At 70.3% G+C, this 50,774-nt stretch carries 54 protein-coding genes and 1 pseudogene (1 of these 55 running past the window's edge); 42 read left to right on the forward strand and 13 right to left on the reverse strand.

Features of this window, described 5'->3' with window-relative positions; all coding sequences use genetic code 11:
• The 14 genes from rpsH to GA0111570_RS15445 all read left to right on the forward strand — a co-directional run.
• Positions 1-320: the 3' portion of a 30S ribosomal protein S8 gene (rpsH, locus tag GA0111570_RS15380; protein ID WP_092613362.1), read on the forward strand. 88 nt of this gene lie to the left of the window's left edge; 320 of the gene's 408 nt are visible here — the last part of the coding sequence; its start codon lies beyond the left edge, outside the window; it ends in the stop codon at positions 318-320.
• 27 nt (positions 321-347) lie between these two features.
• Positions 348-890, forward strand: coding sequence for a 50S ribosomal protein L6 (gene rplF, locus GA0111570_RS15385; RefSeq protein WP_092613364.1), 543 nt, complete (start codon positions 348-350; stop codon positions 888-890).
• Between the two features lie 2 nt (positions 891-892).
• Positions 893-1,276: a 50S ribosomal protein L18 gene (gene rplR, locus GA0111570_RS15390; RefSeq protein WP_092613366.1), complete on the forward strand. Its 384-nt coding sequence runs from the start codon at positions 893-895 to the stop codon at positions 1,274-1,276.
• Positions 1,277-1,294: 18 nt separating this feature from the next.
• The gene (gene rpsE, locus GA0111570_RS15395; protein WP_092613368.1) at positions 1,295-1,906 is read left to right on the forward strand and encodes a 30S ribosomal protein S5; all 612 of its coding nucleotides are present in this window, start codon (positions 1,295-1,297) and stop codon (positions 1,904-1,906) included.
• Positions 1,906-2,088 (forward strand): 50S ribosomal protein L30, encoded by a 183-nt coding sequence (gene rpmD / locus GA0111570_RS15400; RefSeq protein ID WP_092613370.1) that lies wholly within the window; start codon positions 1,906-1,908, stop codon positions 2,086-2,088. Before rpsE ends, rpmD begins: the two co-directional genes overlap by 1 nt.
• A gap of 1 nt (position 2,089) precedes the next feature.
• On the forward strand, positions 2,090-2,530 hold the full coding sequence (rplO, locus tag GA0111570_RS15405) for a 50S ribosomal protein L15 (protein WP_092613372.1): 441 nt from the start codon (positions 2,090-2,092) through the stop codon (positions 2,528-2,530).
• Between the two features lie 237 nt (positions 2,531-2,767).
• Entirely contained in the window at positions 2,768-4,072 is a 1,305-nt protein-coding gene (gene secY / locus GA0111570_RS15410) for a preprotein translocase subunit SecY (protein ID WP_092613374.1), read from the forward strand.
• Positions 4,069-4,641 carry an adenylate kinase gene (locus GA0111570_RS15415; protein WP_092613376.1) on the forward strand — a complete coding sequence of 191 codons (573 nt, stop codon included), beginning with the start codon at positions 4,069-4,071 and terminating at the stop codon, positions 4,639-4,641. Before secY ends, GA0111570_RS15415 begins: the two co-directional genes overlap by 4 nt.
• Complete coding sequence (gene map / locus GA0111570_RS15420) at positions 4,642-5,490, forward strand: type I methionyl aminopeptidase (protein WP_281245219.1); 849 nt, start codon at positions 4,642-4,644, stop codon at positions 5,488-5,490.
• Between the two features lie 135 nt (positions 5,491-5,625).
• Complete coding sequence (locus tag GA0111570_RS15425) at positions 5,626-6,402, forward strand: hypothetical protein (RefSeq protein WP_092613378.1); 777 nt, start codon at positions 5,626-5,628, stop codon at positions 6,400-6,402.
• A 133-nt stretch (positions 6,403-6,535) separates the two neighbouring features.
• Entirely contained in the window at positions 6,536-7,519 is a 984-nt protein-coding gene (locus GA0111570_RS15430; protein ID WP_092613380.1) for an ABC transporter substrate-binding protein, read from the forward strand.
• 112 nt (positions 7,520-7,631) lie between these two features.
• On the forward strand, positions 7,632-8,573 hold the full coding sequence (locus tag GA0111570_RS15435; protein WP_092613382.1) for an ABC transporter permease: 942 nt from the start codon (positions 7,632-7,634) through the stop codon (positions 8,571-8,573).
• Entirely contained in the window at positions 8,570-9,379 is an 810-nt protein-coding gene (locus GA0111570_RS15440) for an ABC transporter ATP-binding protein (protein ID WP_092613384.1), read from the forward strand. The genes GA0111570_RS15435 and GA0111570_RS15440 overlap by 4 nt, the downstream gene beginning before the upstream one ends.
• A 99-nt stretch (positions 9,380-9,478) precedes the next feature.
• Positions 9,479-12,871: a PPi-type phosphoenolpyruvate carboxykinase family protein gene (locus GA0111570_RS15445; protein WP_092613386.1), complete on the forward strand. Its 3,393-nt coding sequence runs from the start codon at positions 9,479-9,481 to the stop codon at positions 12,869-12,871.
• Positions 12,872-12,893: 22 nt separating this feature from the next.
• Here GA0111570_RS15445 and GA0111570_RS15450 read toward each other — a convergent pair whose 3' ends face one another.
• On the reverse strand, positions 12,894-13,643 hold the full coding sequence (locus GA0111570_RS15450) for a YaaA family protein (RefSeq protein WP_092613388.1): 750 nt from the start codon (positions 13,641-13,643) through the stop codon (positions 12,894-12,896).
• Between the two features lie 62 nt (positions 13,644-13,705).
• Between GA0111570_RS15450 and GA0111570_RS15455 the strand changes: the two genes are divergently transcribed.
• The 12 genes from GA0111570_RS15455 to GA0111570_RS15510 all read left to right on the forward strand — a co-directional run bounded on the left by GA0111570_RS15455 (position 13,706) and on the right by GA0111570_RS15510 (position 22,550).
• Complete coding sequence (locus GA0111570_RS15455) at positions 13,706-14,089, forward strand: DUF1707 SHOCT-like domain-containing protein (RefSeq protein ID WP_092613390.1); 384 nt, start codon at positions 13,706-13,708, stop codon at positions 14,087-14,089.
• Positions 14,090-14,238: 149 nt separating this feature from the next.
• The gene (locus tag GA0111570_RS15460) at positions 14,239-15,174 is read left to right on the forward strand and encodes a GTP-binding protein LepA (RefSeq protein ID WP_175557535.1); all 936 of its coding nucleotides are present in this window, start codon (positions 14,239-14,241) and stop codon (positions 15,172-15,174) included.
• Positions 15,175-15,317: 143 nt separating this feature from the next.
• Entirely contained in the window at positions 15,318-15,539 is a 222-nt protein-coding gene (infA, locus tag GA0111570_RS15465; protein ID WP_092613392.1) for a translation initiation factor IF-1, read from the forward strand.
• Positions 15,540-15,641: 102 nt separating this feature from the next.
• Complete coding sequence (gene rpmJ / locus GA0111570_RS15470; protein ID WP_020575560.1) at positions 15,642-15,755, forward strand: 50S ribosomal protein L36; 114 nt, start codon at positions 15,642-15,644, stop codon at positions 15,753-15,755.
• 323 nt (positions 15,756-16,078) lie between these two features.
• Positions 16,079-16,447: a 30S ribosomal protein S13 gene (rpsM, locus tag GA0111570_RS15475; RefSeq protein ID WP_092613394.1), complete on the forward strand. Its 369-nt coding sequence runs from the start codon at positions 16,079-16,081 to the stop codon at positions 16,445-16,447.
• Positions 16,448-16,502: 55 nt separating this feature from the next.
• The gene (gene rpsK, locus GA0111570_RS15480; RefSeq protein WP_092613396.1) at positions 16,503-16,904 is read left to right on the forward strand and encodes a 30S ribosomal protein S11; all 402 of its coding nucleotides are present in this window, start codon (positions 16,503-16,505) and stop codon (positions 16,902-16,904) included.
• A 32-nt stretch (positions 16,905-16,936) separates the two neighbouring features.
• Positions 16,937-17,542 (forward strand): 30S ribosomal protein S4, encoded by a 606-nt coding sequence (gene rpsD, locus GA0111570_RS15485; RefSeq protein ID WP_092613398.1) that lies wholly within the window; start codon positions 16,937-16,939, stop codon positions 17,540-17,542.
• Between the two features lie 164 nt (positions 17,543-17,706).
• Positions 17,707-18,729 carry a DNA-directed RNA polymerase subunit alpha gene (locus GA0111570_RS15490; RefSeq protein WP_092613400.1) on the forward strand — a complete coding sequence of 341 codons (1,023 nt, stop codon included), beginning with the start codon at positions 17,707-17,709 and terminating at the stop codon, positions 18,727-18,729.
• A 66-nt stretch (positions 18,730-18,795) separates the two neighbouring features.
• Entirely contained in the window at positions 18,796-19,416 is a 621-nt protein-coding gene (gene rplQ / locus GA0111570_RS15495; protein ID WP_092613402.1) for a 50S ribosomal protein L17, read from the forward strand.
• Between the two features lie 121 nt (positions 19,417-19,537).
• A complete protein-coding gene (locus GA0111570_RS15500; protein ID WP_342689717.1) occupies positions 19,538-20,743 on the forward strand; it encodes a glycosyltransferase in 1,206 nt (401 codons plus the stop codon).
• Between the two features lie 197 nt (positions 20,744-20,940).
• Positions 20,941-21,762 (forward strand): molybdate ABC transporter substrate-binding protein, encoded by an 822-nt coding sequence (gene modA / locus GA0111570_RS15505; protein ID WP_092613403.1) that lies wholly within the window; start codon positions 20,941-20,943, stop codon positions 21,760-21,762.
• Positions 21,759-22,550 carry an ABC transporter permease gene (locus GA0111570_RS15510; protein WP_092613404.1) on the forward strand — a complete coding sequence of 264 codons (792 nt, stop codon included), beginning with the start codon at positions 21,759-21,761 and terminating at the stop codon, positions 22,548-22,550. Before modA ends, GA0111570_RS15510 begins: the two co-directional genes overlap by 4 nt.
• An 81-nt stretch (positions 22,551-22,631) precedes the next feature.
• Here the strand turns inward: GA0111570_RS15510 and GA0111570_RS15515 are convergent, their stop codons facing one another.
• The 8 genes from GA0111570_RS15515 to GA0111570_RS15550 form a co-directional block, all read right to left on the reverse strand.
• The gene (locus tag GA0111570_RS15515) at positions 22,632-23,228 is read right to left on the reverse strand and encodes a superoxide dismutase (protein WP_092613406.1); all 597 of its coding nucleotides are present in this window, start codon (positions 23,226-23,228) and stop codon (positions 22,632-22,634) included.
• A gap of 114 nt (positions 23,229-23,342) precedes the next feature.
• Complete coding sequence (locus tag GA0111570_RS15520; RefSeq protein WP_092613408.1) at positions 23,343-23,618, reverse strand: YHS domain-containing protein; 276 nt, start codon at positions 23,616-23,618, stop codon at positions 23,343-23,345.
• Between the two features lie 266 nt (positions 23,619-23,884).
• Positions 23,885-24,094, reverse strand: a complete 210-nt coding sequence (locus GA0111570_RS15525) for a CsbD family protein (RefSeq protein ID WP_092613410.1) — start codon at positions 24,092-24,094, stop codon at positions 23,885-23,887.
• Between the two features lie 95 nt (positions 24,095-24,189).
• On the reverse strand, positions 24,190-24,798 hold the full coding sequence (locus GA0111570_RS15530; protein WP_092613412.1) for a class I SAM-dependent methyltransferase: 609 nt from the start codon (positions 24,796-24,798) through the stop codon (positions 24,190-24,192).
• A complete protein-coding gene (gene truA, locus GA0111570_RS15535; RefSeq protein ID WP_092613414.1) occupies positions 24,791-25,666 on the reverse strand; it encodes a tRNA pseudouridine(38-40) synthase TruA in 876 nt (291 codons plus the stop codon). The genes GA0111570_RS15530 and truA overlap by 8 nt, the downstream gene beginning before the upstream one ends.
• Before the next feature lie 97 nt (positions 25,667-25,763).
• Positions 25,764-26,501 carry a tRNA (guanosine(46)-N7)-methyltransferase TrmB gene (gene trmB / locus GA0111570_RS15540; protein WP_092613416.1) on the reverse strand — a complete coding sequence of 246 codons (738 nt, stop codon included), beginning with the start codon at positions 26,499-26,501 and terminating at the stop codon, positions 25,764-25,766.
• Complete coding sequence (locus GA0111570_RS15545; RefSeq protein WP_092613418.1) at positions 26,501-26,914, reverse strand: hypothetical protein; 414 nt, start codon at positions 26,912-26,914, stop codon at positions 26,501-26,503. The genes trmB and GA0111570_RS15545 overlap by 1 nt, the downstream gene beginning before the upstream one ends.
• A 77-nt stretch (positions 26,915-26,991) precedes the next feature.
• Complete coding sequence (locus GA0111570_RS15550) at positions 26,992-28,275, reverse strand: citrate synthase (protein ID WP_092613420.1); 1,284 nt, start codon at positions 28,273-28,275, stop codon at positions 26,992-26,994.
• 294 nt (positions 28,276-28,569) lie between these two features.
• Here GA0111570_RS15550 and rplM point away from each other — a divergent pair, with 294 nt between their 5' ends.
• The 3 genes from rplM to glmM are packed head-to-tail and all read left to right on the forward strand — an operon-like array spanning position 28,570 to position 30,953.
• Entirely contained in the window at positions 28,570-29,013 is a 444-nt protein-coding gene (rplM, locus tag GA0111570_RS15555; RefSeq protein WP_092613422.1) for a 50S ribosomal protein L13, read from the forward strand.
• 26 nt (positions 29,014-29,039) lie between these two features.
• Positions 29,040-29,567 (forward strand): 30S ribosomal protein S9, encoded by a 528-nt coding sequence (rpsI, locus tag GA0111570_RS15560; protein ID WP_092613424.1) that lies wholly within the window; start codon positions 29,040-29,042, stop codon positions 29,565-29,567.
• 27 nt (positions 29,568-29,594) lie between these two features.
• On the forward strand, positions 29,595-30,953 hold the full coding sequence (glmM, locus tag GA0111570_RS15565) for a phosphoglucosamine mutase (RefSeq protein WP_092613426.1): 1,359 nt from the start codon (positions 29,595-29,597) through the stop codon (positions 30,951-30,953).
• 15 nt (positions 30,954-30,968) lie between these two features.
• On the opposite strand, the gene coaA is transcribed toward glmM, so the two are convergent.
• Positions 30,969-31,949, reverse strand: a complete 981-nt coding sequence (gene coaA, locus GA0111570_RS15570; RefSeq protein WP_092613428.1) for a type I pantothenate kinase — start codon at positions 31,947-31,949, stop codon at positions 30,969-30,971.
• Between the two features lie 160 nt (positions 31,950-32,109).
• On the opposite strand from coaA, the gene glmS reads away from it, so the two are divergent.
• Genes glmS through alr form a run of 4 tightly spaced genes read left to right on the forward strand, consistent with a single transcriptional unit; the run spans position 32,110 to position 36,970 of the window.
• Positions 32,110-33,954, forward strand: coding sequence for a glutamine--fructose-6-phosphate transaminase (isomerizing) (gene glmS, locus GA0111570_RS15575; RefSeq protein WP_092613430.1), 1,845 nt, complete (start codon positions 32,110-32,112; stop codon positions 33,952-33,954).
• Between the two features lie 8 nt (positions 33,955-33,962).
• Complete coding sequence (locus GA0111570_RS15580) at positions 33,963-34,322, forward strand: holo-ACP synthase (protein WP_092613432.1); 360 nt, start codon at positions 33,963-33,965, stop codon at positions 34,320-34,322.
• A gap of 24 nt (positions 34,323-34,346) precedes the next feature.
• Positions 34,347-35,774: a bifunctional ADP-dependent NAD(P)H-hydrate dehydratase/NAD(P)H-hydrate epimerase gene (locus GA0111570_RS15585; RefSeq protein ID WP_092613434.1), complete on the forward strand. Its 1,428-nt coding sequence runs from the start codon at positions 34,347-34,349 to the stop codon at positions 35,772-35,774.
• Between the two features lie 35 nt (positions 35,775-35,809).
• Positions 35,810-36,970 (forward strand): alanine racemase, encoded by a 1,161-nt coding sequence (gene alr, locus GA0111570_RS15590; RefSeq protein WP_092613436.1) that lies wholly within the window; start codon positions 35,810-35,812, stop codon positions 36,968-36,970.
• A gap of 190 nt (positions 36,971-37,160) precedes the next feature.
• Here the strand turns inward: alr and GA0111570_RS15595 are convergent, their stop codons facing one another.
• Positions 37,161-38,291, reverse strand: a complete 1,131-nt coding sequence (locus GA0111570_RS15595; RefSeq protein ID WP_092613438.1) for a glycosyltransferase family 4 protein — start codon at positions 38,289-38,291, stop codon at positions 37,161-37,163.
• Positions 38,292-38,684: 393 nt separating this feature from the next.
• On the opposite strand from GA0111570_RS15595, the gene GA0111570_RS18165 reads away from it, so the two are divergent.
• From GA0111570_RS18165 to GA0111570_RS15635, 8 genes are all read left to right on the forward strand, one after another.
• Positions 38,685-41,066: a DEAD/DEAH box helicase gene (locus GA0111570_RS18165; protein WP_245703249.1), complete on the forward strand. Its 2,382-nt coding sequence runs from the start codon at positions 38,685-38,687 to the stop codon at positions 41,064-41,066.
• A 124-nt stretch (positions 41,067-41,190) separates the two neighbouring features.
• On the forward strand, positions 41,191-42,168 hold the full coding sequence (gene tsaE, locus GA0111570_RS15605) for a tRNA (adenosine(37)-N6)-threonylcarbamoyltransferase complex ATPase subunit type 1 TsaE (RefSeq protein WP_092613440.1): 978 nt from the start codon (positions 41,191-41,193) through the stop codon (positions 42,166-42,168).
• Positions 42,161-42,868, forward strand: a complete 708-nt coding sequence (tsaB, locus tag GA0111570_RS15610; protein ID WP_092613442.1) for a tRNA (adenosine(37)-N6)-threonylcarbamoyltransferase complex dimerization subunit type 1 TsaB — start codon at positions 42,161-42,163, stop codon at positions 42,866-42,868. The genes tsaE and tsaB overlap by 8 nt, the downstream gene beginning before the upstream one ends.
• The gene (locus GA0111570_RS15615) at positions 42,865-43,440 is read left to right on the forward strand and encodes a GNAT family N-acetyltransferase (RefSeq protein ID WP_245703251.1); all 576 of its coding nucleotides are present in this window, start codon (positions 42,865-42,867) and stop codon (positions 43,438-43,440) included. The genes tsaB and GA0111570_RS15615 overlap by 4 nt, the downstream gene beginning before the upstream one ends.
• A 7-nt stretch (positions 43,441-43,447) precedes the next feature.
• Positions 43,448-44,509 (forward strand): tRNA (adenosine(37)-N6)-threonylcarbamoyltransferase complex transferase subunit TsaD, encoded by a 1,062-nt coding sequence (gene tsaD, locus GA0111570_RS15620; RefSeq protein ID WP_092613444.1) that lies wholly within the window; start codon positions 43,448-43,450, stop codon positions 44,507-44,509.
• A gap of 293 nt (positions 44,510-44,802) precedes the next feature.
• A complete protein-coding gene (locus GA0111570_RS15625; RefSeq protein ID WP_092613446.1) occupies positions 44,803-46,758 on the forward strand; it encodes an ATP-binding protein in 1,956 nt (651 codons plus the stop codon).
• Between the two features lie 79 nt (positions 46,759-46,837).
• Positions 46,838-47,914: a lactate/malate family dehydrogenase gene (locus GA0111570_RS15630; RefSeq protein WP_092613448.1), complete on the forward strand. Its 1,077-nt coding sequence runs from the start codon at positions 46,838-46,840 to the stop codon at positions 47,912-47,914.
• Complete coding sequence (locus GA0111570_RS15635) at positions 47,911-48,390, forward strand: ACT domain-containing protein (RefSeq protein WP_092613450.1); 480 nt, start codon at positions 47,911-47,913, stop codon at positions 48,388-48,390. Before GA0111570_RS15630 ends, GA0111570_RS15635 begins: the two co-directional genes overlap by 4 nt.
• Before the next feature lie 24 nt (positions 48,391-48,414).
• Here GA0111570_RS15635 and GA0111570_RS15640 read toward each other — a convergent pair whose 3' ends face one another.
• The gene (locus GA0111570_RS15640; RefSeq protein ID WP_092613452.1) at positions 48,415-49,617 is read right to left on the reverse strand and encodes an SPFH domain-containing protein; all 1,203 of its coding nucleotides are present in this window, start codon (positions 49,615-49,617) and stop codon (positions 48,415-48,417) included.
• Between the two features lie 534 nt (positions 49,618-50,151).
• The gene (locus GA0111570_RS15645) at positions 50,152-50,343 is read right to left on the reverse strand and encodes a hypothetical protein (protein WP_139283284.1); all 192 of its coding nucleotides are present in this window, start codon (positions 50,341-50,343) and stop codon (positions 50,152-50,154) included.
• 225 nt (positions 50,344-50,568) lie between these two features.
• Here GA0111570_RS15645 and GA0111570_RS15650 point away from each other — a divergent pair.
• Positions 50,569-50,774, forward strand: a pseudogene (locus tag GA0111570_RS15650) (transposase family protein); the annotation flags it as partial.

Consider the following 50,774-nt stretch of genomic DNA (forward strand, 5'->3'; position numbering starts at 1 on the left):
CGAAGATCAAGGCGGGTATCGCCGAGATCCTCAAGCAGGAGGGCTACATCCAGGACTACCAGGTCACCGACCCCGCCGAGGGGGAGGTTGGCAAGACCCTGACCCTGACGCTGAAGTTCGGCGAGGACCGTGAGCGTGCGCTCGCCGGTATCCGCCGCATCTCCAAGCCGGGCCTGCGCGTCTACGCCAAGTCCACCAACCTGCCCAAGGTCCTCGGTGGCCTGGGTATCGCCATCATCTCCACCTCGCAGGGTCTGCTGACCGACCGCGAGGCCAAGGCCAAGAGCGTGGGTGGGGAAGTCCTCGCCTACGTGTGGTGACGGACGAGACCGAGAGAGGAGAAAACCATGTCCCGAATTGGAAGGCTCCCGATCACCGTCCCGTCCGGCGTTGAGGTCACCCTTGATGGCCGGCAGGTGAAGGTGAAGGGTCCGAAGGGCGAGCTGGAGCACCAGGTCGCCGCGCCCATCACGGTGCAGAGGAGCGAGAACGGCGAGCTGGTCGTCGAGCGCCCGGATGACGAGCGCCTGAACCGCTCGCTGCACGGCCTGACCCGCACGCTGGTGAACAACATGGTCACCGGTGTGACCCAGGGCTACGAGAAGAAGCTCGAGATCCAGGGCGTCGGCTACCGTGTCGTCGCCAAGGGCCCGACGCAGCTCGAGTTCGCCCTCGGCTTCTCCCACCCGGTGATCGTCGACGCACCCGCCGGCATCACGTTCAAGGTGGAGAACCCCACGCACTTCTCCGTGCAGGGGATCGACAAGCAGCTGGTCGGCGAGGTCGCCGCCAACATCCGCAAGATCCGCAAGCCCGAGCCCTACAAGGGCAAGGGTGTGCGGTACGAGGGCGAGCACGTCCGCCGCAAGGCCGGAAAGGCAGGTAAGTGACGATGGGTATCTCCCTGACGCACAACAAGCACACCGCGCCGAAGGCTGCGTCCAAGCTGCGCCGCCAGGTCCGCGGCCGCAAGAAGATCTTCGGCTCCGCCGAGCGCCCGCGCCTCGTCGTGTCCCGGTCCGCCAAGCACATGTTCGTGCAGGTGATCGACGACACCCAGGGTCGTACGCTCGCGTCGGCTTCGACGATGGAGGCCGATCTGCGCTCCTTCGAGGGCGACAAGTCTGCCAAGGCTCGCAAGGTCGGCGCGCTGGTCGCCGAGCGTGCGAAGTCCGCTGGTGTGGAGAAGGTCGTTCTCGACCGCGCCGGCTTCAAGTACCAGGGTCGTGTGGCTGCGCTCGCCGATGGCGCGCGTGAAGCCGGCCTGGACTTCTGACGAGAGGATAGAGAAGCGATGAGTGAGAACCAGGGCCGCACTGGCGGCCGTGGCGAGCGTCGCGGTCGTGACGATCGTCGGGGCAGCCGCAACACCGAGGACAAGAACCAGTTCATCGAGCGCGTGGTGACCATCAACCGCGTTGCCAAGGTCGTCAAGGGCGGCCGCCGCTTCAGCTTCACCGCGCTGGTCGTGGTGGGCGACGGTGACGGTACGGTCGGCGTCGGCTACGGCAAGGCCAAGGAGGTCCCCGCGGCGATCGCCAAGGGTGTCGAGGAGGCGAAGAAGAACTTCTTCCGCGTCCCCCGCATCCAGAAGACCATCCCGCACCCGGTCCAGGGCGAGAAGGCCGCCGGCGTGGTCATGCTGCGCCCGGCCGCTCCCGGTACCGGTGTGATCGCTGGTGGCGCCGTGCGCGCCGTCCTCGAGTGCGCGGGTGTCCAGGACGTCCTGGCGAAGTCGCTGGGTTCGTCGAACGCGATCAACGTGGTGCACGCCACCGAGGTCGCGCTGAAGATGCTGGAAGAGCCCGAGGACGTCGCCAAGCGTCGTGGGAAGTCCGTTGCGGACGTCACCCCGGCCGCGAAGCTGCGTTCCCGTGAAGAGGGCAAGCAGGAGGTGGCTTCCTGATGGCGAAGCTGCAGATCACCCAGATCAAGGGTGTCGTCGGCGAGAAGCCGCAGATGGGGCGCACGCTGCGTGGCCTCGGTCTGCGCAAGATCGGCCAGAGCGTCGAGCAGCCGGACAACCCGGCCATCCGTGGCATGGTCCGTACGGTCCGCCACCTGATCACCGTTGAGGAGGTTGACTGATATGGCGATCAAGCTGCATGATCTCCAGCCGGCTCCCGGCTCCAAGCGCGACCGCATCCGTGTCGGCCGTGGTGAGGGTTCCAAGGGCAAGACCTCGGGCCGTGGCACCAAGGGCACGGGCGCACGCAAGAACACCCCCGAGTTCTTCGAGGGTGGCCAGATGCCGATGCACATGCGTGTTCCGAAGCTTCGCGGCTTCAAGAACCCGTTCCGCGTCGAGTACCAGGTCGTGAACCTGGAGAAGCTCGTGGCCCTCTACCCCGAGGGTGGCGAGGTCACGGTCGAGGACCTGGTCTCCAAGGGCGCCGTCCGTGACGGCGAGCTGGTCAAGGTGCTGGGCGGCGGCGAGCTGCCCGTCAAGCTCCAGGTCAAGGCCAACAAGTTCTCGGCTTCGGCCAAGGAGAAGATCGAGGCCGCCGGCGGTTCCGCCGAGGTCCTCTGACCCACGGGTCATCACAGCTGGGCACCCGTCTGACGGGTGCACGGCACAGCAGGGGCGGTTCCTCCGGGAGCCGCCCCTGCTGTCGTACGTCGCCGCCCGGGTGTCCCCGGGGCTGATCGTCCGGGCGGGGGCTTCGGTGGAGTTGATACAGTCGAGCGGCATGCTCCAGTCGGAGCGTGGTCCAGCGTCCCCGGGCATGCCCGGTACGTGTTGTCGTCGTCACGAGAGAGGGGCACGGTGCTCCAAGCATTCGCGAATGCCTTCCGGACACCGGATCTTCGCAACAAGATCCTGTTCTCCCTGGGGATCATCGTCATCTTCCGGATCGGCTCCGCCATCCCCATCCCGAACGTGAACGTCCAGCAGGTCGACTACTGCCGCGCCATGGCCTCCGGCGGCCAGGCCGGCTTCGCGTCGATGCTCAACATGTTCTCCGGTGGTGCCCTGCTGAGGCTGGCGATCTTCGCCCTCGGCGTGATGCCGTACATCACCGCCTCGATCATCATCCAGCTGATGACGGTGGTGATCCCGCGGCTGGAGCGCCTCCGCAAGGAGGGCGGCCACGGCCAGGAGCAGATCACCCAGTACACCCGCTACCTGACGATCCTGCTGGCCATCATGCAGTCGACGGCGTACGTCACGCTGGCGGTCAACGACCAGCTGATCCCGGGGTGTACCGGGCTGGTCTACAGCAGCAACCTGTTCCCGGTGATCGTGATGATCCTGACCATGACCGCCGGCACGAGCCTGGTGATGTGGATGGGTGAGCTGATCACCGAGAAGGGCGTCGGCAACGGCATGTCCGTGCTGATCTTCACCTCGGTCGCCGCCCAGTTCCCGAACGGGCTGACCTCGGTCCGCCAGTCGCGCCCCGGCCAGGAGGGCTGGGTCGTGATGGGCCTGGTCGTCCTCGTCGGCCTCGCCGTGATGGCCGCGGTGGTGTTCATCGAGCAGGGCCAGCGCCGGGTCCGGGTCCAGTACGCCAAGAAGATGATCGGCGGGAAGCTGCGTGGCGGCACCTCCACGTACATCCCGATCAAGGTGAACCAGGCCGGTGTCATCCCGGTCATCTTCGCCTCGTCGATGCTGTACCTGCCGGTGATGTTCTCGACCTTCAACCCGAACAGCAAGGCCGCGCAGTGGCTCGGCCGCTACTTCGGGACGATGTCGCACCCGGTGTACGTCATCACGTACTTCCTGCTCATCATCCTGTTCGCCTACTTCTACGTCTCGATCACCTTCAACACCGAGGAGATCGCGGACAACATGAAGAAGTACGGCGGTTTCATCCCCGGTATCCGTGCGGGCCGGCCGACGGAGCGGTATCTTTCCTTCGTCCTGAGCCGGCTGACGGCTCCCGGATCGCTGTACCTGGCGCTGATCGCGCTGATCCCGTCGATCGCCTTCATACTGTTCCAGGCCAACCAGAACTTCCCGTTCGGTGGTACGTCGCTGCTCATCATCGTCGGCGTCGGCCTGGACACCATCAAGCAGATCGAGTCCAAGCTCCAGCAACACAACTACGAAGGGTTCCTCCGATGAGGCTACTGATCATGGGTCCGCCCGGTGCCGGCAAGGGCACGCAGGCCAAGGGCATCGCCGAGCGCTACGGGATTCCCGCCATCTCCACGGGCGACATCTTCCGTACGAACGTGAAGAACGAGACCCCGCTCGGTCTGAAGGTCAAGGAGATCATGAACGCGGGTGGGTACGTCGGTGACGACATCACCAACGGCCTGATCGCGAACCGGCTGGCCGAGGAGGACGCCCGCGGTGGCTTCCTGCTCGACGGCTACCCCCGTACGCCCGCCCAGGTGGAGGCGCTCGACGGCATGCTGGCCGAGCTCGGCGAGAAGCTTGACGCCGTCGTCTCGCTGACCGCCGACACCGACGAGGTCGTCACGCGACTGCTGAAGCGTGCCGAGATCGAGGGCCGGGCCGACGACAACGAGGAGACCATCCGGACCCGCCTCGACGTCTACGCCAAGGAGACCGCCCCGCTGCTGGCGACGTACGCCGACCGCGGCCTGCTGGTCGAGGTCGACGGCCTGGGTGACATCGACGAGGTGGGGCAGCGGATCGCCGACGCCCTCGAGGCGAAGAAGGCCTGAGTGTTCCGTTCCCGCGGGATAGAGATCAAGACCGACGACCAGCTCCGCCTGATGCGGAGGGCGGGGCTGGTCGTGGCCGAGTTCCTCGACGCCATCAGCGCCCAGGCGCGCCCCGGCGTGACCCTGCGCGAGCTGGACCAGGTCGGCCGCGACGTCCTCGCCCACCACGGTGCCGACTCGAACTTCCTGGAGTACGGGGCGGACTCCCGTGGCCTGGGTGGGTTCAAGGGTGTCGCCTGCCTGTCGGTGAACCAGGTCATCGTGCACGGCATGCCGACCGACGAACCCCTCGCCGACGGCGACATCCTGTCCATCGACGGGGGAGCGATCATCGACGGCTGGCACGGCGACGCGGCCCGGACCGTCCAGGTCGGCACGCCCAGCCCCGCCAACCAGGCGCTGGCCGAGGCCACCGAGGGCGCCATGTGGGCCGGCATCGCCGCCGCCCGGCTCAACGGCCGGATCGGTGACATCGGCGCGGCCGTGGAGGCGTACGCCACCTCGGCACCCGGCGGACCGTACGGGATCGTCCGCGAGTACGTGGGCCACGGCATCGGCACCGAGATGCACCAGGCTCCCGACGTGCCCAACTTCGGACGTGCCGGCAAGGGCCCGCGGATCACCCGCGGGATGGCGTTCTGCATCGAGCCGATGCTCACCCTGGGCGAGCCGGACAATGCCGTGCTCGACGACGACTGGACGGTCGTCACGCTCGACGGCCGACCGGCCGCGCACTGGGAGCACACGGTCACCTGCACCGCGCAGGGCGTCTGGGTGCTCACCGCACACGACGGCGGCGAGGAGATGCTGGGCCGCCTGGGCGTCCCGTTCGGCCCGCTGGCCGACTGAGCAGCCACTGAGGAGTCCCTCCCACCCGGCCCCGCGCGCGCCGACCTCCTGGTCTGGTCTCGTTCGGGGCCGGATGGCACACTTGCTCCACCGGGCCACCCCCACGGTCGGTCCGCTGATGCACTGGAGGCTGCCATGGCCGACGAGGAGTACCCCTTCATCCCCGTGACGCGGTCCGGGGACGAGCACCTTGGCCGACAGGACCGGCCGGAGCCGTCGCCGCTGGAGATCATGGAGCTGATCGAGACACTGCGCGCGGTGGTCGCCGGCCGTACCGCCGCCCCGTACGTCCTGGACGACACCGACCCGCTGGCCCGCGAGGCCTGCTGGCTGCTGGTCGCCGCGATCCTCGGCAAGCCCGTCCGCCACCCGGCGGAGGTCACCGCCCAGTGGTACGTCGCGCAGCGCGAGGCCGAGTGCGGTGCCTCGGTCCGGCTGCTCGGCAAGCGGCTGGAGCCGGCCATCGCGTGGCTCGCCCCCGACGACGAGGCCGGGCTGCCGATCAGGTCCCGGTTCGCCGCCTGGATGGTCCGCGCGGGCGGGCAGCGTACGCGGCTGGGTCCGCTGCGCGCCGCCGAGATCTACCGCGACCTCGTGCCGCGGATGTCCGGGCACGGGGTGAGTCGTTCCCGGCCCATGGAGATGTGGCGCGAGACGCTGGACGGGCTGTCCGGACTGCACGAGTGGTCGGGAGGCGTCGCCGGACCCCATGCCGACATCGCCCGCGGGTCCCTGCTGGCCTACGCCCGGCTGGGGGCCGAGATCGGCCGCCGGGCCGATGCCGTCGAGTGCCTGGACCGGCTGCGTCGCGACCTCCTCCTGCTGGCCGAGCATCGCGACCCCACCCAGGACGAGGTGCTGGCGCTGGTCGAGATCGACCTGGAGCTGGCCTTCCTCGACGGCCGCCCCTGACCGGCCCGTCCCGCGGGCACCGGGCCGGATCCTTGCCACGGAGTGTCCCGCGATACGGGACGATCCGGGGCGTCCCGTACGCTCTTGCCCAGACATCGGCGCGGCAGCGCCGTGAGGAAAGGACTGGAGCCCGATGAAGTCAGCTCGTCTCGGCATGGTCGGCGCGATCGCCGCCGTGTCCATGCTGCTCGCCGCCTGCGGCGGCACCGCCAACACCGACGCGAAGTCGGGGGACCGGACCTACAAGATCGGGATCACCCAGATCGTCTCCCACCCCTCGCTGGACGCCTCGCGCGACGGCTTCAAGAAGGCGCTCGCCGATGCCGGCCTCAAGGTCGAGTACGACGAGCAGAACGCCCAGGGCGACCAGGCCACCGCCACGTCGATCGCGAACAAGTTCGCCACCGACAAGAAGGACCTGGTGCTGGCCATCGCCACACCGACCGCCCAGGCCGCCGCCCAGGCGATCACCGACACCCCGATCCTCTTCACCGCCGTCACCGACCCGGTCTCCGCCCAGCTGGTGAAGTCGCTGCAGGCACCCGGCGCGAACGTCACCGGCACCACCGACATGAACCCGGTCGCCCAGCAGGTCGGCCTGGTCAAGCAGCTCGTCCCGGGGGCCAAGACCCTCGGCGTGATCTACAGCTCGGGCGAGGTGAACTCCGAGGTCCAGGTCAAGCTGGCCCGCGAGGCTGCCACCAAGGAGGGACTGACACTGAAGGAGGTGGCGGTCTCGAACTCCTCGGAGGTCCAGCAGGGCGCACAGTCGCTGTCCGGGGTCGACGCGATCTACGTTCCGACCGATAATGTCGTGGTGTCGGCACTGGAGTCGGTGCTGCAGGTGGCCGAGACCAACAAGATCCCGGTCATCGCCGGCGAGGGTGACTCGGTCAAGCGCGGGGCCGTCGCCACGTACGGCATCGACTACGGCAAGCTCGGCCAGCAGACCGGCCAGATGGCGGTCAAGATCCTCACCCAGAAGGCCGACCCGGCCACGATGCCGGTCGAGTCCCAGTCCGACGTCCAGCTGGTCGTCAACACCGCCGCCGCGCAGCGGATGGGCGTGACCATCCCCGCCGACCTGCTGGCGAAGGCCGGACAGAAGTACAACTGACGCCCGCCGGTGGCGGGCCGGTGACCCCAGGTCACCGGCCCCGCCACCGCCGTGCGCCACCGCACCGCCCCGCCGTGCGCACGGGGGTGGCACCACCGAAGAAGGAGCCCGCATGATCGTCGCACTGGACCTGGGGCTGGTCTTCGCCGTGATGGCGTTGGGGGTCTACATCTCGTTCCGGATCCTCGACTTCGCCGACCTGACGGTCGACGGATCGTTCACCACCGGAGCAGCCACCGCCGCCGCCCTGATCGTCTCCGGAGTCAGCCCCTGGCTGGCGACGGTCGCCTCGATCGGCGCCGGCCTGGTGGCCGGCTCGATCACCGGCCTGCTGCACGCCAAGGGCGGGATCAACCCGCTGCTGGCCGGCATCCTGACCCAGATCGCGCTCTACTCGATCAACCTGCGGATCATGGGACGTGCGAACGTGCCGCTGCTGCGGGCCCAGACCATCATGTCCCCGCTGCGCGACGCCCGGCTGCTCGGGACCCCGGTCTCGGTACTGGTCTTCCTCGGACTGGCCGTCATCGTGGCCGCCCTGCTGGTCTGGCTGCTGTCCACCGACATGGGCCTGGCGATGCAGGCGACCGGTGACAACGAGTCGATGATCCGCTCCCTCGGCGTCAACACCGACGCGATGAAGATCTTCGGCCTGGCCCTGTCCAACGGACTGGTGGCCCTCTGCGGGGCACTGATCGCCCAGTACCAGGGCTTCGCCGACATCGGCATGGGCATCGGCCTGATCGTGGCCGGCCTGGCCTCGGTCATCATCGGCCAGGCCATCTTCGGGCAGCGTACGGTCCTGATCGCCGCCTCCGCCGTGGTGGTCGGCTCAGTGGTCTACCGGGTGGTCATCCAGATCGCGCTGATGGTCGGCCTGAACCCCAACGACATGAAGCTGATCTCGGCGGTCCTGGTCGTGGTGGCCCTGCTGCTGCCGAAGTGGGACGTCGTCCGACGCTACCGCAACAGCCGCCAGGAGCGGCTGGACAAGCTCACCGAACCCTTCGACGAGCCGGAGCCGGTCGCCATCGGCAAGGAGGCACACCGATGAGCCATCCCAAGCTCGAGCTGACCAACATCACCAAGGTCTTCTACCCGCACACCGTCAACGAGCGGATCGCCCTGAAGTCGGTCTCACTGACCCTGCGCGAGGGCGACTTCGTCACCATCATCGGCTCCAACGGCGCCGGCAAGTCGACGCTGCTGAACGTGATCTCCGGCGCCCACCGCTCGGAGGCGGGGATCCTGCGCGTGGACGGTGCCGACGTCACCCGGCTGGCCGACCACCAGCGCGCCCGGTACATCAGCCGGGTCTTCCAGGACCCGATGGCCGGTACCTCCCCGCACATGACGATCGAGCAGAACCTCTCCATGGCGCTGTCCCGGGGCCGGCGCCGCGGCCTGCGCCGGGGCGTCTCGGCCGCCAAGAGGTCCCGCTTCCGCGAGGAGCTGGCGGCGCTGGAGCTGGGACTGGAGGACCGGCTCGGCGTACGGGTCGGGATGCTCTCCGGTGGCCAGCGCCAGGCCCTGTCGCTGCTGATGGCGACCTTCAGCGAGCCGGAGATCCTGCTGCTCGACGAGCACACCGCCGCCCTGGACCCGCAGCGCGCCGCGCTGGTGACCCGGCTGACCGGCGAGGCCGTCGCCCGGCACGGGCTCACCGCCCTGATGGTGACCCACAACATGGAGCAGGCGCTCCAGCTGGGCAACCGGCTGATCATGATGCACGAGGGCGAGATCATCTTCGAGATCGATGCCGGCGCGAAGGAGCGGGCCACCGTCCCGGACCTGCTGGCCGAGTTCGGGAAGGTGCGCGGCGCCACCGAGGCCCTCAGCGACCGTACGCTGCTGGGCTGAGCGCGGGCATGTCGCGCGCGGGATTCTAGCCATCCCGATGGTCCGACCAACCGGGGGGTGGTGTCCACCGGGACCGCGCCGGGTGCGCAGGATGGTTGCATGGCAACCTCCGACGTCCAGGCCGCGATCACCGTCCGACTCGCCCTCCTCGGTCTCCCGGTGGCCGAGGACAGTGCCGGCGGTGCCGAGGCCCGGCTGGTCGCCCCGCTGCTGGCCCGCCAGCGCGAGCTCGGCCGGCGCCTGGCCGACCGGCTCTGCCCGGTCGACGCCCGGATCCAGGCCTTCCTCGACGAGTACCTCGCCGACACGGCGGCCCGCCCGGCCCTGCCCCCGACGACGCTGGTCCTGGACCAGCCCGGGCTTGCCCGCGGACTCTCGCTGCCGATGGACGGTGATTCCTTCAGCTCGGCGTACGTGTCCAGCTACCGCCTGCTGAACGGGGTGCTGCACAACCCGACCAGCGACCGGCGCACCACCGCCGGCGTGTTCCACATCGCCGAGGGCGGCCTGCCGATCCCGGACGACAAGATCGCGGTCCCCAAGGACGTCTTCGGCCGCCTGCTGGAGCTGGCCCTGCAGCCGCCGCAGGAGGCGCTCGAGCTGCCCTGGTCGGCGCGCTGGGACGCCCCGGCACGTTCCTTCGCCTCCCTCCTGCTGCGTCCGGTAGTGGTGCCCGCCGTCCCGGGGGTCTCGGCGGAGCGGACGATGGAGGTCCGCTTCATCGTCCCCGGTGGCCTGGTCAGCAACCTGGACTTCGTCGAGGGGATCTTCGGCAACGCCGGCGACCCCCAGCTGCCCGAGAACGACGCAGCGCTGGACGCCGAGCACTGGACCGGCACCACCGGCTGCGTGATCCTCGCCCCGCACCTGGTCACCTTCACCAAGCGCGAACTGGGCCTGCCGCACCGGGACCAGGCGACCGAGCGCCAGCGCCGCGACGGGCAGTGCTGGCAGGACGAGGGCGAGCTGTACAACGGCGGGAAGGCCTTCAAGGTCTGCGCCCGGACCGCCGCCGGGGTCATCGTCACCGTGATCGCCGACAACTACTTCGGCTACTGCAAGAAGGAGGTCAAGACCCAGATCGGCTACTCCGCGAACCTGTTCGGCGGGGCGGAGGAGGAGCACTCCGGCGGGGCCCTGGTCTTCCCCAGCTACAACGAGGGCCAGGAGTTCTACGACAAGTACGGCGGTGACGACTGGACCCTGGCCGACGTGCTCGCCCAGGAGGGCTGCCGCTTCGTCCGCCAGTCCGAGGGACACGCCCTCGACCCGTCGGACCCGGGACTGGTGATGGTGCCGGGGAGGTCCGTCTTCAGCCTGCGCGAGCGCACCGTGGCCTGGGACGACGGCCACGGTGGCCGCTGCTCGATCCCGCTGCGCGCGGATCGTCGTTACCTCACCCCGGACGGCTACCGGATCCGGATGAGCCAGTCCGAGACCGACCGGACCCAGTGGACGCTGACCGGCACCGCGCCCCGCTCCACCTCCTGCCACAAGCCCAGCACCGTCTCCGGCGGCGGCAAGTCCGAGATCTCCAAGGCGATCACCGACGCCTTCGTCTACGGCAGCGCGTACGTCAAGGACTTCGACGCCGACATCGAGACGGTCACCGCGATCCTGGCCCGGGACTTCGCCAACCGGTTCGCCGACCCGGCCCGCAACGGCCTGGACCACCGGCCGGTGCTCAGCGACCGCCGCAGCATGGGCAGCGTGATCAAGCTGCTGACACCCTCGGCCGACTACACCTGGGAGTACAACGAGTGGCTGCGCTCGGTGCCCCAGCACATCAAGGAACTCGTCTTCGTGGTCAAGCGCTCCTACCGCCCCGAGTGGGGAGCGGACTGGCGCAGCCACTTCACCGTCGGCATCATGAACGGCCGCAGCGGCAACGCGCTGCGGCTGGACGGGGAGCGGGTGATCGTCAGCATGCTGCGCGTCGGCTTCGACGAGGAGGGCGCCTGGCGCCTGTTCAGCCTGCGGCCCGACTTCAGCCCGGCGACGAAGGTGCAGACCGAGGACGACATCACCGCCAGCACGGTGGTTCCGGCCCGGCTGCTCGGGCTGCCGGGGGAGCTGTCCCGCAAGGTCGTCGCCAACTGCGAGCGGCTGCTGTTCCAGCGACCCGACGATGCGATCCACCGCGGCTACGACAAGCAGGCCGAGCGGGACATCTCCGGTTCGGAGACCTTCCTGTCCAATTTCCAGCCACTGGACCACGACGACGCGCGGGCGATGCGGGACGACGCGATGGCGTTCAGCCAGTTCAGCGAGCCGATCCAGGACCTCGTCCGGCGGGCCGCGGACCTGCCCGAGGGCACCTCGCCGGCCTACTTCGTCTCCTCGGCCAACCCGCGACTGGTCGACGGCAAGCCCTCCAGGAACCCCCGCTACCTGCAGGTCCGCCCCGACCTGGCCGATCCGGAGGCGACGGCGCTGGCCGACCTGGCGATGCACCTGCACCGGCGGGTCCCGATGACCAGGCCCGCGCCGGTCTCGGTGGACGTGGTCGCCGCGGGCCGGCGGAACAACCCGCCCGAACCCGGCGTACCGCCGCTGTGTGCGTTCAACCCGCTGCACTACCTGGAGCTGCCCGAGCTGTTCATGGAGTTCATCAGCTCGATGACCGGCAAGTCGCCCTCGACCACCGGCGCCGGGTCGGAGGGAGCACTCACCAAGGGCCCGTTCAACGCGCTGCCGGCGGTCTACGACCTGAACGCGGCCCTGCTCTCGTACGTGCTGACCGGCTACGACGGCTGGGTCTCCTGCGCCGGGTACGTCGGTCCGCAGGTGCGGGTCGACCACGACATCAGCCTGCTGGTGCCGGAGGTCTTCTCCCGGATGAGCCCGGAGGAGCGGGACGCGTCCGCCCTCGTCGCCGGTGGCTACCTGGAGCGGGTGGAGGACATGGAGGTCGACGGGCGGACGGTGCTCGCGGGCAGGCTCGGCTACCGGATGACCCAGCGGTTCGCCACCGCCTACTTCGGTCGGATCTTCATGCACCCCGACGTGGTGTTCACCGAGGAGATGCTGCGACCCGAGCTGCAGGACCCGGCGGTCTTCGCCGAGAGCATCGACACGATCGTCACCACCCACCAGCGGGTGGCCCGGGCCTACTTCGAGGACGGCACGGCCGATGCGGCGTGCCCGCCGCTGCGGGCGCTGCTCGAGGTGATGGCGTTCGGGGCGACCGCCGACGGCCGGACCCTGGACGACCCGGGGGTGCGTGAGCTCTTCACCCGCGAGAACGTGCTGGCCAGCGACTGGTACGCCCGGCGCCTGGACGCCCAGCAGGCGGCCCGGGTCCGTCTGGTCCGCTCGGCGGTGGAAAGGCTGGACCGTTTCGCCGAGGGGACCGGGGCCGACGACGTCCGCGAGCGGCTGCACGTCGACGACCGGCTCGACCGGGCCCGCCGGGAGCTGGCGGAGGTGTCCACCCCCGAGTACCGTGCCGGGCTGGTCGGCCAGCTCGGCCTGCAGCCCGAGCTCGCCTGACGCGTCCGGCCCGGGCGACGGCTCAGGCCGGCGGGGTGGTGGCCAGCTGCCAGGGCTGCCCCTCACGGACGGGCGGGGTCAGCTCGACCTCGAAGGCCGACGACAGCTCCTCGGCCAGGGCGCGCGGCGTCCGGGCGCTCGAGCCGTGCTCGCACAGGTGGCGGGCCACCAGCCCGCGGGTGTGCTTGGCCCAGTGGCTCGCCCCGGGCACCACCACCTGGACCCAGCGCCTCGCCACCGCGCCGGTCGGGCGCCAGGCGGTGGCGTACGTCGAGGAACGGCAGTCGACCACCGGTCCGGTGCCGGCGGCCGCGGTGAGCGGGGCGTCCAGGTGCGGCCGCCACCACGGGCCGAGCCGGCCCACCCCGGGTAGGTCGACGTCCATCGCCAGCCGGTAGGCGCCGACCCGGTCCGTCATCCGCAGGGCACCGAAGGCCGCCGAGACCACCACCAGCCAGGCGTTCGCCCGCCGGCGCGCGGGGCCGGTGAGGGTCGGCAGGTCGAGCGCGTCGTACAATACGCCGGTGTAGAACTCGCCGACAGGGGTGGCGGGGGAACCGGCCAGCTCGGTGTTGCGCCGGAGGTCCTCGACCAAGGACGGCGGCACCCCGAGCAGGTCGGCGGCGTCGGGTCGGCCCGACACCTCGGCCAGGGCTGCCTGGACCGTACGCCGAGCACCGGCCAGCTCGGGGAAGGACAGCGTCGCCGGGTCGGTGGCCCGCCCCCGGGTGCGTGGGGACTTCGTCTCGGAGGGCGGCAGGAGGATCAGCACCGCCCCAGCATGCCAGCGCCGCGCACCCGCTCCGGCCGGCGCCCGCCGGTACGCTGGAGGCCATGAGCAACCTGCCCGTCCCGTACAGGTACCGATCCACGCCCGAGAAGCCGGTCACCGACCAGGAGCGCGAAGAACTCACCGCTCGGGTGAACGAGGCCTACACCGACGGCAAACTGGACGACGAGCAGTACCGGGCCCACCTCGACCGGGTGTTCGCCGCTAGGACCCTGGGCGACCTGGTGCCGGTGGTCCAGGTCGTGGGGGACGCCCCGAGCTACCGGGAACCCGCGATCGTTGCACAGGACGGCACGGCGGCCCCGGGGGAACTGGCCGAGATCAAGGCCCCTGGACGGGCCGGCATGGTGGTGCTCGGCGTCGTCGGCGCAGGGGTCGCCCTGCTCCTGCTCCTGGTCGTCGTGATGGTCGCACTGGCGCCCCTGTGAGCACGCTGAGAACCCTCCCTCCAAGTGTCCGTACGGTGGCCCTGCGGGCCGCTTGGCGGGTTCATGTCCCGGCGATGCGAGGGATGCGGGGTGACGAAGATCTCACCCGCCTTTTTCGGCGTGGCGGTGGCGGCCAATAAACTCGGGGTGTGCCGAAGAAGGAAGTAACCGCCCAGAAGATCCATGACCACGTGGAGCGCCTGGGTGAGTTGTATCCGCCGATCCCGCTCTCCTCCGTCGACTTCACCGTCCGCGACCCCGAGGTGCTGCGCTCTCGCTACGGCCACGTCCTCAACTACCTGGCCCGGGTCGAGCTCGAGGTCGACCGGAACGTGCTCGAGATCCTGGCGGTGATCCCCGGGGTGGGGGAGAACGACCGCTTCTTCTACCAGGACGTCTGGCAGCCCCAGGAGATCCAGCACGGCCTCATCCTGGACCAGTTGTGCCTGGAGGTCGGCCTGCCGCCCTCGACCCCCAGCCTGCACATCGGCCTGGCCCACTACCTCTTGGGTGCCCTGGCGCACTGGGCTCCGATCCAGGACGTGTCGCGGATGATGTTCTACCTCAGCGGCGCCTCGACCGAGCGCCAGGCCGTGCTTGCCTACAACAGCTTCACCGCTGGCCTGAAGGAGCTGGGCGAGGACGCGATCGCCGAGTCCGTGGTCCATCCGATCAAGCGCCAGGAGCCCGGACACTTCGCCTTCTACCGGATGTCGGCCGAACGGCTGGCCGCCCGGATGCGACCCTGGCAGATGTGGCTGGTCCAGCAACTGCGCGGCTACTCGTACAACCTGGTCGGCACCAACGGGGAGGAGCGCTACAAGCGCGACATAGGCGGCCTGCTGGTCACCTTCGGGCTGGACCGGGACATCGAGGCGTACGCCCGCGAGATCGGCCGGCTCGAGGCCCGTTTGGTCTGGGCCAATCGCAACGGGATGGAGTTCCCGCCCTACATCCTGGACCGGATGAACGAGTCCGTGGAGCTGTACCGCGAGAAGGGGCTCTACTCGGTGCCCGAGCGGTTCGACCTCGAGGGTCACGCCGTCCCCCGCCGGACGGCGGAGCCGCTCCGAACCGCCGCCTGAGGAGTGCGCCGCGGGCCGCAGGTATCCCGGCACGCGGGATTTGTTGATGCTTGCCGGGGCGGGTAGAGTACGTCCTTGGTCACCTGTGTCGGTGTGCCAACGTGCCCGCCGATCGGCGGGCCGGAATCGACGATGCGAGGATCATGGCGAAAAAGGAAGGCGTTCTCGAACTCGAGGGCACCGTGGTCGAGGCTCTCCCGAACGCGATGTTCCGGGTCGAGCTGTCCAACGGTCACAAGGTACTGGCCACCATCAGCGGCAAGATGCGGCAGCACTACATCCGTATCCTGCCGAGCGACCGGGTGGTTGTCGAGGTCTCGGCCTATGACCTCAACCGCGGTCGTATCGTCTACCGACACAAGTAACCCGGGTGGTGGGCCCCGTGCCCGCCGTCCAATCATCCACCACAGTCGGGCGGAGTCCGTGAAGTACGGGCTACGCCCTGCGCCGATTCAGAAAGACGATCGATGAAGGTTCAGCCGAGCGTCAAGAAGATCTGCGACAAGTGCAAGGTCATCCGCCGGCACGGTCGCGTGATGGTGATCTGCGAGAACCCGCGCCACAAGCAGCGCCAGGGCTGAGCACCCTGGCTGCACTCCCGGTCGAAGACCGGGGGGCTGCCCCGGGCGCCTCGCGTCACCACCCCTGCTGGACGACCCACGGGTCAACGAGTCGGGGTACTTCGCCGGACACAGTCCGGGACAACAACCGAATACCAACAACGTGAATGCAACCCCGGGACCAGCTGTCCCGGATCCACCCTCGGACGAAGGCCGAGGCCCTGCTCCAGAAGAACGTATCGGGCGGACAGGGACGCTTCACGCCAGACACCTTCGCGGGCCACGGAGCCATGCGGGTCGGGAGACCCGCTCCGTCGCCTGTCCAACGGGAAAGGAACCCCGCCATGGCACGCCTGATCGGTGTTGACCTGCCGCGCGAGAAGCGCCTTGAGGTCGCCCTCACCTACATCTACGGCATCGGCCACACCCGCGCCCTCGAGACCCTCGCCGCCACCGGCATCTCGGGTGACAAGCGCGTCCACGAGCTCACCGAGGACGACCTGGTCGCCCTCCGTGACCACATGGAGGCCAACTACCAGACCGAAGGTGACCTCCGCCGCGAGGTCGCCGCAGACATCCGCCGCAAGATCGAGATCGGCTCCTACCAGGGTCGTCGTCACCGCAGCGGTCTCCCGGTTCGCGGCCAGCGCACCCGCACCAACGCGCGTCAGCGCAAGGGCAAGCGCAAGGCCGTCGCCGGCAAGAAGAAGTGACACCACTTCTCCCGCTCACTGACTGACAGACTCTTCGAGGAGCAAGAACACTCTCATGGCAACTGCAGGCCGTAGCACCGGCAAGAAGGTGCGCCGCAAGGAAAAGAAGAATGTGGTCGCCGGCCAGGCCCACATCAAGTCCACGTTCAACAACACGATCATCTCGATCACCGATCCCACCGGGGCGGTGGTCGCCTGGGCGTCCGCCGGCACCGTCGGCTTCAAGGGTTCCCGCAAGTCCACCCCGTACGCCGCTCAGATGGCAGCCGAGGCTGCCGGTCGTCGTGCCATGGAGCACGGCCTGAAGCGCGTCGACGTGTTCGTCAAGGGTCCGGGTTCCGGTCGTGAGACCGCGATCCGTTCGCTGGGCGCGCTCGGTCTGGAGATCGGCCCGATCTCCGACGTGACGCCCGTGCCGCACAACGGCTGCCGCCCGCCCAAGCGCCGCCGCGTCTGATCCCGAACGAACTAGCAAAGGACTGAACCAGAATGGCCCGTTACACCGGCCCCATGACCAAGAAGTCCCGTCGTCTCGGGACTGACCTCGTCGGCAACGACAAGGCCTTCGAGCGCCGCCCCTACCCGCCGGGTGTCCACGGCCGCGGCCGTACCAAGGACTCCGAGTACTCGCTGCAGCTGCGCGAGAAGCAGAAGGCGCGTTTCGCCTACGGCGTGCTGGAGAAGCAGTTCTCCCTGTACTACGAGGAGGCCAACCGCCAGCCGGGTCGCACCGGTGACAACCTGCTGCGCATCCTCGAGTCCCGCCTGGACAACGTGGTGTACCGCGCCGGCTTCGCCTCGACCCGTCGTCAGGCCCGCCAGCTCGTCAACCACGGACACTTCCTGGTGAACGGCAAGAAGGTCAACATCCCCTCCTTCCGCGTGACCGACCACGACATCGTGCAGGTCAAGGAGAAGTCGCTCAACATCGATCCGTTCGTGATCGCCCGTGAGACCCACGGTGAGCGTACGGTTCCGGCGTGGCTCGAGGCCCGTCCGAACCAGATGAAGATCTTCGTGCACCAGCTGCCGGTCCGTGAGCAGATCACGGTCGACGTGCAGGAGCAGCTGATCGTCGAGCTCTACTCCAAGTGACCCACCAGGCAGGAGGGGCTGTCCGCAGCCCCTCCTGCCGGGTTCACCCCCCGGGGGATTTGCCGCACGGCGTCTCTCCCACACCCGGAGTCGTACGGCACCGGCCGTACCCCTGACAGGAAAATCGCGCCCTCAAATAGTGGTGGACGCGGAAAGGAACACACATGCTGATCGCCCAGCGCCCCAACCTGAGCGAAGAGGTCATCGACGAGTACCGTTCGCGGTTCGTCATCGAGCCCCTCGAGCCCGGCTTCGGCTACACCCTCGGCAACTCGCTGCGCCGTACGCTGCTCTCCTCGATCCCCGGTGCTGCCCTGACCAGCATCAAGGTCGACGGCAGCCTGCACGAGTTCTCCACCATCGCTGGTGTGGTCGAGGACATCACCGAGATCATCCTCAACCTCAAGGGCCTCGTGCTCACCTCGGAGGAGGACGAGCCGGTCGTCATGTACCTGCGCAAGGCAGGTGCCGGTGAGGTCACCGCGGCGGACATCCAGCCCCCGGCCGGAGTCGAGGTCCACAACCCGGACCTGCACATCGCCACGCTCAACCGTGACGGCGCGCTGGACATGGAGTTCGTGGTCGAGCGTGGCCGCGGCTACGTGTCGTCGGACCAGAACAAGGAGATCGAGCACGAGATCGGCCGCATCCCGGTCGACTCGATCTACTCCCCGGTCCTGAAGGTCAGCTACAAGGTGGAGGCGACCCGAGTCGAGCAGCGTACCGACTTCGACCGCCTCGTCGTGGACGTCGAGACCAAGCCGTCGATCACCCCGCGTGACGCGGTCGCTTCGGCCGGTCGTACCCTCGTCGAGCTCTTCGGCCTGTTCCGTGAGCTCAACGTCGAGGCCGAGGGCGTCGAGATCGGCCCGTCGCCGGTCGACGACCAGTACGCCACCGACCTGGCACTCCCGGTCGAGGACCTGAACCTGTCCGTGCGTTCCTACAACTGCCTGCGTCGCGAGGGCATCCACACCGTGGGTGAGCTCGTGTCGCGCTCCGAGCAGGACCTGCTCGACATCCGCAACTTCGGCTCGAAGTCCATCGACGAGGTCAAGCAGCAGCTGGCCACGATGGGCCTGGCACTGAAGGACAGCGCCCCCGGCTTCGATCCCTACACCTACACCGGTGCGGGAACCGACGACGAGGAAGACGACACCGACTTCGCGGAGACCGAGCAGTACTGAGCGGAAGCTCCGTACGAGCAGTCCCGGGTACCCGCCCACGTTTCAGACTGAACTGGAGAGACAACAATGCCTACCCCCACCAAGGGCCCCCGTCTGGGTGGCAGCGCGACGCACCAGCGCATCATCCTCGCCAACCTGGCCAGCCAGCTCTTCGAGCACGGCAGCATCGTGACCACCGAGGTCAAGGCCAAGCGCGTTCGCCCGCTGGCCGAGAAGATGATCACCAAGGCCAAGCGCGGTGACCTGCACGCCCGTCGTACGGTCATGAAGACCATCACCGACCCCAGCGTCGTGCACGTGCTGTTCACCGAGATCGCCCCCGTCATGGAGGGCCGCGACGGTGGCTACACCCGCATCACCAAGATCGGCAACCGCCAGGGCGACAACGCCCCGATGGCCAAGATCGAGATCATCACCGACAAGGTGACCCCGAAGGTGCGCGCCGAGAAGGCCACCACCACCGGGTCCTCCGAGGATCTCAAGGCTGCGGTCGCCGCTGCCGCCGAGCCTGCCGATGACGCCGAGGTCACCGAGGCCGACGCCGCCCAGGCCGACCTCGATGCCGCCGCCACGCCGCAGGAGACAGTCGAGGCTGAAGAGGCCGAGGCCGAGGACACCAAGGCCGAGGACACCAAGGCCGCGGACACCAAGGCCGCGGACACCAAGGCCGAGGCCGACAAGGCCTGACCAGCAGGACGTGTCGAAGGGCGTAGGAGGGAGACCTCCTGCGCCCTTCGTGCATGGGCGCCCCGGTAGCTTGTGGGTAGCGGGGGACCAAGGAGCAGCGCGGCTGCGGGAGGATCGATCTGTGAGCGAGTCGTACAAACACCTGAGGATCGCCCAGCTGGCGAATTTCGTCGGGCCCGAGTCGGGTGGCATGCGTACGGCCATCAACAACATCGGCGAGGGCTACCAGGCCGCCGGTGCCGAACGGATCCTGGTCGTGCCGGGCCGGCGCGACGGGTTCGAGGAGACCGAGCACGGCATGGTGGTGTACGTGCGGGCTCCGCGCCTGCCGGTGAAGAGCAACGGCTACCGGATGATCACCGCCCCCAGTCGGGCGCTCCGGGTGCTGGACCACTTCCGCCCCACCTCGGTGGAGATCTCCGACAAGTGGACCCTGGCCCCGATCGCCTCGTGGGCGTCCGCCCGCGGCATCGGCTCCATGCTGTTCAGCCACGAGCGCCTGGACACGATGGCCAGCCTGTGGCTGCGCGGGTCGGTCAACATCTCCGCCTGGGTGGAGCACCGCAACCGTACGCTCGGGCGGCGCTTCGACCGGGTCGTGGTCACCTCCGACTTCGCCGCCCAGGAGTTCGCCGAGGACGGCGTACAGGTCACCAAGGTGCCCCTGGGCGTCGACCTGGAGCTGTTCCACCCCTCCAAGGGCCACCCGGCCGACGACGGGCTGCTGAAGCTGGTGTACGTCGGCCGGATGTCGCGGGAGAAGTCCCCCCAGCTGGGTGTCGACGTGGCGCTGGAGCTGCACCGACGCGGAGTGCCGTTCCGGCTCGACATGTACGGGTCGGGCCCGGACCTGGAGGAGCTGAAGGAGCAGGCGGGTGATGCCCCGGTCGTCTTCCACGGCTACCAGAAGGACCGCGAGCTGATCGCCCGGCGCTACGCCGAGGCGGACGTCTCGTTCTCCGTCTGCCCGGTGGAGACGTTCGGGCTGGCCGCGCTGGAGGCCCTGGCCAGCGGGACGCCGATCCTGACCGCCGACACCGGCGGTGCGCACGAGCTGGTCGACGAGACCTGCGGGGCCAGCGCCCGGCCCGAGCCGGTCGCGATGACCGATGCCCTGCTCGCCCTGGTGGAGCGTCCGCGTGACCAGGTGCGGGCCGCCGCCCGGGCGCGGGCCGAGGCCTACCCCTGGTCCACCACCGTCAGCCGGATGCTGGCGCTGCACGAGCAACTGGCCCACGACGCGCCGTACGCCGCGATCAGGCGGGGGATCCTGCGTCGGCGCCGCCCCCAGGAGTGGATGGACGCCTGGCAGCGCGACCTGGAGTGAGGGACCGCCCACGGCCCGGCCCCGTTCCGTTCGGCACACCGGGGAGGGGTATACCTCCCTGGGTATCGGTCTAGGGTGCTGGTACCGGTTCACGCCGTCGTGTCGAGGTCCCCGCTGTCGGCCCACTTCGCACCACCCCACCGCCGGTCCGTAGCCGACGCGGCAGGTGCGTCGGCGGACCCGAGGAGATCTCCCAGATGAAGCGCATCGTTGCCCTCGTCGCCACCCTTCCCCTGGCCCTGGTCGCCGCGTGCGGCCCGGCACCGTCCAGCAGTTCCCTGCCGGGCGCGTCGGCCCCAGCGTCGACGACCGGCGTCGTCGGGGGCGAGGTGCAGGTGTACGCACCCGGCGCCCTCGCCGCCCACACCGACCTGATCGCCGCGGCCTACGCCGCCGCCAGGCCCGGGGCAACGGCGGCCTTCGAGGTCAGCCACACCCCGACCCAGTACGAACAGCTCAAGCAGGGCTCGACCACCGACGTGTGGATCGCCGCCAACCCCAAGCTGATGGCCCAGGCAGGGACCGATGACCTGGTCCTCGCGGACCCGAGCAGGCCCGTCGTGCGGACCAAGCTGGCGATCGTCACGGCTCCCGGCAACCCGGCCGGCATCTCGTCGCCCGCGGACCTGGCCAAGCCGGGAGTGAAGCTGCTGCTCGCCGAGGACCAGTTGCCCATCGGCATGGCGGTGAGCACCTTCCTCCAGAAGATGGACGCCGGGCAGCCGGGCTACTCCGACCGGGTGAAGGCCAACGTCTCCTCCCGTGAGCTGGGGGTCAAGCCGATCGTCGCCAAGGTCGGCCTGGGCGAGGCCGACGCGGGAATCGTCTTCGTCACCGACGTGGACGAGAAGGTCGGCGTGGTGCCTATCCCCGACGACGTGAACGCCATGCTGTCGCTCGAGGTGGCTCCCGTGACGAAGGCCGACCACCCCGAGGCCGCCCGGCAGTTCGTCGACTACCTGGCCTCGCCACAGGGCATCCAGGTGCTCCTCGACGCTGGCTACCTCCCCTCGGAGTGAGGCGCAGCCGGAGTCAGCGCTGGCTCTTCGCGGTTCCCGCGGCACTGTCGGTCCTCGGGCTGTCGGTGCCGCTGGCGGCGCTGGTCGGGCGGGCGCTCACCCAGGGCACGGGCCACCTCGTCGATCCCGCGATCGGCGCGGCCGTCCGCCTCAGCCTCGCCACGTCGGCGATCTCCACGTTGGTGGTGATCGCTCTCGGCACCCCGCTGGCGTACGTGATGGCGCGCTACCGCTTCCGTGGGCGGGGGCTGGTGCAGCTGGTCATCGACCTGCCGATCGTGCTGCCGCCGATGGTGGCGGGGATCGGCCTGCTGATGGCCTTCGGGCGTCAGGGGTTGCTCGGGGCGCCGTTGTCCGTGCTGGGCATCAGCCTGCCGTTCACCACTGTCGCGGTGGTGATGGCCCAGGCGTTCGTCGCCGGCCCCTTCTTCGTACGATCGGCGACGATCGGGTTCGCGGCCGTGGACCGCAGCGTACGCGAGGCCGCCGCGGTGGAGGGTGCCACCGAGCTGGAGGTCTTCCGCAAGATCGAGGTGCCGCTCGCTGCCCGGCCGATCGGCAGCGGGATCGTCCTGGCCTGGGCCCGTGCGGTGGGGGAGTTCGGCGCGACGATCTTCTTCGCTGGCAACAGGGAAGGGGTGACCCAGACCATGCCGCTGCTGATCTTCGTCGGGTTCGAGACCGAGATCGAGGTCGCGATCGCCCTGTCGGTGGTCCTGGTCGCGATGTCGGCGGTGGTGCTAGGTGTCCTGCGGCTGCTGGACCGGCCGGGCGTGGTGGGCCACTGACCCCCGGAAACGCAGAGGGCGGGCCCGTCGGGCCCGCCCTCCACGGAGATCAGCGTTCAGCGACCAGTGATCGGTCGACGATCAGGCCTGGGTGGCCTTGGTGAGGCGCTCGTTGACGTTGTCCCAGTTGACGACGTCCCACCAGGCGTTCACGAAGTCCGCCTTGACGTTCTTGTACTGCAGGTAGAAGGCGTGCTCCCACATGTCGAGCAGCAGCAGCGGGGTCTGGCCGACCGGCAGGTTGCCCTGGTGGTCGAAGACCTGGTAGACGCGCAGGTCCTGCGACAGGCCGTCGTAGCCCAGGACGGCCCAGCCGGAGCCCTGGATGCCCAGCGCCACCGCGGAGAACTCCTTCTTGAAGGAGTCCAGGCCGCCGAACTTACCGTCCAGCGCGGTCTTGATCTCGCCGGTGGGCTCGGAGCCGTCCGGGGTCATGTTGGTCCAGAAGACCGAGTGGTTGAAGTGGCCGCCCAGGTTGAAGGCGAGGTCCTTCTCCAGCTTGTTGATGACGCCGAAGTTGCCGTTCGAACGCGCGTCGGCCAGCTGCTCCAGGGCGGTGTTGGCGCCCTTCACGTAGGTGGCGTGGTGCTTGTCGTGGTGCAGCTCCATGATCTCCGGCACGATGGCCGGGGCGAGAGCGTTGTAGTCATAGGGAAGATCGGGCAGCTGGTAGGTCATGTCTTCTCCTTCACGCGGCGTATGCCGCTGTAACTGCGAACTGAGTCGATCCCCACATTACCGGGGTGGCTGGCCGCGTCAATGGGATCGTCTCCCTGCGGCGAACGCCGGTCGTCAGGCGGTCAGGACGTACGCCAGCGGGTCGGCATCGAACAGGGCGGCGCAGTCGGAGCAGCAGAAGTAGTAGCGCCTCCCGGCACGTACCCGGACGTGCCCGTCCGCCTCCGCCCGGGACCGGACGGTGGGACTGTCGCGGATCGTGCAGGTCACCAGCCGGTCGGCGGGTCCGACGGGACCGGGGACGGGGGCGCCGGGTCCGGCGCGGCGGCCGGCCCGTTCCCGGGCATCCCGGCGTGATCGACCGGTCAGGTCGCTTCCCTGGGTCCTCATGGTCGGTTCCTCCCCTACCCGGTCCCACCCGGCTGCGGCCGCGGGTATCGGTCCGCCGTCGGAGTTGTTCCGAGCCTAGGTGGCGCCGAGGGATGCGCCCAAGGGTCTGCGGGGACCTGGGCCGAGACCTGATCCAAGCTTGACCCACCCTTGACCCAAACATCGACAATTCGCTCTGGGCGAACAGCCTTGCGGAATTGGACGACCCCGGACCCCCGCGCAGCGGGGGTCCGGGGTCATGACGGCCGGGGGGGAGCCGTGGTGGATCAGAAGCGGTCCTTGGCGCGGCCCAAGTCGTTGGCGGCGTCCTTCGCGGCATCCTTGACGTCCTCGCCCACCTGCTTCATCTTGGCGCTGCCCTGCTGGGCCTGGCCCTCCGCCTCGAGTCGTTCATTGTCGGTAGCGCGGCCGGCGGCCTCCTTGGCCTTGCCGCCGAGCTCCTCCGCCTTGTTGGCGGCCTTGTCGCCGATGCCCATGGGTACTCCTCGGTGGTCGGTGAATCTGTCGATATTCACGCTAACGCGCGACGACCACCGGCATCCATACCCCTAGGGGTGAAAAGTGGTCCACGTCATACTGCGGCAGGGGGACGGGTCTCCAGCACGCGGAAGCCCTTCGCGCTGGCCAGTCGGTCGGTCGGCCAGCCCTGCTCGCCCAGCCAGCGCTGCAGGCTGTCCGCGCCGAGGTTCTTGCCGACCACCATCACCGCCCGGCCCTGCGGGGCCAGTCGGGCCAGCCATCCGAGCAGCAGTTCGTGCAGGGCGTCCTTGCCGATCCGGATCGGCGGGTTGGACCAGATCTCGTCGTACGTCGCGGTCGGGTCGACCTCGTCGGGGGAGAGCGCTCGCACGCGGTCGGCCACGCCCAGGGCGGCGGCGTTGTCCCGGGTCAGGGCCAGGGCGCGCTCGTTGGTGTCGACGGCGTCCACCTGCAGCCAGGGGCAGGCCAGCGCCAGCCCCAGGGCGATCGGGCCGTACCCGCAGCCGACGTCGGCCACCCGTCGCACCGTACGGTCCGGCGGGGGAACCTCGCGCAGCAGCACGGCGGTGGCCGGGTCGAGGCGGGTGCCGGAGAACACCCCGTTCGCGGTCTGCAGCTCGACCTGGTGGTCCCACAGCCGGGCGTGGATCGTCCGGCGGTGCTCCTCGCCCTCCGGTGTCCTGAAGTAGTGCTCAGTCACAGCAGCCTCCCGTCGTCCCGTCCAGCACACGTACGGACCGCGCCTCGGCCGCGCGCCCCGCGAGCTCCTCGTCCGCGGGGTAGCCGACCTCCTCCAGGGTGAGCCCGTGCGCGGGCATCACCAGCACCGATGACTGGCGCGTGGTGGCGTCGCGGACCTCGCGCAACCACTCCCGGGTGCGCGCCCCGGTCGCCACCGCCGTCAGTGCCCCGAGCAGGGAGCGGACCATGGAGTGGCAGAAGGCGTCGGCCCGGACGGTCACCTCGACCGTCCCTGTGCCCGGCTCGCCGCTTCGGCGGACGGCCGTGCAGTCCAGCAGCGTACGGATGGTGGTGGCGCCCTCACGGGGCTTGCAGAAGGCCGCGAAGTCACGCAGGCCGAGCAGGTCCTGCCCGGCGGCGACGAGGCGGTCCAGGTCCAGCTCGCCGCGCACCCGGGTCACGTGCCCGCGCAGCAGGGGGTCGGGGAAGGTGCGCTCGTCGGCGAGCCGGTACACGTAGCGGCGCCAGGCCGCGGAGAAACGGGCGTCGAAGCCCGGCGGGGCCGGGCGGATGCCGCGGACCACCACATCCGGCGCCAGCACCCGGTAGAGCCGGCGGTGCAGGGTGTCGACCGGGGCGTCGTCGGGCAGGTCCACGTGCGCGACCTGTCCACGGGCGTGGACGCCCGCGTCGGTGCGTCCTGCCACGGTCAGCGTCGGGGCGGCGGGCAACCGGAGGACCTGGCCGATCCAGTGCTCCAGCTCGCCCTGCACGCTGCGCCGGTCGGGCTGGCGGGCCCAGCCGCTGAAACCGGCACCGTCGTAGGCGATGTCCAACCGCCACCGCGTGCTGCCGGGGGCGGCACCGGGGCGATCGGGGAAGGACATGGGCCCACTCTACGGTCGCGGGCGACCTGCGGCGCCCGAGGTCCGGGGACGACGTGGGGAGGCGGGTCACAGGGCCCGTGAGGGGCCCGCTGGCGGGTCAGGAGGCCCGGACGTAGACCAGGTCCCGGATGGTGCGGCCGGCGTCCAGGCCGCGCTGCTCGAACCGGGTGACGGGACGCTCGTCGGGGCGCGGTGCCCAGCCGCCGGTGTCGGCGTACGCGTTGACCAGGTCGGTGCGGTCGTCCAGCACCTCCCGCATGTGCACGGCGTAGTCCTCCCAGTCAGTGGCCAGGTGCCACGAACCGCCGGGACGCAGCCGGTCGGCGATCAGCTCGGCGGTGGTGGGGTTGACCAGGCGACGCTTGTGGTGGCGCGCCTTGTGCCACGGATCGGGGAAGAACGTGATCAGCCGGTCCACACTGCCCGAGGGGATCCAGTGCCGCAGGGCGTCGACACCGTCGACCTCGGCCAGCCGGACGTTGCCGAGCCCCTCGCGGGCGACCAGGCCGAGGGCGCTGGCCACGGAGGGCTTGAACACCTCGAAGCCCAGGTAGTTGACCTCCGGGTGGCGGCCGGCGATGGCCACGCAGGCCTCACCGTTGCCTGTGCCGATCTCCAGCCACAGAGGTGCCGTACGACCCCAGACCACGTCCTGGTCGAACAGCTGGCCGTCCGCCACCGACGTCGAGGTGGCCCGGTGGGCCAGCGGCACCACCCAGGTGGCGTGGTGGGCGTCCCAGTTGCGGACCTGCGACTCGCTCATCCGCGTGCTGCGGCGGACGAAGGAGACGATCTCGCGGTGGGCGTGTGGCAGCGGGGAGGCCGGACCCGGCATCAGGCGCTCTTCTTGCGGTAGGGGTTGGCCCGGGGCTTGCGGGGGCGGTGGGCGGCCTCCTTCTGCCGGGCCGCCCGCTCCTCGCGGCGCAGGGCCGCGGCCATCTCCTCGGCCTGGCGCTCGGCGGCCATGGCGGCGGCGGTGGCGCTTCCGGCCCGTCGGGAGATGGCGCGCAGCACCTGGGCTCGCAGGAACATCATCACGACCAGGGTCACGGCGAACCAGAGGAAGGACCAACCCCAGCTGCCGCCGACCTGCATGCCGAGGGCTCCGGCACCGGCCGAGACCGCGGCGACGATCCACAGGCTCAGCTCCTTGACCACCTTCGCGCGGGTGCTTCCCCTCCGGAAGATCTCGGCGGGGGAGAGGTCGCCGAGGGACTTGTCGTCCGGGTCATCGGTTCGAGAGGCCATGGGGCCCAATTTACGGCCCGGTGGACGTCCCCGTGGACCGGTCCGCCGTCGGTGGCGGCCCGGTCCACGGGTCGGCCTCAGCCGCGCTGGTCCAGCGGGACCACCGCGCGGCGCGGGTGCCCGGTGTAGATCTGCTTGGGGCGGACGATCTTCTGCTCGGAGTCGGTCACCTGTTCGCGCCACTGGGCCAGCCAGCCGGCGGTCCTCGGGATCGCGAACAACACGGTGAACATCTGCGGGGAGAACCCCATCGCCTCGTAGATCAGGCCGGAGTAGAAGTCCACGTTGGGGTAGAGGCGGCGCTTGACGAAGTACTCGTCCTCCAGGGCGATCCGCTCCAGCTCCAGCGCGATCTCCAGCAGCGGGTTGACGCCGGTCACCTCGAACACGTCATGGGCGGTGTTCTTGATGATGCGGGCCCGGGGGTCGTAGTTCTTGTAGACCCGGTGGCCGAAGCCCATCAGGCGGGCGCCGCCCGCCTTCACCCCGGCGATGAACTCCGGCACCCGGTCCTTGGTGCCGATCTCGCGCAGCATCCGCAGCACCGCCTCGTTGGCGCCGCCGTGCAGGGGGCCGAAGAGGGCGCCGATGCCGGCCGAGACGCTGGTGTAGGGGCCGTTGCCGGAGGAGGCCACGGTGCGCACGGTGGTGGTCGAGCAGTTCTGCTCATGGTCGGCGTGCAGCATGAAGAGCACGTCCATGGCCCGGACCAGCCGGGGGTCGGGGCGGTACTCGCGCTCGCCCATCTTGAACAGCATCCGCAGGAAGTTCTCCACGTACGGCACGTCGTCGACCGGATAGACGAACGGCAGGCCCTCGGAGTGGCGGTAGGAGAAGGCGGCCAGGGTCGGCATCTTCGCGATCAGCCGGCGGATCTGCAGTTCGGGGCGGTGCTGCTCGTCGCTCTCGCGGGACTCCGGGTAGAAGGTGTGGAACGAGCTCACCGCCGACATCAGCTTGCTCATCGGGTGGGCGTCGTAGGGGAAGGCGTCGATCAGCTTCTTCACGTTCTCCGGGATGAACCGGTGGATCGTGATCTCCGCCTCCCAGGCCGAGAGCTGGGGGGGAGTAGGTAGCTCTCCGTAGACCAGCAGGTAGGCGACCTCGAGGTAGGTGCAGTGCTCGGCCAACTCGTCGATGGGGTAGCCGCGGTAGTCCAGGATCCCCGCGTCGCCATCGATGTAGGCGACCGAGGAATGGCACACTGCGGTGTTGAACATGCCGGGGTCGAAGGACACCAGCCCTTGGCCCGCCGCGTCCCGGACGGCATAGAGGTCCTTGGCGCGGATGGTGCCGTCGGTGATCGGCAGCTCGTACGTCTCACCGGTGCGGTTGTCGCGGACAGTCAGTGACTCTTCCATGGCTGCACGATAGGGTGGGGTCCGGTGAGGTTATGGCGGGGGTACGCCCGCACGCCGCCGGGTGGGATGCTAAAAGTGCGTAGGCCTATGCGCGCTGGCGGGAGCCCGCTGGTCGGTGGTACGCCGGCCCGTTTTGACCCGGGACGCGTACGAGGGTAACCTATTCCGATGTTGCGCTTGGCGACGCCATGCCATGGTGCCTGTGCCCCGGATCCCGGGTGTGTGTGGGCCGTGGCGGTCCGGCCGCAGTGCGCAGAGTAACGTTCAACTACCTAGTGGAAGTGGTCCCCGACCGTGTCTACGTACAGCCCGAAGCCCGGCGAGATCGAGCGCCATTGGCATGTCATTGATGCCGAGGGTGTGACCCTCGGCCGCCTCGCCGTGACCGCCGCGACCCTGCTGCGCGGAAAGCACAAGGCGACCTTCGCCCCCCATGTCGACGGCGGCGATTTCGTCGTTGTCATCAACGCCTCCAAGATCCGCCTGACGGGCAAGAAGGCCACCGACAAGATGGCCTACCGTCACAGCGGTCAGCCCGGTGGCCTGCGCGCCGTCCCGTACGGCGAGCTGCTCGAGAAGAACCCGCGCAAGGCGGTCGAGCTGGCGACCTGGGGCATGATGCCCAAGAACCGCCTGAGCCGGAAGCTCATCCAGAAGCTCAAGGTCTATGGCGGCCCTGAGCACCCGCACGCGGCGCAGAATCCGCAGCCGTATGAGATCGTCCAGATCGCCCAGTGACCGTCTGATTGCCGAGGATCAACCAAGTGTCTGAAAACGTCGCAGAGACCACCGAGACCGTCGAGGAGATCGCCCCCTTCACCGAGGGTGACCGCGAGATCGCCTACCGCTCCGAGGGTGAGGGTGCCGAAGGCTCCGTCGCTCCTGGTGAGCGCCAGGCCATGATTGCTCCCGGCATGGCCACCGGCCGTCGCAAGGAGGCCGTCGCCCGAGTGCGGATCGTGCCGGGTACCGGTCAGTGGTCCCTGAACGGCCGCACCCTCGAGGACTACTTCCCGAACAAGATCCACCAGCAGCTGGTGAACGAGCCGTTCGTCGTTGCCGGGGTCGAGGGCGCCTATGACGTCATCGCCCGCGTCCACGGTGGTGGCCCCTCCGGCCAGGCCGGCGCCATGCGTCTGGGTGTGGCCCGGTGCCTCAACGGCGTCGACGCCGAGGCCAGCCGTGCGGGTCTGAAGAAGGCCGGCATGCTGACCCGTGACTCGCGTGCGGTGGAGCGCAAGAAGGCCGGTCTGAAGAAGGCCCGCAAGGCTCCCCAGTACTCGAAGCGCTGATCACGGCCCTGCGGGGTCGGTCGCGCCATGGGGCGTCTCTTCGGCACGGACGGCATCCGCGGACGTGCGAACCAGGACCTCACCGCTGAGCTTGCGCTCGACCTTGCGGTGGCCGGGTCCCGGGTCCTCACCGAGGACACCGGTGACCGCCGCCGCAAGGCGGTCGTGGGTCGCGACCCGCGGCTCAGCGGTGAGTTCCTGGAGTGCGCCGTGGTCGCCGGCTTGGCGAGCACCGGAGTGGACGTGGTCCGGGTCGGCATCCTGCCGACCCCGGGCCTGGCCCACCTGGTGCAGGCCAGTGGCGCCGACATGGGCGTGATGCTCACGGCCAGCCACAACCCGATGCCGGAGAACGGCATCAAATTCTTCCGCAGGGGCGGGCTCAAGCTCGACGACGCCACGGAGGACGCGATCGAGCAGCGCATGCTCCAGCCCTGGCGGCGCCCGATGGGCGTCGCCATCGGTCGTGTGATGGATTCTCCCGGAATGGTCGAGGACTACGTCCACCACCTGATCAGCTCCGTACGCTCCGCAGCGGGGGAGAAGGTCTCCCTCGTCGGACTCAAGGTCGTGCTCGACCTGGCCAACGGCGCCGGCCACCGGACCGCCCCCGCCGCCTTCCGCCAGCTCGGCGCCGAGGTCGTGGTGATCAACGGCAAGCCCGACGGCACCAACATCAACGACCGCTGCGGCGCCTCCCACCCGGCCGAGCTGCAGCGTGCCGTCCTGGAGCACGGCGCCGACCTCGGGATCGCCCTGGACGGTGACGGCGACCGCTGTATCGCCGCGGCCGAGGACGGCGACATCGTCGACGGCGACCAGATCATGGGCATCCTGGCCCTCACCATGCAGGAGCGCGGCCTGCTCGCCCACGACACCCTGGTCGTCACCCAGATGAGCAACCTCGGTCTCGACCATGCCCTTGCCGAGCACGGGATCCGCGTCGTCCGCACCGCGGTCGGCGATCGCTACGTCTTCCGGGCGATGCGCGAGGGCGGCTACAGCCTCGGCGGCGAACAGGTCGGACACATCATCGTCCCGGAGTTCGCGACCACCGGCGACGGGACCCTGACCGGACTGCTGCTGATGACCGTGATGGCCGACCTCGGGGCTCCGCTGTCCGAGATGGCCTCGTTCGTGCACCGGCTGCCACAGGAACTGATCAACGTGCCCGAGGTGGACAAGTACCGGGTCGAGACCGATCGCGAGGTCGTGGCTGCACTCGAGGCGGCCAACCGGGTGCTCGGGGCCGAGGGGCGCGTGCTGCTGCGGCCCTCGGGCACCGAGCAGATCGTCCGCGTCATGGTCGAGTGCACCGACGCGGACCGGGCCCGGGCCGTGGCCCAGGGGCTCGCCCAGGTGGTCCGGGAGCGCCTCGCGCTCTGAGCGCCCGTCGGCGGTTCAGATCTTGCGGATCCGGACCCACTTCACCTCGTGGTTGGACCCCTTGCGCAGGATCGCCGTCGCCCGCGTACGGGTCGGGCGGATGTTCAGCGCGAGGTTGGGGCCGTTGATGGTGTCCCAGATGTCGGCGGCCTGGCGCATCGCCGCGTCCTCGCTCATCTGGGCGTACCGGCCGAAGTAGGACCGCGGGTCACGGAACGCGGTCTCCCGCAGCGACATGAACCGCTCCAGGTACCAGGTCCGGATGTCCTCGGAGTCGGCGTCGACGTACACCGAGAAGTCGAAGAAGTCGCTCAGCGTCACCTCGGCGGTGCCGTCGCGGTGCACCCGCGCCGGCTGCAGCACGTTCAGGCCCTCGATCACCACGATGTCGGGGCTGCGCACGACCAGCCGCTCGTCCGGGACGATGTCGTACGTCAGGTGCGAGTAGACCGGGGCGGAGACCTCCGGGCGGCCGGACTTGACGTCCATCACGAACCGCAGCAGGGCCCGGCGGTCGTACGACTCGGGGAAGCCCTTGCGGTGCATGATGCCGCGGCGGATCAGTTCCGCGTTCGGGTGCAGGAAACCGTCGGTGGTGACCAGTTCCACGTTCGGGTGGTCCGGCCAGTTGCGCAGCAGTTCGGTCAGCAGTCGCGCGGTGGTGGACTTGCCGACCGCCACAGACCCGGCGATCCCGATCACGAACGGGGTGCGCTTGACGTCCAGGTTGAGGAAGGCGTTGGTGGCCCGGTACAGGTTGCCCCGGTGGCGGAAGTGCAGGCTGAGCAGCCGGGTCAGCGGCTGGTACACCTGCACCACGTCCTGCATCGAGGTGGGGTCCCCCAGGCCGCGCATGCGCTCCAGCGTCTCCTCGCTCAATGGCGAGGGGAGGGCGTTGGCCAACTCGGCCCAGTGCTCCCGGGAGCGGTGCACGTACGGGCCGAGCTGCTCCAGGCGCCCTGGACCGCGATCGCTCGGCGGAATGGGGACGGACATGCGCCCATTCTGCCGGTTCCGGCCCCGCACCGGTGGCCCGGCCATTTCGCGGCCCGGTGCCGCGCCGTTCCGGGGCCCGCTGGCAGGACACTCCGGGTGCGGTGCCATTCACCACCCGACGCGGCCGGTGGCCAACCGCCTGTCGACTAGGCTGTCCCCCATGTGTGGAATCGTTGGTTATGCCGGGCCCCGCAGCGCCCGTGAGGTAGTGGTGGAGGGGCTGCGCCGCCTCGAGTACCGCGGGTACGACTCGGCCGGGGTGGCCGTCGTGTCCGACGGGAGGATCTTCTCGGACAAGCGCTCCGGCAAGCTGGTCAACCTGGAGATGGCTCTGGAGGAGCACCCGCTGCCCGAGTCCGGCACCGGTATCGGGCACACCCGGTGGGCCACCCACGGCGGACCGACCGACGCCAACGCCCACCCGCACCTTTCGCAGGACGGCCGCGTCGCCGTCGTGCACAACGGCATCATCGAGAACTTCGCCGAGCTGCGCGCCGAGCTGGTCGCGCAGGGCATCACCTTCCTGTCCGAGACCGACACCGAGGTCGCCGCGCAGCTGCTCGGCGTCGAGCTGGCCAAGGGTTCGGACCTGACCACCGCGATGCGTACGGTCGCCAACCGCCTGGAGGGTGCGTTCACCCTCGTCGCCGCCGACGCGCAGCAGGCCGGCAAGGTCGTCGCAGCCCGCCGCAACTCCCCGCTCGTGGTCGGGCTGGGCGAGGGGGAGAACTTCCTCGCCTCCGACGTTGCCGCGTTCATCGAGCACACCCGCGAGGCGCTCGAGCTCGGCCAGGACTCGATCGTCGAGATCACCCCCGACTCCATCACGGTGACCGACTTCGCCGGCAACCCGGCCGAGGCCAGGCAGTACCACGTGGACTGGGACCTGTCGGCCGCCGAGAAGGGTGGCTTCGACTGGTTCATGCGCAAGGAGATCTACGAGCAGCCGCGCGCGGTGGCCGACACCCTGCTGGGCCGCCACACCGAGGACGGCTCGCTGACCCTGGACGAGATCCGGATCCCCGAGGCAGAGCTGCGCACCATCCAGAAGATCATCATCATCGCGGCCGGTACCTCGTTCTACGCCGGCATGGTCGCCAAGTACGCGATCGAGCACTGGTGCCGGATCCCCTGTGAGGTCGAGCTGGCCTCCGAGTTCCGCTACCGCGACCCGATCGTCGGCCCGACCACGATGGTCGTCGCGATCTCCCAGTCCGGCGAGACCGCCGACACCCTGATGGCGATCCGCCACGCCCGTGAGCAGCACGCCCGCGTGCTGGCGATCTGCAACACCAACGGCTCGACCATCCCGCGCGAGTCCGACGCGGTGATCTACACCCACGCCGGCCCCGAGATCGGCGTCGCCTCGACCAAGGGCTTCACCACCCAGCTGGCCGCCTGCTACCTGCTCGGCCTCTACCTGGCGCAGGTCAAGAACACCATGTTCGGCGACGAGATCGCCTCGGTGATGAAGGAGCTGGAAGGCATCCCGCCGCTCATGCAGCAGGTGCTGGACGACTCCCAGGTCGTCGTCGACCTCGCCGCGCGCCTGATCGACCAGCCCTCGGTGCTGTTCCTGGGCCGCCACGTCGGTTACCCGGTCGCCCTGGAGGGTGCGCTGAAGCTGAAGGAGATCGCCTACCTGCACGCCGAGGGGTTCGCCGCCGGCGAGCTGAAGCACGGCCCGATCGCGATCATCGAGGAGGGCATGCCCGTCTTCGTCGTGGTCCCGCCGCGCGGCCGCGACCAGCTGCACGAGAAGGTGATCTCCAACATCCAGGAGGTCCGTGCCCGCGGCGCCCGACCGATCGTGCTGGCCGAGCAGGACGACACGTTCGTGGAGCAGTTCGCCTCGACCGTGATCCGACTGCCCAAGGTCTCCACCATCCTGCAGCCGCTGGTCGCGATCATCCCGCTGCAGATCTTCGCCTGCGAGCTGGCCACCCAGCTGGGCCACGACGTGGACCAGCCGCGCAACCTGGCCAAGTCCGTCACCGTCGAGTAGTCCACGCGATGGCCATTCTCGGGATCGGTGTCGACGTGTGCGAGATCGCCCGGATCGAGGAGATGCTGCTGCGTACGCCGGGGCTGGTGGACCGGCTGTTCAGCGAGGACGAGGCCCGGCACCGGCCGGCCTCGCTGGCCGGTCGGTTCGCCGCCAAGGAGGCGTTCGCCAAGGCGCTCGGCTCGCCGGGCGGCCTGGTCTGGCGCGACTGCGAGGTCCGCAAGACCGCCGACGGCGCGCCCTACTTCGTGACCAGGGGAACGGTCGCGGACCTGGAGGCGCGCCTTGGCGTGACCCGTACCCACCTGTCGATGTCCCATGACGGAGGGATCGCGACGGCCTTCGTCGTCTGCGAGGATGGCCACTAGGGGAGGAAGCGCCAGGAGGTAGCCGTGCAGCTCGTACACAACGTCGCATCGATCCGTGCCGCCGAGGAGGAGGCCTTCGCCCGTACGGCGGAGGGCGAGCTGATGGAGCGCGCCTCCGATGCGCTGGCCACCAGCCTGCTGCGCGACCTGGGGCACACCGACGGGACCTGCCTGCTGGTCCTGGCCGGCCCCGGCGACAACGGCGGCGACGCCCTCTGGGCGGCTGCCCGCCTGGCCGGCCGGGGTGTACGCGTCTGGGCGCACCAGGTGGTCGAGGGGAGCGTGCACCAGGCGGCCTGGCAGGCCTGTATCGGGGCCGGCGCCGTCCCGGTCGACCTGGAGGCGGCCCTGCAGCTGGTCGAGCGCGCGGACCGCGTCGTCGATGGCGTCTACGGGATCGGCGGGCGTCCGGGCCTGTCGGGTGGCGCCGCGGCGCTGGCGGAGGCCTGCGAGCGGACCGGAACGCCGGTCACCTCCGTCGACATCCCCTCGGGCCTGGCTGCCGACGAGGCGGGCGACCACACCTCCTTCCGCGCCGAGCGGACGGTCACCTTCGGCTGCGCCAAGCCGTGTCAGGTGATGCAGCCGGCCGCGGACCGGTGCGGGCAGGTCGACGTGGTCGACATCGACCTGCACTGGGGGGCCCTGGCGGAGCTCGGCGAGCCGCTGATCCGCCGCTGGGAGGCCGCCGACGTCGCCGCGCACTGGCCGGTCCCGACCGTACGGTCCGACAAGTACTCCCGCGGGGTGGTCGGGATCGACGCCGGTTCGGCCACCTACCCGGGCGCCGGCGTGCTGGTCGCCCACGGTGCCGCGTACGCCGGCTGTGGGATGGTCCGGTCCCTGGGGTCCCCGGAGGTGGCGCGCGCCGTCGTCCAGGCGATCCCCTCGGTGGTGACCGCGCCCGGCCGGGTGCAGGCCTGGGTGGTCGGCTCGGGCTGGGGCGACCGTCGCGACGGGGCCGCCCGGCTGGCCGAGGTGCTGGAGGACGACGTGCCGGTGCTCGTCGATGCCGACGCCCTGCGCCATGTGGACGGGGTCACCCTGCGACCGGACTGCCTGCTCACCCCGCACGCCGGTGAACTGGCCGGCATGCTGGGAGTCCAGCGCTCCGAGGTGGAGGCACACCCGATCGAGCACGTCCGGATGGCCGCGGACCGGACCCAGGCCACCGTGCTGCTGAAGGGCGCGACGCAGTACGTCGCCACGCCGGGGCAGTGGTCGGTCGACGTGGCCGTGCCGGGCCCGGGCTGGACCGCGCAGGCAGGCTCGGGCGACACCCTGGCCGGGGTCTGCGGCGCGTTGCTGGCCGGCGGCCTGCCGGCCGCGGAGGCTGCGATGGCCGCGGCCTCGTTGCAGGCCCTCACCGCCGCGGCCGAGCCGCCGCTGCCCCCGCACGCCTTGGCGATGCGCTTCGGCGACACCCTGCGCCGGTTGCTCCCTGGCCGGTGACCGGCGGCCCCGCGCAGAGGCGGCACAATACGCGTATGACTTCCGCCGGTCCCACCATCGATCCGCAGACCGCCAGCGCCGTGGTCGACCTGACCGCCCTGCGGGCGAACATCGGGGCCGTCGCGGCGCTCGTCGCCCCGGCCGACGTGATGATGGTGGTCAAGGCCGATGCCTATGGCCACGGCATGCTCCCGTGCGCCGCGGCGGCGCGCGAGGCAGGCGCCTCCTGGCTCGGCGTGGCCACCCCCGGTGAGGCCCTGGCGCTGCGCGCCGGCGGCGACACCGGGCGCATCTTCTGCTGGCTGTACGGGATCGACGAGGACCTCACCGCCCTGGTCGACGCCGACGTCGACGTGTCCGCGTCCACTCCCGGGCAGGTCAACACCGCCGTCATCGCCGCCGCGCACACCGAGCGGACCGCCCGGCTGCACCTGAAGATCGACACCGGCCTGTCTCGCAACGGCTGTACCCCCGAGCTCTGGCCCGAACTGGTCGCCGCCGCCCTGGAGGCCGAGCGCGCCGGGGCGGTGGAGGTGGTCGGGGTCTGGTCGCACTTCGCCTGCGCCGACGAGGTCGGCCACCCCGGCAACGCCGCCCAGTTGGAGCTCTTCGACTGGGCCGTGGAGCAGGCCCGGGCCGCCGGCCTGCGCGTGCCCGTGCGCCACATCGCCGCGTCCGCCGCAGCCTTGAGCCTCCCGGAGAGCCGCTACGAGATGGTCCGGCTCGGCATCGCCGGCTACGGGATCGACCCGGCCGACGGAAGCCTGGCCGCCGATGCCGGCCTGGAGCTGCAGCCGGTGATGACGCTGCGGGCCCAGCTGGTGCACCGCAAACAGGTCTCGGCCGGGACCGGTGTCTCGTACGGCTACCGCTGGCGGGCACCGGAGGACACCGTGCTCGGCCTGGTCCCGCTGGGCTATGCCGACGGGCTCCCGCGGCACGGGGCGGGCCGGTTGGAGATGGCCGTCGGGGGACGGCGGGTGCACCAGCGCGGCAGCGTCTGCATGGACCAGGTGATCGTCGAGCTGGGGCCCGGGGCGGCCGACCAGATCGGCGACGAGGTGGTGCTGTTCGGTGCCCCCAGCGAGGACGGGACGGTCCCGACCGCCTCGGACTGGGCCCGCTGGTGCGGAACGATCGGCTACGAGATCGTCACCCGGGTCGGGACGCGGGTGCCGCGGGTCCACCGCGGCTGAGCTGCGGGGAGTCGGGGCTGGGAGTGCCGGGCTTCGGGGCGGCGGTGCGCTGGGTGCTCCTGTACTGATTCCCAACGGGAGCCGCCGATCGACGCAGCTCCGTCACGGCATCACGTCGATCGGGCGGGGCCGTTGGGATTCAGTACAGGGCTCGACGGCCCAGGAGTGGTGGGCCAGCCCGGGAGCTGCCTCAGGCGTTGGCGCGGCTGCGCGCGTCGACGATCGCTTCCTCGTAGTGCATCAGCAGCTCATCGCACAGGCTGCGCCAGGTCCGGTCCTTGACCGAGAGGCGGGCCTCGCGGCTGAACGCGGCGCGCTTGCGGTCGTCGCCGACCAGGTCGCGGACGTGGTGGCGCATCGAGGCCAGGTCACCGGGGGCGTAGAGCCAGCCGGTGCGCGAGGAGTTCACCAGGTCGATCGGACCGCCCTTGGCCGGCGCGATCACCGGCAGCCCGGAGGCCATCGCCTCCTGGATCGACTGGCCGAAGGTCTCCAGCTCGCCCGGGTGCACGAACACGTCCATGCTCGCCATCACCCGGGGCAGGTCCTCGCCGGTCAGCTGGCCGGTGAAGTGCGCGTTCGGCAGGGTGGAGCGCAACTCCTTGCGCAGCGGCCCCTCGCCGACCACCACGAGCCGGGTGTCGGGCAGGTCGGCCAGTGCCTGGAGGTCACCGATCTGCTTCTCCGGCGCGAGCCGGCCGACGCAGCCGATGATCCGCTCCCCGTTCGGGGCGATCGTACGGCGCCACTCCTCGTCGCGCTTGGCCGGATCGAACCGCTGGGAGTCGACGCCGCGGGCCCAGAGCCCGACGCGCGGGATGTGGTGCTGGACCAGCTGGGTGCGGGCGTACGTGGAGGGGGCCAGCGTCATCGTGGCGATCGAGTGGATCTGGCGGACCCGCCACCACAGGAACGTCTCGGCGCCGGAGAACCCGTAGCGGCCGGCGTACGAGGGGACGTCGGTCTGGTAGATCGCGACGATCGGGATGTTCAGCCAATTGGCGGCGAGGGCGGCGCGGTGGCCCAGGGCGATCGGCGCGGCCAGGTGCAGCACGTCGGGGTGGAAGTCCTCCAGCAGTCGTTCCAGCCGGAGCTGGGTGGTGCCGGAGACGCGGACGTCCTGGTAGCCGGGCAGGCCCACGGCCGCTACCGGCACGACGGGGAAGCCGGCGTACTCGTCGGGCTCACGGCCCTGGCTCGCCGGGGCGATCACCATCGCCTGGTGCCCCTCGTCCCGCAAGTACTCCAGCACTCGCATCACCGAGTGCGTCACGCCGTTCACCGATGGGAGGAAGGACTCCGTGAAAATCGCTACCCGCACGCGCTTTTCCTTTCCTAGGGACCTTCGCCCACTGTGCGCCGGGCAGGTGGCCGAACGGTGACGTACGGCGACAGCTCGGCCAATTCGGCATGACAAGAGGGCTAACGACTCCGTACGTTGTCCATACTACGAGCCTTGCGCAGGGTGACTGCGCCACCGTGCCGCCGGTTGCCGCCGGATTGGGAACAAGCGGGGTCCGCGTTGTAGCATGAGTCACCCCGGTTGTGCAGTGCAGTCCGGGACGTAGACGCCCAATGTCGGGCGCATGGGCACGTCTTCCATATCCCCGGACCATCCGGGTGCGCTCGGCCGAATCACGGCCGGCGAATGCCGAACCTGATGACGCGCCTATCTAGGCAGGACCACGATCGGTCCGGAAACGAGTCATCAACCGTGCCCTACAACGACCATGCCCCCAAGTCCGGCGGCCCCCGCAAGGCCAAGAGCTTCAAGGCCGACGGCACCCCCAAGAAGCGGTGGACCACCGACGAGCGCTCCGCTCGCGGTCACGGCCCCCGTTCCCGCGGCGGCCAGCGCGACACCGATTCCCGCGGCGGCCAGCGCGACACCGATTCCCGCAGCTTCTCCCGCGAGGACCGCGGCCAGGGTCGTACGTCCGACCGTGGCCCGGAGGCCTACAGCGGTGACGGCCGCAGCTACGGCGACGACCGCCGCCAGGCCGCTGCCCAGCGCCGGGGCGGCACCGACCGTCCCGCCGGCGGCAACCGCTACGGCAACGACCGCGGTGGCAACGACCGCGGCGGCTACGCCAAGAAGTCGACCGGCCGCTTCAACCGCGACGACCGCCCGAGCTACAACCGTGACGACCGTTCCCGCGACGACCGTCCGGCGTTCAACCGCGATGACCGGCCGCGCAACGACCGTCCGGGCTACAACCGTGACGACCGGCCGCGCAACGACCGTCCGGGCTACAACCGTGACGACCGTTCCCGCAACGACCGTCCGGGCTTCAACCGTGACGACCGGCCGCGCAACGACCGTCCGGGCTTCAACCGTGACGACCGTTCCCGCGGCGACCGTCCCGGCTTCAACCGCGACGACCGTCCCCGTGACGACCGCCCCAGCTACAACCGCAACGACCGCGACGACCGCTCGCGTGGCGATCGCCACGAGGGCACCGGCTCCTCCTTCGGCCGCTCCCGTGCCCCGTACGGCTCGCGTCCGACCTACGGTGGCGCCTCGCGCGGCCAGGACGGCGCCACGCACGGCTCCTACCAGGACCGCCCGAAGAAGAAGGCCTGGGGCCGCGACGTCGATCCGGAGCGCGACATGCGCCCCCGCGAGGATCGTCCCCGTCGTGAGGAGCGTCGCTTCGACGACCGTCCGCGCCGTGACAACGCCCGCTTCGACCGCAACGACCGGCCCGAGCGCCGGGACGACCGCGAGGACGGCCCGCTGGACACGATGGATTGGCAGGAGGCCGAGGAGGTCGCCGTCGACACCTCGACCGTGACCGGCGCCAACGGCTTCGCCCAGCTGGGCGTGCCCGCCGAGCTCGTCGCCGTACTGAACCAGAAGGGCATCACCGACCCGTTCCCGATCCAGAAGGCGTCTATCCCCGACGCCCTGGCCGGCAAGGACGTGCTCGGTCGCGGCCGTACCGGTTCGGGCAAGACGCTCGGCTTCACGCTGCCGCTGCTGGCCCGGATCCACCAGACAGCCAAGGCCGACGGAACCTTCCGCAAGCCGCAGGCGATCATCCTCGAGCCGACCCGCGAGCTGGCCATGCAGGTCGCCGACGTGCTGTCCCCGCTGTCGCGGGCGCTCGGCATGCGTTCCCTGCTGGTGGCCGGCGGCATGTCGTACGAGCCGCAGCGCCGTGCGCTGTCCCGTGGCGTCGACGTGATCATCGCGACCCCGGGCCGCCTGATCGACCTGATCGAGCAGGGTGCGGCCGACCTGTCCGATATCCAGGTCACGGTTCTCGACGAGGCCGACGAGATGGCCGACATGGGCTTCATGCCCGAGGTCACCCGGATCATGGACGAGACCCCCTCCGAAGGCCAGCGCCTGCTGTTCTCCGCGACCCTGGACAAGGGCGTCGACGGACTGGTCAAGCGCTACATGCACAGCCCGAAGGTGCACGAGGTCGACTCCAGCAACGCGACCTTCACCACCATGGAGCACCACCTGGTGCTGGTAAAGCCGGAGCACAAGGCCCCGATCACCGCCGAGATCGCCAACCGCGAGGGCAAGACGATCGTCTTCGCCCGTACCCAGAAGGGCGTCGACCGCATCTCCGGTGAGCTGCGCGAGGCCGGCGTGATGGCCGGTGGCCTGCACGGCGGCCTGACCCAGGGCGCCCGCGCCCGGGTGATGGCGGCGTTCAAGGATGGCACCATGCCGGTGCTCGTCGCGACCGACGTCGCCGCCCGCGGCATCCACGTCGACGACGTCGGCCTGGTCCTCCAGGTCGACCCGCCGGCCGACTCGCGCGACTACACCCACCGTGCCGGACGTACGGCCCGCGCCGGCTCCGAGGGCATCGTGGTGTCGCTGATCCTGCCGCACCAGCGCAAGCAGAGCCTGCGCCTGGCCTACCAGGCCGGTGTCCAGGACAAGGCCCGCGAGGCCCGTCCGGACGAGGAGTGGCTGTACCGCGCGACGGGGGCCCGCAAGCCCTCCGCCGAGCCGATCGAGGAGTCCGAGTACGAGGCGCTGATCGCCCCGAAGCAGCAGCCTCGCAGGGGCGGCGGTCGTCGCTTCGGCGGCAACAAGCCCTTCAACCGCGGTGGTCGTCGCTTCCGCGACTGATCACCACCGACCCGCGACCCGCGGGCTGCACCTCGCAGCCCGCGGGTCGCGCGGCTAGCATGGGACGTCGGTCCGACTGTGCGGGGCGTACGATCCCGCCGCCGTGAACCCGAAGGAGTCCCGCATGAGTGCTGAGCCACAGCTCGACCTCGCCCTCGCGACGGAGGTCGATGCCCCCGCGCTGGTCGAGGTGATCCGTACGGCGTTCGGTGCCCGCCGAGCGGCGGGACCGCCACCGGCCGCGATGTCGGAGACCGAGGAATCGGTCGCCCGCGCGCTGCGCGACGGCTTCGGGATCATCGCCCGCGTCGACGGCCGCCCGGCCGGCGCCGTCCTGGTCGGGATCCACGTCGACGTCGACAGCGACAGCCCTGCTGCGGTGGCGACCTGGCACCGGGTCAGCGTGCACCCCGACTTCCAGCGCCACGGCATCGCCACCTCGATGATCGAGACGGCCGAGGAGATGGCCGCCCTGCGCGGCTGCACGTACGCCGAGCTCGGCGTCCGGATGGAGTTCCCCGAACTGCTCGCCTGGTGGACCGCGCTGGGCTACGAGGTGCTCGGCCGCGGCGACAAGCTGCTGCGGGTCGGCCGGGAACTCCCCGTCGCCTTCCAGGTCCCCACGGGGGACGACATGCACGCCCTGGGGGAGTGGATCGCCCGCGTGGTGCGGGCCGGTGACCTGATCATCGCCTCCGGCAGCCTCGGCGCCGGCAAGACGACGTTCACCCAGGGCCTCGGCGCCGGGATGGGCGTCGAGGGCCCGGTGGTCTCGCCGACGTTCGTGCTGTCCCGGGTGCACCCGGCTGCGAACGGCGGGCCCACCCTGGTGCACGTCGACGCCTACCGGCTCGGCGACGGCGCCGAGCTCGACGACATCGACCTGGACGAGTCCGCGGCCGACGCGGTCACCCTGGTCGAGTGGGGCGAGGGCCTGGCCGAGCGCCTGAACAGCGACCGCCTGATGCTGTCGATCGAACGCTCCGGCGACCCTGACGACGAGACCCGCTTCGTCTTTTTCCGCGGCTTCGGCGAGCGGTGGGAACACCTGCACCGCCAGATCGAGATGGCCGCACCGATCGGAGGACTGCCCCGTGACTGAGACCACTCCCGCCCCGACCCCCGCACCCGAACGTGTCGTGCTGGCGATCGACACCGCCACCGACATCTGCATCGGCCTGGCCTCCGGCGACACCGTTCTCGCGGTTCGAAGGGAAGGTGACCGCCGCGCCCACGTCGAGCACCTCACCGCGCTGATCGCCGAGGCGTTGGCCGAGGCCGGCCTGGCGATGGCCGATGTCACCGACATCGTGGTCGGGATGGGCCCCGGCCCGTTCACCGGCCTGCGGGTCGGCATCGCCACCGCCGAGACCCTGGCCTGGGCCGGTCGTACGCCGGTGCACGGGGTCTGCAGCCTGGACGTGGTGGCGTACGAGCACGCCGAGGCGGCCCAGCCGACCGAGGACTTCGTCGTCGCGGCCGATGCCCGCCGCAAGGAGCTGTACTGGGCGCTCTACGCCCCAGACGGCACCCGGATCGGCCAGCCGCACGTCTCCGCCCCGGAGGCCCTGCCGGCCGCCGTGGTGATCGGGCCCGGCGCCGACCTCTACCCTGCGGTTAACCGTGGCCAGCGCTCCGAGGGTCCCCGCGCGATCGACCCCGGCCTGCTCGCGCGGGTCGGACTGGACCTGCCCGATGCCGGCGACCAGCCGCTGTACCTGCGCCGCCCCGACGCCGTCGCGCCGACCAGCCGCAAGTCCACCCTGGTCAGCCACAAGCGCCTGTCGATCGGGCGCCTGTGAGCCCCGCCCCGACCTCCGCCATCGCCCTGCGCCGCGCATCCGCGGCCGACCTGGCCGCCATCATGGACCTGGAGCGGACCGGCTTCGCGGCGCCCGAGCAGTGGAGTGAGGCGTCCTGGCGCGGCGAGTTGGAGGGCACCGACCGGATCGTGCTGGTCGCGGCCGTTCCTGCCGGATCGTCGACCACCGGCGCCGCGTCGGCCGAGGCCGCCCGGCCCGACGATGCACCGCACGGCCTGCTCGGCGTGATCACCTACCAGGTCGGTCCCGACACCGCCGACCTGATGCGCGTCGTCGTCGCCCCGGCCGCCCGCGGCCGCCGGGTCGGGCGCGCCCTGGTCCAGGCCGGGATGATGTACGTCCGTGGTCGCGGCGTGGAGCGGGTGCTGCTCGAGGTGCGCCACGACAACGCCCCGGCCATCGCCCTCTACACCGGCTGCGGCTTCAGCACCCTGGCCACCCGCACGAACTACTACGGCCCCGGGGCCGACGCCCTCGTCATGAGCGCCCCCGTGGAGACCGACCTTCCGTCCTTCCACTTGCCCCAAACGAAGGGAACCCGCCATGACTGAGCCCCGCGTGAGCGCGCCGCTGGTCCTCGGCATCGAGTCGTCCTGCGACGAGACCGGAGTTGGCATCGTCCGCGGCGACCAGATGCTCGCCAACGAGGTCGCCTCCTCGGTCGAGCAGCACGTACGCTTCGGCGGCGTGGTGCCCGAGGTCGCCTCCCGGGCGCACCTGCAGGCCATCGTCCCGGCGCTGGAGCGCGCCTTCGAGAAGGCCGGCGTCTCCCCGGACGAGCTCGACGGCATCGCGGTCACCTCCGGCCCCGGCCTGGTGGGCGCCCTGGTCGTCGGCATCTCCGCGGCCAAGGCCCTGTCACTGGCGTGGAACAAGCCGCTCTACGGCGTCAACCACCTGGTCGGCCACGTCGCCGTCGACCTGCTCGAGCACGGCCCGCTCGACCCGGACAGCCCGACGATGGCGCTACTGGTCTCCGGCGGCCACACCTCCCTGCTGCGGATCGGCAACCTGGTCGACGACATCGAGGAGGTCGGCACCACGATCGACGACGCCGCAGGCGAGGCGTACGACAAGGTCGCCCGCGTGCTCGGCCTGGCCTATCCTGGCGGTCCGGTGATCGACAAGGCCGCCCAGTTCGGCGACCCGACCGCGATCCGTTTCCCCCGCGGCCTGACCGCCAAGCACGACCTGGAGAAGCACCGCTTCGACTTCTCCTTCTCGGGCCTGAAGACCGCCGTCTCCCGCTGGGTCGAGACCGAGCAGGCTGCCGGCCGGGAGATCCCGGTCAACGACGTCGCCGCCTCGTTCCAGGAGGCCGTCGCCGACGTGCTCACTGCCAAGGCCGTCGACGCCTGCCAGCGCTTCGGTGCCACCACGCTGCTGCTCGGCGGCGGCGTCGCGGCGAACTCCCGCCTGCGCGGGCTGCTGGAGGAGCGTACGGCCGCGGCGGGCATCATCCTGCGCAGGCCCCGCCCGGGGCTGTGCACCGACAACGGCGCGATGATCGCCGTGCTCGGCGCCCAGGTGATCGCCTCCGGCGCCGCGCCGTCGCCGATCCTGCTCGGCGCGGACTCGGGCATGCCGGTCTCCCGGTCGTACGAGGCGCCTGCGGCCTGAGGCGTGCCTGTTCACCGACGTTCCTCACGTTGAGCGACGCTCACCCGGAACACCGACCGGATTGCGGCGGTCTTCGTGGTTAGCGTCGGTGCCTGCCCGGAGGTCGGTTCGGGTGCGGAGGTCGGTGCCTGCCCGGAGGTCGGTTCGTGTGCGGAGGTCGGTGCCTGCCCGGAGGTCGGTTCGGGTGCGGAGGTCAGTGTCTGCCGCGAGGTCGGTGCCGCTCCACGGACCAGCGGTCCGGCGTATTCTCGGGAGACAGCCGCATCGTCGCGGCGCTTCGGGAGGTCGTCGCGATGGGGATCCATGCGTTGCCGGTGGACCAGCGGATCATCGACATCGATTCGCGCCGCTTCGCCTCGATCGAGAAGGCCCTGGTCGAGCTGATCACCAACAGCGACGACAGCTACGCGCGCCTGGAGCAGCGGGGCATCCCCGTCAGCGGCCTGATCACCGTCAGCTACGAACGCCATCTCACCGGTGCGGTGCTCACTGTTGCCGACCAGTCCGAGGGGATGTCTCTGGACCGACTGCGCTCCGTGCTGTCGTACGGAGGGGCGCACAGCCTGCTGTCCCACGGCCAGGCGGCGGGGCGCGGCTACTTCGGCCGGGGGCTCAAGCAGGCCGTGTACGGCCTCGGGCACGGATGGGTCGAGTCCATCCACCACGGCCGGTTCGCTCGGGTGGACCTGTTCCGCACCGAGGAGGGGGCGTACGTCTTCGACGACTGGGACGCCGACCGTGAGGTGAAGGACCGGGACCGGACTCGTCTGGGCGTGCCCGCCGACGGCGAGGGCGACATCGGCGAGGGCAGCACCGGCGAGCCCACCCGGGGCAACGGCACCCTGGTCACCATCGTGGTGGAGAGCCCGGACGTGGTCCTGCCGTACTTCCGTACGCTCCTGGCGGCCCTCGGCCACAACGTCTACCTGCGCGACGTGCTGCGCCGGCGCCGGGTCGAGCTGGTTAACCGGCACGGGACCCACGCCACCGCCCCGCTGCGGCTCACCTATGAGGAGCCCGCCTCCGATCTGCTGGTCGGCCCCGAGGACCTGCGGTCGTTCACGTACGCCGGCACCACGTACGTGTACACCCTGACCCTGCGCCGGGCCGTCGCGAGCGAGCTGATCCTGAAGGGCGACGAACGGACCAACGGGCTGCTCGTGCTGTCCGGCACGGCGGTGCTGGACTGCCAGTTCTTCCGGTTCGAGAACCAGCTGGGCACCGAGTACCTGTTCGGGACCGTCAGCTGTCCGGGACTGGCGATGATGCTCGCCCAGGGTCATCCGGTGATCAGCGATGAACGGGAGGGCCTGAACCCCAAGGAGCCGTTCGTGGCGGCGTTCGCCGCCGCCGTCAGTGACGCGATCGCGCCCAGCGTCCAGAGCGAGCGCCTGCGCCTCAGCCACGTCGACCACGCATCCACCACGCGGCGCACCGCGGGGCTGATCGAGGAGGTGTTGTCGACGATGAACCGGGCGGCCGTCGACGACCTCGGCATCGTCCTGCCGCCCGGCCCCGGATCGGGCACTTACGGGCCGTTCCCCACCGGACGGCCGGCTGTCCTGCGGTTCAGCACCCCGTTCTACTACCGGACCGTGGGGCACCCGTTCCACGTGACGCTGGTCGTCGACCGGGACCAGGTGCTCGACCAGGACCTGTTGGAGTTCACGTACGACGTGCCCGCCACGATCGAGGTGACACCCGCACCGACGGCGATGCCGGTCGCGGACCTGCTCCCCGACGGACACTTCACCTGGACCGTCCTCGGCGAGGAGATCGGCGCCGACGGGCGGCTGACGGTGACGTGCGGGCCCTGGCGGGCCACCTGCGAGGTGGTGATCGCCGAACGCGGGTCCGGGCACGGGCTCGGCCGGGGCCCGAGCAGGACCGACGGATCGCGGCGGGGCAGCTGGGACCAGGACAACTCCACCGACATGTTCATCGGCTACGAGCTGCGCAACCTCACCAACGACATCGACCGGGCGGTGTACAGCCCCGAGGAACGGCTGGTGCTGATCAACACCGAGGCTCCGACCGTACGGATGTACATCGACGGGCGGGGGCACTTCCGCGACGGGGCCCGGCTGCTGCTGGCGGAGCTGCTCCTGGACGTGATCGCCGGCGAGCTGGCCCGCCGCTACGTCGACCGGACCCAGCAGAAGGGCAGCGCGCGGGCGTACAACCAGGCCAAGCACACGTTCGTCCGGCGGTACGGGCTGGACATCCACCGGATCATGGGCGGGGAGTAGCCGGCGTCGGCGCGGCCGCATCCGGGCCCGGCGCCGGCCCCGCAACCCGACCGTCACATGGTGTCCGTACGCTCTCCCCATGGATGTCGCGGTGATCGGTGCCACCGGTGCGGTGGGCCGGCAGGTGTGCACGCAGCTGATCGAGCGGCGAGCCCTGCCGACGACCGCACGGCTGCAGTTGGTCGGGCGCCGTGGCGGCCGGTCGGAAGCAGCCACGCATGGCTACCGGGCCGACCTGATCGACGCGTACGACGAGGTGGCGCCGCTGTTCGACGTGGCGCTCGACCCCGAGGAGGTCGTGGCGGACGTCGTGGTGGTCGCCTCCGGGGCCACCATCGCGACCAGGCCCGGTGAGTCGGTGGACCGGGCGGCGCTGGCCCGGACGAACCACGCCATGTTCGCGGCCTACGCGGACGCACTCGCCGAGCACGGGGCCGGTGACGAGGTCGTCATCGTCGTCACCAACCCGGTCGAACTCGGCGTGGCGACGATGGCCGCCCGGCTGGGCCGCCATCGCGTGATCGGCATGGGAGCATGGCTCGACACGCTGCGGTTCCGGCGCGAGATCGCCCACAGTCTGGGCGTACGTCGGCAGCGGATCGGCGGGTTCGTGGCCGGCCAGCACGGGGATGATGCGGTGCCGCTGTGGTCCTCGGTGCGCATCCGTGGCCTGGTGGAGGGGGAGCGGGCCCGTACGGTCGGGGAACTGCGCGGGGGGCGAGACCTGGCCGGCCTGCCGGGCGAGATCGCGGCGGCCCAGGCCCGGCTGCTCGCCGAGCGCGACTCCGGCCGGGCCTTCGCCATGGTGGAGACCTGGCCGCCGGATCTGCGAACCGTCACACGCCCCTGGCTGACGCACCAGTCCGGCGCCCGGACCGCGGTCGGGACAGCCAACGCAACAGTCGACCTGATCAGCGCGCTGGCCGAGGGCCGCGAGATCGTCATGGCCGGCCAGGTGGATCTGGCGGGAGAGGCCACACTCGCTGGACAGCGGGTGCACGGAGTGCTCGGTGTGCCGGTTGTCTTCGGCCCGGAGGGCTGGACCGACGTCCTGCTCGGCGAGCTGCCACCTGACGAGGACGCTCTGCTGGCGCGGGCCGCGCGCCGGATCGCCGCCGTGGTGGAACCGTTCATGCGGGACGGAGGTCGGCCATGACCGAGCAGGCCGCCGACCCTTCGGTCCCTCGCTCCTGGGTGGCGCTGGTGGAGTGCCTCGACCAACCCGGAGCCCTGATGGCGCTGGCATCGGTGTTCGCCGAACGCGGGGTGAATTTCACCTCACTCGCCACTGGGGCCCTGGACGGCCGCCCGGGCGCGATCTCGCTGACCTTCGTCGCCACCGCGCGCCAGTGCCAGGTCCTGCGCCGGGCAGCCGGGCGACTCACTGTGGTGACCTCGTTGGTGCTCCGGCCGTTCGACCACCCCGGGGCCCGAGCTGCCGGCGTGGTCAGGATGCCGCCCGGGATCGCCTTCCGGCCGCCCGCCGAGGTGGACGTGATGTGGTCGGGTGATTCAGCCGCCGGACAGCCGGTGCTGGTCGAGGGCACCCTGGCGGCGGTGGCGGCGGTCGCAGCGGCCGCCCGGGAGGCGGGGGCGCTGACCATCGGCACGGTCATCTCGGAGGTGCGCTGAGGCTGCGGACGAGGTGTCCAGTGATCAGACCTGCGGCGGCCGCTGCTGCAGGAACTGGTTGACCTGGTCCTGCAGGCGCTGCGGCAGCCGACCGGTGAACTGCTGGGCCGACTCGGGGAGCTCGTACTGGGCCGGGGCAGGCCGCGTATGCGGGGGCGCCGGCTGGGTAGGTGCCGCGGCCGGCTGCGGGCGCTGTTGGGCCGACTGCGCCTGGTAGGCCGCTTCCTGGCGGGCCTCGTGGGCAGCAGCCCGCTCGTCGGCCGCACGCTGGCGGCTCGCCTCCTGCTGGGCCCGGGCATCGCCGTCCCTGCGGGCCTGCTCGGACTCGTAGCTGGTCAGCAGGGACGTACGGATCTCGTTGCTCAGGTCGCCCAGGGCACCCGGGTTGGACGGCAGCAGCAGGACGTTGGAGCGCCCGTTGCGCGCGACGTCCTGCAGGGTGTCGAAGTACTGGGTCATCAGCAGCAGCTGCTCGGCCGTGCCCTCGATGCCGGCGGCGCGCAGCATCTCGTACTGCTCGGCGATACCGCTGGCGATCGCCTTGCGCTGGGCGGCGACGCCCTCGCCCTGGAGCCGCTTGGACTCGGCCTCGGCCTCGGCCTGGGTGACCCGCTTGATCTTGTCGGCCTGCGCCAGGGACTGGGCCGCGTCGCGCTCGCGCTGGGCGGCGTTGATTGCGTTCATCGAGTCGCGCACCCGCTGGTCCGGAGAGATGTCGGTGACCAGGGTGTTGACGATCCGGAAGCCGTACTCGGCCATCGACTGGGAGAGCCGCTGCTCGACGGTGTTGGCGATGTCGTCCTTGGACTCGAAGGCGGTGTCCAGGGTCAGCCCGGACAGGGCGGAGCGGACGGTGTCGAAGACGTACGAGCGGATCTGGTCCTCGGGGTCGGAGAGCTTGTAGTAGGCGTCGACGACGGCGTGCTGGTCCACGACGTACTGCACGGCGACCGGGATGGTGACGAAGACGTTGTCCTTGGTCTTGGTCTCGATGTTGACCTCGAGCTGCTGGACGCGCAGCGAGATCGGCTTGGTCAGCGCGTCGATGAACGGCGCCTTGACGTTGAGGCCCGGACCGGCGACCCGGAGGAACTTGCTGAACCGCTCGACGATCACGTTCTCCTGGGTGTGGACCTGGAAGAAGATGCTCGTCCGCAGTCCGCCGAACAGCAGGAACAGGACGACGAAGATGATGACGATCGTGAGGATGGTGCCGAGACCGAACACTATTTTGGGACCCTCCTGGGCAAGCGGGGACCGGGGTGCAGCCGAGGGGCGCAGGGGGTTCCCGGAGCAGTTCGGCAGCCGGTCATGGCCAGCCTAGCCCAGCAGGGGAGCAGGGCCCGGGGCGTCGTACGTGCGAGGTGGTGGGGAGGGGCCCTTGCCAAGGGGTGCGGTGGCAGGCGGATCGCCCGGGGTGCGTGGCATTCGAATCGCCCGGGGGGATCCAGAACCGTGGTTCCGGACCCCGCCGGGCGTCGATGTCCCCGGAGCTCCCCCCAGAACTTGTAGACCCAGAGACGACTCCGACGGTAGTCGAGCCCACGGACGATAAGTACAGATTGGCTGTACGGAAACGTACGGGACTGTCCGCGATCGGCCGATCGGCGTAGATCTGGGCCTCGCAGGGCTGGTGGCGGGCTCCGTACAGCGGCCCCGAGGAGCCGACGGGACGAGACATACGGTGGACCCGAGTCACCGCCTGGCGTCCCGCGCTCCGGGCGCGGCTCGTGGAGGGCCAGGACCGCGGCAGGAGGCCGCTCAGGTGCTCCAGGTGGAACTGAGTCGGGCGGCGGCGAACACCGTGCTGATGGCGTCCGGCGGTAGGACGGTCGGCAGCCCGAGGAGATAGCGGCGCAGCCGCTTGCGGTTGATGACGTGGACGTCCTCCGCTTGGGCCCGGATGGTCAGGTCCCCGGCGTTCACCGGGACCACGACGCCCTGCACGGGCACGTCGAACCCGGTGGCCCTTGCCAGCAGCTTCGCTGCGCGTCGGGCTTCGTGGCGGCTGTTGCGGACGTACGGCTGTCGGCTCCCATTGACGGCTGTTCGTAGTTGAGTGTGGTGGGTCGTTGACGCAAGGGCTCGTGGCCTTGCGCTGGGATGGGTGTTGCGAGACATCCGCCCAGAGAACAAGGACCACGAGCTGTGATCGAGCCTACGTGCTCGCAGCATGATGCTGCGAGCGTGATCTTCAACCTGCCCGACTACCACGTCATCGACGCGATCGACCTGCCCCTGGGCGGGAGACGGGTCGTCGTTCGGGCTGACACCATCGCCGATGCCTGCCCCGACTGCGGGGTCGTGTCCCAGCGGGTCCACGCCTGGTCCCGCCAACGGGTCCGTGACGTCGGGCATGCCGGCGCTCTGGAGGTCGTGGTCCT

It is taken from the genome of Raineyella antarctica (assembly GCF_900092135.1).
Classification (GTDB): Bacteria; Actinomycetota; Actinomycetes; order Propionibacteriales; family Propionibacteriaceae; genus Raineyella; species Raineyella antarctica.

Excerpts from the sequence above, each read along its gene's own strand:
- rplF (WP_092613364.1), top strand. The coding sequence starts at position 348 with ATGTCCCGAATTGGAAGGCTCCCGATCACCGTCCCGTCCGGCGTTGAG.
- rplR (WP_092613366.1), top strand. The coding sequence starts at position 893 with ATGGGTATCTCCCTGACGCACAACAAGCACACCGCGCCGAAGGCTGCG.
- rpsE (WP_092613368.1), top strand. The coding sequence starts at position 1,295 with ATGAGTGAGAACCAGGGCCGCACTGGCGGCCGTGGCGAGCGTCGCGGT.
- rpmD (WP_092613370.1), top strand. The coding sequence starts at position 1,906 with ATGGCGAAGCTGCAGATCACCCAGATCAAGGGTGTCGTCGGCGAGAAG.
- rplO (WP_092613372.1), top strand. The coding sequence starts at position 2,090 with ATGGCGATCAAGCTGCATGATCTCCAGCCGGCTCCCGGCTCCAAGCGC.
- GA0111570_RS15415 (WP_092613376.1), top strand. The coding sequence starts at position 4,069 with ATGAGGCTACTGATCATGGGTCCGCCCGGTGCCGGCAAGGGCACGCAG.
- GA0111570_RS15425 (WP_092613378.1), top strand. The coding sequence starts at position 5,626 with ATGGCCGACGAGGAGTACCCCTTCATCCCCGTGACGCGGTCCGGGGAC.
- GA0111570_RS15430 (WP_092613380.1), top strand. The coding sequence starts at position 6,536 with ATGAAGTCAGCTCGTCTCGGCATGGTCGGCGCGATCGCCGCCGTGTCC.
- GA0111570_RS15435 (WP_092613382.1), top strand. The coding sequence starts at position 7,632 with ATGATCGTCGCACTGGACCTGGGGCTGGTCTTCGCCGTGATGGCGTTG.
- GA0111570_RS15440 (WP_092613384.1), top strand. The coding sequence starts at position 8,570 with ATGAGCCATCCCAAGCTCGAGCTGACCAACATCACCAAGGTCTTCTAC.
- GA0111570_RS15445 (WP_092613386.1), top strand. The coding sequence starts at position 9,479 with ATGGCAACCTCCGACGTCCAGGCCGCGATCACCGTCCGACTCGCCCTC.
- GA0111570_RS15455 (WP_092613390.1), top strand. The coding sequence starts at position 13,706 with ATGAGCAACCTGCCCGTCCCGTACAGGTACCGATCCACGCCCGAGAAG.
- infA (WP_092613392.1), top strand. The coding sequence starts at position 15,318 with ATGGCGAAAAAGGAAGGCGTTCTCGAACTCGAGGGCACCGTGGTCGAG.
- rpmJ (WP_020575560.1), top strand. The coding sequence starts at position 15,642 with ATGAAGGTTCAGCCGAGCGTCAAGAAGATCTGCGACAAGTGCAAGGTC.
- rpsM (WP_092613394.1), top strand. The coding sequence starts at position 16,079 with ATGGCACGCCTGATCGGTGTTGACCTGCCGCGCGAGAAGCGCCTTGAG.
- rpsK (WP_092613396.1), top strand. The coding sequence starts at position 16,503 with ATGGCAACTGCAGGCCGTAGCACCGGCAAGAAGGTGCGCCGCAAGGAA.
- rpsD (WP_092613398.1), top strand. The coding sequence starts at position 16,937 with ATGGCCCGTTACACCGGCCCCATGACCAAGAAGTCCCGTCGTCTCGGG.
- GA0111570_RS15490 (WP_092613400.1), top strand. The coding sequence starts at position 17,707 with ATGCTGATCGCCCAGCGCCCCAACCTGAGCGAAGAGGTCATCGACGAG.
- rplQ (WP_092613402.1), top strand. The coding sequence starts at position 18,796 with ATGCCTACCCCCACCAAGGGCCCCCGTCTGGGTGGCAGCGCGACGCAC.
- modA (WP_092613403.1), top strand. The coding sequence starts at position 20,941 with ATGAAGCGCATCGTTGCCCTCGTCGCCACCCTTCCCCTGGCCCTGGTC.
- GA0111570_RS15515 (WP_092613406.1), bottom strand. The coding sequence starts at position 23,228 with ATGACCTACCAGCTGCCCGATCTTCCCTATGACTACAACGCTCTCGCC.
- GA0111570_RS15520 (WP_092613408.1), bottom strand. The coding sequence starts at position 23,618 with ATGAGGACCCAGGGAAGCGACCTGACCGGTCGATCACGCCGGGATGCC.
- GA0111570_RS15525 (WP_092613410.1), bottom strand. The coding sequence starts at position 24,094 with ATGGGCATCGGCGACAAGGCCGCCAACAAGGCGGAGGAGCTCGGCGGC.
- truA (WP_092613414.1), bottom strand. The coding sequence starts at position 25,666 with ATGTCCTTCCCCGATCGCCCCGGTGCCGCCCCCGGCAGCACGCGGTGG.
- trmB (WP_092613416.1), bottom strand. The coding sequence starts at position 26,501 with ATGCCGGGTCCGGCCTCCCCGCTGCCACACGCCCACCGCGAGATCGTC.
- GA0111570_RS15545 (WP_092613418.1), bottom strand. The coding sequence starts at position 26,914 with ATGGCCTCTCGAACCGATGACCCGGACGACAAGTCCCTCGGCGACCTC.
- GA0111570_RS15550 (WP_092613420.1), bottom strand. The coding sequence starts at position 28,275 with ATGGAAGAGTCACTGACTGTCCGCGACAACCGCACCGGTGAGACGTAC.
- glmM (WP_092613426.1), top strand. The coding sequence starts at position 29,595 with ATGGGGCGTCTCTTCGGCACGGACGGCATCCGCGGACGTGCGAACCAG.
- coaA (WP_092613428.1), bottom strand. The coding sequence starts at position 31,949 with ATGTCCGTCCCCATTCCGCCGAGCGATCGCGGTCCAGGGCGCCTGGAG.
- glmS (WP_092613430.1), top strand. The coding sequence starts at position 32,110 with ATGTGTGGAATCGTTGGTTATGCCGGGCCCCGCAGCGCCCGTGAGGTA.
- GA0111570_RS15580 (WP_092613432.1), top strand. The coding sequence starts at position 33,963 with ATGGCCATTCTCGGGATCGGTGTCGACGTGTGCGAGATCGCCCGGATC.
- alr (WP_092613436.1), top strand. The coding sequence starts at position 35,810 with ATGACTTCCGCCGGTCCCACCATCGATCCGCAGACCGCCAGCGCCGTG.
- tsaE (WP_092613440.1), top strand. The coding sequence starts at position 41,191 with ATGAGTGCTGAGCCACAGCTCGACCTCGCCCTCGCGACGGAGGTCGAT.
- GA0111570_RS15625 (WP_092613446.1), top strand. The coding sequence starts at position 44,803 with ATGGGGATCCATGCGTTGCCGGTGGACCAGCGGATCATCGACATCGAT.
- GA0111570_RS15630 (WP_092613448.1), top strand. The coding sequence starts at position 46,838 with ATGGATGTCGCGGTGATCGGTGCCACCGGTGCGGTGGGCCGGCAGGTG.
- GA0111570_RS15635 (WP_092613450.1), top strand. The coding sequence starts at position 47,911 with ATGACCGAGCAGGCCGCCGACCCTTCGGTCCCTCGCTCCTGGGTGGCG.